Source organism: Clostridium magnum DSM 2767 (assembly GCF_001623875.1).
Lineage (GTDB): Bacteria > Bacillota > Clostridia > Clostridiales > Clostridiaceae > Clostridium_AM > Clostridium_AM magnum.
In genome coordinates, this window is the sequence record NZ_LWAE01000011.1 from 57,672 (window position 1) to 115,342 (window position 57,671).

48 protein-coding genes and 3 pseudogenes (2 of these 51 cut by a window edge) are annotated in these 57,671 nt (G+C 32.1%); 33 read left to right on the forward strand and 18 right to left on the reverse strand.

The features are described from left to right. From CLMAG_RS34515 to CLMAG_RS26625, 4 genes are all read right to left on the reverse strand, one after another. Positions 1-164, reverse strand: the 5' portion of a protein-coding gene (locus tag CLMAG_RS34515) for a helix-turn-helix domain-containing protein (protein WP_082832104.1). Its footprint begins 139 nt before the window's first position; 164 of the gene's 303 nt are visible here — the first part of the coding sequence; its start codon is at positions 162-164; its stop codon lies beyond the left edge, outside the window. Beyond that, positions 92-442 carry a CdaR family protein gene (locus CLMAG_RS26615; protein WP_066630034.1) on the reverse strand — a complete coding sequence of 117 codons (351 nt, stop codon included), beginning with the start codon at positions 440-442 and terminating at the stop codon, positions 92-94. The genes CLMAG_RS34515 and CLMAG_RS26615 overlap by 73 nt, the downstream gene beginning before the upstream one ends. A 458-nt stretch (positions 443-900) precedes the next feature. Then, complete coding sequence (locus CLMAG_RS26620; RefSeq protein WP_066630036.1) at positions 901-1,668, reverse strand: EFR1 family ferrodoxin; 768 nt, start codon at positions 1,666-1,668, stop codon at positions 901-903. A 110-nt stretch (positions 1,669-1,778) separates the two neighbouring features. Then, the gene (locus tag CLMAG_RS26625; RefSeq protein ID WP_066630037.1) at positions 1,779-2,066 is read right to left on the reverse strand and encodes an ArsR/SmtB family transcription factor; all 288 of its coding nucleotides are present in this window, start codon (positions 2,064-2,066) and stop codon (positions 1,779-1,781) included. 304 nt (positions 2,067-2,370) lie between these two features. Here CLMAG_RS26625 and CLMAG_RS26630 point away from each other — a divergent pair, with 304 nt between their 5' ends. From CLMAG_RS26630 to CLMAG_RS26640, 3 genes and pseudogenes are all read left to right on the forward strand, one after another. Further along, positions 2,371-3,201: an AraC family transcriptional regulator gene (locus CLMAG_RS26630; RefSeq protein WP_066630038.1), complete on the forward strand. Its 831-nt coding sequence runs from the start codon at positions 2,371-2,373 to the stop codon at positions 3,199-3,201. An 89-nt stretch (positions 3,202-3,290) separates the two neighbouring features. After that, positions 3,291-4,475, forward strand: a complete 1,185-nt coding sequence (locus tag CLMAG_RS26635; RefSeq protein WP_066630042.1) for a multidrug efflux MFS transporter — start codon at positions 3,291-3,293, stop codon at positions 4,473-4,475. 123 nt (positions 4,476-4,598) lie between these two features. Continuing rightward, positions 4,599-4,835, forward strand: a pseudogene (locus CLMAG_RS26640) (isochorismatase family protein); the annotation flags it as partial. Between the two features lie 166 nt (positions 4,836-5,001). On the opposite strand, the gene CLMAG_RS26645 reads toward CLMAG_RS26640, so the two are convergent. Next, positions 5,002-5,781, reverse strand: a complete 780-nt coding sequence (locus CLMAG_RS26645) for a hydroxypyruvate isomerase family protein (protein WP_066630051.1) — start codon at positions 5,779-5,781, stop codon at positions 5,002-5,004. Positions 5,782-5,917: 136 nt separating this feature from the next. On the opposite strand from CLMAG_RS26645, the gene CLMAG_RS26650 reads away from it, so the two are divergent. The 5 genes from CLMAG_RS26650 (at position 5,918) to CLMAG_RS26670 (ending at position 9,850) form a co-directional block, all read left to right on the forward strand. Continuing rightward, complete coding sequence (locus CLMAG_RS26650) at positions 5,918-6,850, forward strand: AraC family transcriptional regulator (protein WP_066630053.1); 933 nt, start codon at positions 5,918-5,920, stop codon at positions 6,848-6,850. A 115-nt stretch (positions 6,851-6,965) separates the two neighbouring features. Then, the gene (locus tag CLMAG_RS26655; RefSeq protein WP_066630055.1) at positions 6,966-7,259 is read left to right on the forward strand and encodes a hypothetical protein; all 294 of its coding nucleotides are present in this window, start codon (positions 6,966-6,968) and stop codon (positions 7,257-7,259) included. 342 nt (positions 7,260-7,601) lie between these two features. Continuing rightward, complete coding sequence (locus CLMAG_RS26660) at positions 7,602-8,078, forward strand: DUF2975 domain-containing protein (protein WP_066630057.1); 477 nt, start codon at positions 7,602-7,604, stop codon at positions 8,076-8,078. Between the two features lie 148 nt (positions 8,079-8,226). Beyond that, the gene (locus CLMAG_RS26665) at positions 8,227-8,436 is read left to right on the forward strand and encodes a helix-turn-helix domain-containing protein (RefSeq protein ID WP_017413346.1); all 210 of its coding nucleotides are present in this window, start codon (positions 8,227-8,229) and stop codon (positions 8,434-8,436) included. 67 nt (positions 8,437-8,503) lie between these two features. Beyond that, positions 8,504-9,850, forward strand: coding sequence for a B12-binding domain-containing radical SAM protein (locus CLMAG_RS26670; RefSeq protein WP_066630059.1), 1,347 nt, complete (start codon positions 8,504-8,506; stop codon positions 9,848-9,850). A 206-nt stretch (positions 9,851-10,056) separates the two neighbouring features. Here CLMAG_RS26670 and CLMAG_RS26675 read toward each other — a convergent pair whose 3' ends face one another. Together CLMAG_RS26675 and CLMAG_RS26680 are read right to left on the reverse strand one after the other, a co-directional pair. Beyond that, a complete protein-coding gene (locus CLMAG_RS26675; RefSeq protein WP_066630134.1) occupies positions 10,057-11,895 on the reverse strand; it encodes a M56 family metallopeptidase in 1,839 nt (612 codons plus the stop codon). Between the two features lie 4 nt (positions 11,896-11,899). Further along, entirely contained in the window at positions 11,900-12,271 is a 372-nt protein-coding gene (locus tag CLMAG_RS26680; RefSeq protein ID WP_066630060.1) for a CopY/TcrY family copper transport repressor, read from the reverse strand. Between the two features lie 273 nt (positions 12,272-12,544). On the opposite strand from CLMAG_RS26680, the gene CLMAG_RS26685 reads away from it, so the two are divergent. Beyond that, entirely contained in the window at positions 12,545-13,645 is a 1,101-nt protein-coding gene (locus CLMAG_RS26685; protein ID WP_066630061.1) for a PQQ-dependent sugar dehydrogenase, read from the forward strand. Positions 13,646-13,995: 350 nt separating this feature from the next. On the opposite strand, the pseudogene CLMAG_RS26690 reads toward CLMAG_RS26685, so the two are convergent. Then, positions 13,996-14,517, reverse strand: a pseudogene (locus tag CLMAG_RS26690) (GyrI-like domain-containing protein); the annotation flags it as partial. 421 nt (positions 14,518-14,938) lie between these two features. Between CLMAG_RS26690 and CLMAG_RS26695 the strand changes: the two are divergent. Beyond that, a complete protein-coding gene (locus CLMAG_RS26695) occupies positions 14,939-16,213 on the forward strand; it encodes an IS110 family RNA-guided transposase (RefSeq protein ID WP_066616512.1) in 1,275 nt (424 codons plus the stop codon). A 119-nt stretch (positions 16,214-16,332) separates the two neighbouring features. Here the strand turns inward: CLMAG_RS26695 and CLMAG_RS26700 are convergent. Together CLMAG_RS26700 and CLMAG_RS26705 are read right to left on the reverse strand one after the other, a co-directional pair. Continuing rightward, positions 16,333-16,701: pseudogene (locus tag CLMAG_RS26700) on the reverse strand (helix-turn-helix transcriptional regulator); the annotation flags it as partial. Positions 16,702-16,965: 264 nt separating this feature from the next. Beyond that, entirely contained in the window at positions 16,966-17,874 is a 909-nt protein-coding gene (locus tag CLMAG_RS26705) for a LysR family transcriptional regulator (RefSeq protein WP_066630062.1), read from the reverse strand. 145 nt (positions 17,875-18,019) lie between these two features. On the opposite strand from CLMAG_RS26705, the gene CLMAG_RS26710 reads away from it, so the two are divergent. Together CLMAG_RS26710 and CLMAG_RS26715 are read left to right on the forward strand one after the other, a co-directional pair. Beyond that, positions 18,020-18,685, forward strand: coding sequence for an epoxyqueuosine reductase (locus CLMAG_RS26710; RefSeq protein WP_066630071.1), 666 nt, complete (start codon positions 18,020-18,022; stop codon positions 18,683-18,685). A 19-nt stretch (positions 18,686-18,704) separates the two neighbouring features. Beyond that, a complete protein-coding gene (locus CLMAG_RS26715; RefSeq protein ID WP_066630076.1) occupies positions 18,705-19,511 on the forward strand; it encodes an MBL fold metallo-hydrolase in 807 nt (268 codons plus the stop codon). Between the two features lie 46 nt (positions 19,512-19,557). Here the strand turns inward: CLMAG_RS26715 and CLMAG_RS26720 are convergent, their stop codons facing one another. Then, positions 19,558-20,376 carry a MerR family transcriptional regulator gene (locus tag CLMAG_RS26720; RefSeq protein ID WP_066630078.1) on the reverse strand — a complete coding sequence of 273 codons (819 nt, stop codon included), beginning with the start codon at positions 20,374-20,376 and terminating at the stop codon, positions 19,558-19,560. A gap of 99 nt (positions 20,377-20,475) precedes the next feature. Here CLMAG_RS26720 and CLMAG_RS26725 point away from each other — a divergent pair, with 99 nt between their 5' ends. From CLMAG_RS26725 to CLMAG_RS26735, 3 genes are read left to right on the forward strand one after another with little or no spacing between them, the layout of a single operon-like run. Then, positions 20,476-22,587 (forward strand): FAD-dependent oxidoreductase, encoded by a 2,112-nt coding sequence (locus CLMAG_RS26725; RefSeq protein WP_066630080.1) that lies wholly within the window; start codon positions 20,476-20,478, stop codon positions 22,585-22,587. A gap of 15 nt (positions 22,588-22,602) precedes the next feature. Then, a complete protein-coding gene (locus CLMAG_RS26730) occupies positions 22,603-23,850 on the forward strand; it encodes an NADH-ubiquinone oxidoreductase-F iron-sulfur binding region domain-containing protein (protein ID WP_066630082.1) in 1,248 nt (415 codons plus the stop codon). Positions 23,851-23,898: 48 nt separating this feature from the next. Beyond that, on the forward strand, positions 23,899-25,356 hold the full coding sequence (locus tag CLMAG_RS26735; protein ID WP_066630085.1) for an FAD-dependent oxidoreductase: 1,458 nt from the start codon (positions 23,899-23,901) through the stop codon (positions 25,354-25,356). A gap of 242 nt (positions 25,357-25,598) precedes the next feature. Here CLMAG_RS26735 and CLMAG_RS26740 read toward each other — a convergent pair whose 3' ends face one another. Further along, positions 25,599-26,216 (reverse strand): HutD family protein, encoded by a 618-nt coding sequence (locus CLMAG_RS26740; protein ID WP_066630087.1) that lies wholly within the window; start codon positions 26,214-26,216, stop codon positions 25,599-25,601. A gap of 305 nt (positions 26,217-26,521) precedes the next feature. Between CLMAG_RS26740 and CLMAG_RS26745 the strand changes: the two genes are divergently transcribed. Both CLMAG_RS26745 and CLMAG_RS26750 read left to right on the forward strand, forming a co-directional pair. Further along, on the forward strand, positions 26,522-27,178 hold the full coding sequence (locus CLMAG_RS26745) for an alpha/beta fold hydrolase (protein ID WP_073393139.1): 657 nt from the start codon (positions 26,522-26,524) through the stop codon (positions 27,176-27,178). A 130-nt stretch (positions 27,179-27,308) separates the two neighbouring features. Continuing rightward, a complete protein-coding gene (locus CLMAG_RS26750) occupies positions 27,309-32,354 on the forward strand; it encodes a diguanylate cyclase domain-containing protein (protein ID WP_066630089.1) in 5,046 nt (1,681 codons plus the stop codon). A gap of 797 nt (positions 32,355-33,151) precedes the next feature. Here the strand turns inward: CLMAG_RS26750 and CLMAG_RS26755 are convergent. Continuing rightward, positions 33,152-33,502, reverse strand: a complete 351-nt coding sequence (locus CLMAG_RS26755) for a hypothetical protein (RefSeq protein WP_066630091.1) — start codon at positions 33,500-33,502, stop codon at positions 33,152-33,154. A gap of 123 nt (positions 33,503-33,625) precedes the next feature. Here CLMAG_RS26755 and CLMAG_RS26760 point away from each other — a divergent pair, with 123 nt between their 5' ends. Then, positions 33,626-34,987 (forward strand): amino acid permease, encoded by a 1,362-nt coding sequence (locus CLMAG_RS26760; RefSeq protein ID WP_066630093.1) that lies wholly within the window; start codon positions 33,626-33,628, stop codon positions 34,985-34,987. An 86-nt stretch (positions 34,988-35,073) separates the two neighbouring features. Then, the gene (locus tag CLMAG_RS26765) at positions 35,074-35,835 is read left to right on the forward strand and encodes a creatininase family protein (RefSeq protein WP_066630095.1); all 762 of its coding nucleotides are present in this window, start codon (positions 35,074-35,076) and stop codon (positions 35,833-35,835) included. Positions 35,836-36,188: 353 nt separating this feature from the next. Here the strand turns inward: CLMAG_RS26765 and CLMAG_RS26770 are convergent, their stop codons facing one another. The 3 genes from CLMAG_RS26770 to CLMAG_RS26780 all read right to left on the reverse strand — a co-directional run bounded on the left by CLMAG_RS26770 (position 36,189) and on the right by CLMAG_RS26780 (position 39,422). Then, on the reverse strand, positions 36,189-36,542 hold the full coding sequence (locus CLMAG_RS26770) for a hypothetical protein (RefSeq protein ID WP_066630097.1): 354 nt from the start codon (positions 36,540-36,542) through the stop codon (positions 36,189-36,191). Positions 36,543-36,702: 160 nt separating this feature from the next. Then, complete coding sequence (gene fabG, locus CLMAG_RS26775) at positions 36,703-37,458, reverse strand: 3-oxoacyl-[acyl-carrier-protein] reductase (RefSeq protein WP_066630099.1); 756 nt, start codon at positions 37,456-37,458, stop codon at positions 36,703-36,705. 323 nt (positions 37,459-37,781) lie between these two features. After that, complete coding sequence (locus tag CLMAG_RS26780) at positions 37,782-39,422, reverse strand: hypothetical protein (RefSeq protein WP_242873148.1); 1,641 nt, start codon at positions 39,420-39,422, stop codon at positions 37,782-37,784. 306 nt (positions 39,423-39,728) lie between these two features. Here CLMAG_RS26780 and CLMAG_RS26785 point away from each other — a divergent pair, with 306 nt between their 5' ends. Then, complete coding sequence (locus CLMAG_RS26785) at positions 39,729-40,823, forward strand: glycerol dehydrogenase (RefSeq protein WP_066630106.1); 1,095 nt, start codon at positions 39,729-39,731, stop codon at positions 40,821-40,823. A gap of 136 nt (positions 40,824-40,959) precedes the next feature. Here the strand turns inward: CLMAG_RS26785 and CLMAG_RS26790 are convergent, their stop codons facing one another. Continuing rightward, positions 40,960-41,841 carry an alpha/beta hydrolase domain-containing protein gene (locus tag CLMAG_RS26790; protein ID WP_066630108.1) on the reverse strand — a complete coding sequence of 294 codons (882 nt, stop codon included), beginning with the start codon at positions 41,839-41,841 and terminating at the stop codon, positions 40,960-40,962. Between the two features lie 115 nt (positions 41,842-41,956). Between CLMAG_RS26790 and CLMAG_RS26795 the strand changes: the two genes are divergently transcribed. Together CLMAG_RS26795 and CLMAG_RS26800 are read left to right on the forward strand one after the other, a co-directional pair. Beyond that, entirely contained in the window at positions 41,957-42,793 is an 837-nt protein-coding gene (locus CLMAG_RS26795) for a methyl-accepting chemotaxis protein (RefSeq protein ID WP_066630110.1), read from the forward strand. A gap of 462 nt (positions 42,794-43,255) precedes the next feature. Further along, positions 43,256-44,113, forward strand: coding sequence for a helix-turn-helix transcriptional regulator (locus CLMAG_RS26800; protein ID WP_066630112.1), 858 nt, complete (start codon positions 43,256-43,258; stop codon positions 44,111-44,113). A 150-nt stretch (positions 44,114-44,263) separates the two neighbouring features. On the opposite strand, the gene pdxR is transcribed toward CLMAG_RS26800, so the two are convergent. Then, complete coding sequence (pdxR, locus tag CLMAG_RS26805) at positions 44,264-45,679, reverse strand: MocR-like pyridoxine biosynthesis transcription factor PdxR (RefSeq protein WP_066630114.1); 1,416 nt, start codon at positions 45,677-45,679, stop codon at positions 44,264-44,266. Between the two features lie 124 nt (positions 45,680-45,803). Here pdxR and lysA point away from each other — a divergent pair, with 124 nt between their 5' ends. The 11 genes from lysA to CLMAG_RS26860 all read left to right on the forward strand — a co-directional run. Beyond that, on the forward strand, positions 45,804-47,057 hold the full coding sequence (gene lysA, locus CLMAG_RS26810) for a diaminopimelate decarboxylase (RefSeq protein ID WP_066630115.1): 1,254 nt from the start codon (positions 45,804-45,806) through the stop codon (positions 47,055-47,057). 261 nt (positions 47,058-47,318) lie between these two features. Beyond that, the gene (locus CLMAG_RS26815) at positions 47,319-48,134 is read left to right on the forward strand and encodes an MBL fold metallo-hydrolase (protein ID WP_066630116.1); all 816 of its coding nucleotides are present in this window, start codon (positions 47,319-47,321) and stop codon (positions 48,132-48,134) included. 432 nt (positions 48,135-48,566) lie between these two features. After that, on the forward strand, positions 48,567-49,568 hold the full coding sequence (locus CLMAG_RS26820) for a LacI family DNA-binding transcriptional regulator (protein WP_066630117.1): 1,002 nt from the start codon (positions 48,567-48,569) through the stop codon (positions 49,566-49,568). 14 nt (positions 49,569-49,582) lie between these two features. Continuing rightward, positions 49,583-50,413 (forward strand): ABC transporter permease, encoded by an 831-nt coding sequence (locus CLMAG_RS26825; RefSeq protein WP_066630119.1) that lies wholly within the window; start codon positions 49,583-49,585, stop codon positions 50,411-50,413. Continuing rightward, complete coding sequence (locus CLMAG_RS26830) at positions 50,413-51,198, forward strand: ABC transporter permease (RefSeq protein WP_066630121.1); 786 nt, start codon at positions 50,413-50,415, stop codon at positions 51,196-51,198. The genes CLMAG_RS26825 and CLMAG_RS26830 overlap by 1 nt, the downstream gene beginning before the upstream one ends. 17 nt (positions 51,199-51,215) lie before the next feature. Beyond that, complete coding sequence (locus tag CLMAG_RS26835; RefSeq protein WP_066630123.1) at positions 51,216-52,274, forward strand: ABC transporter ATP-binding protein; 1,059 nt, start codon at positions 51,216-51,218, stop codon at positions 52,272-52,274. A gap of 15 nt (positions 52,275-52,289) precedes the next feature. After that, positions 52,290-53,354, forward strand: coding sequence for an ABC transporter substrate-binding protein (locus tag CLMAG_RS26840; RefSeq protein WP_066630126.1), 1,065 nt, complete (start codon positions 52,290-52,292; stop codon positions 53,352-53,354). Between the two features lie 655 nt (positions 53,355-54,009). Further along, positions 54,010-55,728 carry an adenine deaminase gene (locus CLMAG_RS26845; RefSeq protein WP_066630128.1) on the forward strand — a complete coding sequence of 573 codons (1,719 nt, stop codon included), beginning with the start codon at positions 54,010-54,012 and terminating at the stop codon, positions 55,726-55,728. Between the two features lie 4 nt (positions 55,729-55,732). Then, complete coding sequence (locus CLMAG_RS26850) at positions 55,733-56,482, forward strand: nucleoside phosphorylase (protein ID WP_066630130.1); 750 nt, start codon at positions 55,733-55,735, stop codon at positions 56,480-56,482. 380 nt (positions 56,483-56,862) lie between these two features. Continuing rightward, positions 56,863-57,462, forward strand: a complete 600-nt coding sequence (locus CLMAG_RS26855) for a Crp/Fnr family transcriptional regulator (RefSeq protein ID WP_066630132.1) — start codon at positions 56,863-56,865, stop codon at positions 57,460-57,462. Between the two features lie 64 nt (positions 57,463-57,526). After that, on the forward strand, positions 57,527-57,671 hold the start of the coding sequence (locus CLMAG_RS26860; protein WP_066630133.1) for an SDR family oxidoreductase. Its footprint extends 656 nt past the window's final position; 145 of the gene's 801 nt are visible here — the first part of the coding sequence; the start codon lies at positions 57,527-57,529; its stop codon lies beyond the right edge, outside the window.

Here is a 57,671-nt window from a genome sequence, read left to right on the forward strand (position 1 = left end):
GAATTAGCAGTAGAGGTTGTGTCCTGATTATTCTCCAAAAAACTCCTCAGTGTAATCAGGTATTCGCTATCTTCTTTTTTATCTTCAAAGCTTAATATGAAATAAGCCTTATTAGAGCTGTAGGTATACACACAGAAGCTAAATAGTTTTTTAATTCGCTGCATATATAAGCTGCCTTTTTTTCTATATAACTATCTCTTGAATCGATAACTTCTAATACTGAAAAGTATTTTTTGGTATTCCATCCTAACGATACGGCTTGATTATAGGCCATGGTCTCATTTGTAATTTTACCTAAAAGCAGTTCTATTACAAATTCTCTTTTAAGTTCTCCTAAAGCTTTTGAAACCTTATTTTGGCTAGTAATTTTTGCAGCTATGGTTTCAGCAATCATTTGAAGAATTTCTAAATCATTTGCTGTCCACAAAGAGGGGCTTTCCATTTTTGTTTAATCGCTCCCAAAACTTGTTGTAATCAGTTCTTTCCACAAGGGATGAGGGACAAATGGATGTAGTTGAAAAGATAAGCAGTAGAATAGTATTAATTAATAATGACCAAGTAGCAGTGGATTGAACCAGTGATAATCATTAATATGATTAATAGCCAATTCATAAGTGTATCTCTCCGTTTTAAACCTAACAACAAGTAATAAGGATGGCAGAGGAAATCCTGATATAACTGATGATAGAATTATCCAGCTCATTCCGAAATAAAGGGATATTTAGAATCCTTGAGAGAAAAGATTTTGTTTTAATTACATTTAAAGATGGCAGTATTAGAGCGGGTAGTCATCGGATAAAAGCCTAGGTGCTAGAGATAGCACCTATTCAAGTTAACTCAAGACTTTTAATTTATACATATTAGCTATAATAGTATTTAATATTGGTTCTTTTAGTTAATTTAGCTATTTGAATCTATAATTTCTCTTAATGTTATATTGTCATTTCTAAATCTGGCATCAGGATTCTTTTCTCTTTTAAGTTTTATAGACTTTTGAGGGCAGAGATTTATACAAGCAAGGCAGAATTCGCATTCATCTCCATAAACAGGTTTACTATTTTTAATTAATTTATTTATAGAGATGTTATCCCTAGGACATACCTTGGCACAAGTTCCACAACCGTTACACTTATCATTAATTGAAAAGTTTTTTACCGAATTAAAGTTAGGCAAAACTTTTTCTAGATGGCTTATTCCCTTTGTTAATACAGAATATAAGACTGTACCATCAGGAACATGCTTTTTATTTTCAGCTACATCTAGCAATAGGCTATTTAAGTTTTCCTCAATGTTTTTGTTTTTTAGTTTCTGCTGATCAATATCAAAAATAGGTAAGTAGTTATCAATCATAAGTAAGCTGTTTGCATAATGTATAGTTATATTATTTTGGGCTGCCAGTTCTGTAAACCAGCTAGGACCATTTCCAATTTTGTTTCCATATGTTAAAATAGCAAAAATGTAAGGGCTTTTTAGGCTTACTCTCTCTACAAATTCACGGACAATTTTTGGTGCAGCAAATCCATAACAAGGAAAGATGATACCTATTTTTTTGTCTTCAAAACTAAGTTGATTACTTTTTAGAACCTTTGGTATGGAGTAAAGTTCACCTCCAAACTTTTTGGCAACATATAAACTATTTCCAGTGGCAGTAAAATAAAATATTTTCATTTATAAACCTCCTTGATAAGCAATTAAATTGGAAATTAAATATTTAAATTTGATACTTTGAAAACTATCGAATTGTTAGGCGAAACCAAAACTTTTTGGTTCCATAATCCTTATAGATTAAATAATTTGATAACATCCTTAACTAATTCTTTATTTACTCTACATATTAAGAATTTACCTTTTTTTTCAGTAGTTATTAATTCTGCATTTGCTAATTCTTTAATATGGTGAGAAATAGTAGGAGCACCTATGTTCAAAGATTGAATAATATCCGTAACAAAACATTCACTTCCATTAGGATAGCTAGATTCATTCGATTCAGCTATTTTTAAATATAATTCTAATCTATTTGGGTTAGATAAGGCTTTAAATACCTTTGCCATTTTATTTATATCCATAACAATCTCCAATCTTTTTGTATCAAACTTCGATAACTATCGAATTGATTCTATCAAATAAATTATTTCATGTCAATGAAAAATATTATTGATCATGCTTATCGGTAAACTTAAAAATTCGAAAGTTAGCAAAACATATTAAATTTATGTTATAGGATAACTTTGTCTATATCCATTTTTATTAGCTTGAAAAACATGATATAATTACCACTAAGTAATTCAGAATAATAAATAGGGACCTTATTGGAGAAATCTAATATGGTCTTTTAGCTTATAATATTTTTATTTTATACTGGAGGAGAACATGAATATAAATAATCTTTTTTTCCATATTCATTATTGTAATAAGAGGCAATTTAATGATCCTTGGAAGCATAAATCAAAACTGGTTAGAACTCTTCAACATCATGAACTGTTACTTATTCTTGGAGGAAAAGGAAGTATTACAATTGAAAATAAGAAACATCAGATTAAAGAAGGTGTGATATTTTATATTTGTCCTAATGTATTGCAGTGTATAGATATAGCTGTTGAAGAACCTATTTATTTTCTGTCAGTTCATTTTAGTTATGCAAATGTGAGTTTTAATGACAATAAATGGAGTGTTAGAAATGAAACTGAAATGCTTTCACTGAATTCTATGGAAGAATTAAAGGATTATTATCATGTTAGTGATGTATTTAAGAAATTAGTGGACAGCTGGTATGGAAAATTACCTGGTTATGAATTTAGTACTAAGGCTTTACTTCAGCAATTGATATTTGAAGTTTTTCAAAATATAAAAAGACAAAATCAGAATTACTCAGTATCCTTAAAGGTAGAAAAAATCATTGAATATATGCATGAAAATATAGACAAAAAAGTTACCTTAATTGAATTGTCAGAGATGGTACAATTATCACCTGCATATTTATCAAGGTCTTTCAAAGAAATTACCGGGTATTCTGTAATTCAGTTCTTTAATAAAATGAAAATTGATAAAGCAAAAGAGCTTATAATAGATGGAAACAAAAAGATAAAAGAGGTAGCAGGAGCCGTTGGATTTACCGATGAGTTTTATTTTAGCAGGCTATTTAAAAAAGTTGAGGGCATAAGTCCTTCGGAATTTTACAGCAAAAATGTCCATGAAGTTTAATATTGTACATGGTATAGAGCCATTTCATAAGATAAAATGAGGATTGTATCGGACAACAATTGAAACATAGAAGAAGGAAGGCTTATATCATGGGAATTTGGAAAAGAAATTTAATAGTTTGCTGGTTTGGAATGTTTGTTACAAGTATAGGAATGAGCCAGATAGCGCCAGTGCTGCCACTTTATATAAAGCATCTTGGAGTACAGCAAACAGCTTTAATAGAACAATTCTCGGGAATTGCTTTTGGGGTTACATTTATAATTTGCGCTATTTTTTCACCAATTTGGGGCCAGGCTGCTGATAAGTTTGGGCGAAAGCCTATGCTGCTTAGAGCAAGTCTTGGCATGGCTATAGTTATCTTTAGTATGGGATTTGCCCATAATGTATATGAATTGATAGGTTTAAGATTACTGCAAGGAGTTATAACAGGTTACAGCACTGCCTGCACCACATTAATTGCAACACAAACGGATAAGGAACATGCAGGGTGGGCTTTAGGTACACTTTCAACATCATCTATTGCAGGCTCTTTACTTGGGCCAATGATTGGTGGTTATATAGGGGAGAATCTTGGTTTGCAAAATGTGTTTTTTATAACTGGTGCATTAATGGTTATTACATTTATTACAACAGTTCTATTTGTAAAAGAGGATTTTAATCGTGAAGATAAAAAGGTACTAAGTACAAAAGAAATTTGGAGTACTATTTCTAATAAAAGCTTAATTGTCATAATGTTTGTGACCTCTTTTATATTAACTTTAGCATTATACTCTATAGAGCCAATAATAACAGTATATGTTACTCAGTTATCCATAAATACTAGCCATGTTGCTTTGCTATCAGGAATGACATTTTCAGCTTCGGGGCTAGCCAGTATAATTGCTGCCCCAACACTTGGAAAGCTGTCTGATAAGATTGGACCACAGAAGGTAATGTTAGGTGCACTTATAGTGGCAGGAATAATTTTTATACCTCAAGCCTTTGTAAGAAACCCATGGCAGTTAATGATACTTCGTTTCATGTTAGGATTAGCCACTGCAGGGCTTGCGCCTTCTATTAATTCTTTAGTAAAAAAAATCACACCAAGTTCTCTTACCGGTAGAGTTTTTGGATTGAATATGGCTGCCCAGTATTTAGGTGTCTTTGGCGGCTCAATTTTAGGAGGACAAGTGGCAGCCTATATGGGTATCAGATATGTATTTTTTATCACAAGTACACTGTTATTAATAAATGCATTCTGGGTTTATAGTAAAGTGTCTACAAGGCTCGCTTAAAGTATTTGTTTTAGAACTAAAAAATAATATTGAGAGATAAAGGATGAGAAATTAAATATGGAAGATTTAAAATTAGCAAATGAAACTGAAGTTATTAAACCAGATAGAACAGCTCTTGTAGTTATTGATTTGCAGTTAAGACGTCGTGGAATTGATACTATTGTTTTGTGTGGAGTTTCTACTGGAATTGGTGTAGACACTACTGCAAGAGAAGCTTTTCAACAAGGTTACAATCAAATTTTTGTAGAAGATGCTATGGCAGCTATAACAAAGGAAGAACATGATTATGTTTGTAAGTATATATTCCCTAGAATAGGTAAGATTAGAACAACAGAAAATATAGAATCATCAATTAGTTAAGTAATAAGGGTAAAATTAAGACACTTGCTTTGTTTTAAAAAGCCAGTGTCTTTTATTGTATAGATTGTGGGTATACAGGGTTTATGCCTGCTATTTTAAATGTGTAGCTTTTTATTTAAACAGCCTACTATAAAGGGAACATATCGCTATGATGAAAATGAGTGTATTAAAGATTTAGTAGTTCTACTGCTACCATACTTGATTTTTTTTCAGGAAATAGTTCAAAACCTATAAATCCATCATATTTTAGGGATCTTAAGACATTAAAAATATTTATAAAATTTATTTCTCCAGTACCCGGTTCATGTCTGCCAGGTACATCTGCAATATGAATATATCCAATATAATCAATGTATTTACGTATATTATCAATAATATTACCTTCCATAATTTGCATATGATATATATCGTATAATATCTTTATATTGTCCGAATTAATCATTCTGACTAGTTTAGCTGAATCAGAAGTGTAGGCTAAATAATTTCCATCATGGTCAACTAGTGTATTTAGAGCCTCAAGTACTAGACTAATTTGAGCTTCTTCGGCTATCGGAGCCAGAGCTTTTAAAATATCATGCGCAGTAGAAAATTTATCGAAATCACATACTTTACCATAATCATTTATAACAATTCCATCTTTTCCAAGGGCATTAGAATGTATTACAACATTAGAACAATTAAGGTATTTGGCAGTGATGATAGATGCTTTAATGTACTCAATATATTTTTCTTTTTCATTTATATCTATTAAAGAAAAAGTCCTATCTCCGGAAAAGCTCGCTATCTTTATATGATATTCTTCGCATAATTCCTTGATTTTTTCTATATTCTTATCTTCCCAGGACCAAAATTCAATATACTCAAAGCCGGCTTCCTCTACAAGCTTAAATCTCTCTTCAAAAGGAACTTCTGTAAAAATAGTTTCAATACATATTGATTTTTTCATTTTCAAACCCCCAAAAGTTATTTTATAATTGAATTATACGATATATAAATTTAATATAATCAACGTAATACGAAATTAAATCGACTATTTACGAATATAGAGATGTTATTGAATTGTATAAATTGGAGGATTTAATATGTACAGCTTTGATAAAGAATACCTTTTTGATCCTAGTCATATTAATGGAATGTATTTATGTGAAAGTTTTGGCAAGTATACCTTATCTTCTAAGGTTGGATTTTTTTGTAATTTTGATTTAAATCAAATTTCAAACCAACCCCATTTCCACAACTGTTATGAACTATATATTATAACCTGTGGAGAAGGTACTTTTCAGTATGATAAAGGGACATATTCTATAAAACAAGGAGATATATTTATTGCCGATCCAAATGTAACCCATGAAATCAGTGTAAATAGTTTGCAGAACCTTCAAGGAATTAATTTTTTTATAGAGATTAAAGATAATGCACATCTGAAACCTAAAACATTACAGGATTTTTCTATCTACTCCTTTTTAAGTGGACATAAGGTAACTTTAGGCTCGCAGAAACATTTGCTTGCGTATCTAGTATTCATTGATGCATACTTTACTGCAAAGCGAAGTAGGGGATTCGCTATTGAGCAGGCATTGAAAAATCTTATTCTAGAATGTCTAGATTCCTTATCAGTAAAAGGTGGAGGCTTACATAAAGTTCAAGCCAATACTCGAAGTACTTTTGAGTTAGCCTTAGATTATATTGATCATAATTTAAACAACAAGATTGTAATCAATGAGGTTGCAAAAGAACTCTGTATATCTGAACGCACTCTTGAATATCTTTTCAAAAAACATATGAATAAAACTATCAAGGATTATGTGAATGAGAAAAAAATGACTCTTGCAGCTCATCACCTTATGAAGCAATTTAGCGTTAGCGATACGGCCATGCAGGTTGGTATCAGTAGTACGTCACAGTTCATTAGGGTGTTTAAAAAATATTTAGGTGTTACTCCCAAAAAATATCAACAACTACATATATCTAAGATAAAAGAATTTGGACGAAGACAACAGAAGTTGTATAAGTGAAGTGAACGATGTTAATTTCTTATACAAAGTATATAAGAAATAATGTGTAATAGTATACTTAAGAGGTTAAGGTAGAGAATTTATGTTATATTGATATGTTTTAGGGAGGAATGCTATGAGAGCAAAAAAATTGCCGAAATTTATGCCTATTATTATAGCTTTCACAATTATATTAGCTATACTATATGCCCCAGTTGGAGCGATACGGATGCATCTGTTTTTTAGTAATCCTATTCAAAGTTTAACTTGCAGTGTAAAGAAATCTCGCTTTATTGATTCATCGTATGGTCAACAATATTTGATAAATGGTTTTAAAGCAGGAGACGGTTCTGGAGGAATTTATTTTGCATATGTTAAGAGAAATTCTATAGGCTGGTACTATTGGCCTGGTGGAGGTTCAGGTCCTTAATAACTGCTTCACACCCTAATTCAATGAATGAAAAGTAATTGATTTTAACTATCTGAAATAAATCTAAATTTATAGAGAGCATTTCTGCATAAATCGGAAACGCTCTTATTTATTGTAAAATAATTGATACATAGTTTAGTTATCTCAAATAAAACAATAAGTACATAAAAATAATCAATAAATATTTATTGATAAACAATAAAAGAGTGTGTTATTCTATATATGTAAATTAAAAGAGAGGCGCAAAGATTAATAATCTTCGCGTACAGAATGAAGAATACAGGAGACGTAAAGATTGATAATCTTTACGCACAGTATAAGGAATACAGGAGGATTTTTTTTATGAAACGATATTCAACAATTTTCTTAAAGATAGCTGTTATTCTTATTGGAATTCCAGTTCTTGCTTTGTGTATATTTGGGTTGCCTTGGTTAGCTAATAATCCAGTAAATCCACATTATGCCCATATGCTATATCCCATTTTAGTAGGTATATTTGTATCAGTCGTACCGTTTTTCGTTGCTCTGTATCAGGCTTTAAGACTATTAAGCTATATTGACAAGAACAAAGCTTTCTCGGAGTTATCAGTAAAGGCTTTAAAGAATATAAAATACTGTGCAATCACAATCAGTACCCTGTATGTGGTAATGATGCCATTCGTTTATCTCGTAGCAGAGAAAGACGATGCTCCAGGTCTCATAATAATGGGAATGGTCCCTGTTTTTACTTCAATGGTAATCGCAGTATTCTCTGCTGTTCTTCAAAGGCTTTTACAAGAAGCCATAGACATAAAATCAGAAAATGATTTAACGGTATAAGGCATCAAGATTGATAATCTTGATGCACAGAATGAGGAATACAGGAGACGTAAAGATTGATAATCTTCACGGGCAGGATGAGGAATACAGGAGACGTGAAGATTAATAATCTTCACGGGCAGGATGAGGAATACAGGAGGGGAATAACATGGCAATTATAATAAATATTGATGTGATGCTGGCTAAAAGGAAAATGAGTGTAACAGAACTTACAGAGAAGGTTGGAATAACCATGGCGAATCTTTCTATATTGAAAAATGGAAAGGCAAAAGCTATTAGATTTTCAACTTTAGAAGCAATATGCAAAGCTTTGGACTGCCAACCAGGTGATATTTTAGAGTACAGAAATGATACGTAAACGGGAAGCTGAATATTGCAAGCACATTAGTTAAATGTTGAGTAAAGTTTATTTTAGGAGGTAATGTATGAAGATTAAATTAATTGAACCTGCAATGCTGCCAAGACCTATGGATACAAAGTTAAAAACAAGAATGTCTCCTTCATTAGCTTTACTAACAATAGCAAATCTTACTCCGAAAGAGCATGAAGTCATCATTGAGAATGAAAATGTTGAAAAGATAGATTTTGATGAACCTGTAGATTTGGTAGCAATAACTGTCACTGTAGATGTTATGAATAGGGCAGTGGAAATATCAAAGGAGTTCCAAAATCGTGGAATAACAGTAATTGCAGGAGGTATACATATTACAGCAGATCCAGAGGGCACCCTTAATAGTTTTGACGCAATATGTGTGGGAATGGCTGAGAGAGTTTGGGTAAAAATCCTTAAGGATAAAGAAAATAATTCACTTAAGAAGATATATTATGATATGGATAACATTTCTGGGGAAGAAATAGTGTCACCTAACTATTACATTGTTGATAATAAAAAGTACCTATATACTAATATAATTAGTACAAGCAGGGGATGTCCTTTTGAATGTGATTTCTGCTATAAAAGTTGCAAAAATGTACTTAAAACTTATATTAATAGACCTATAGACGATGTGATTAAAGATATAAATGCATTAAAAACAAGGCATATAATGTTTATTGATGATAATTTTATTGGAAATCCCAAATGGACAAAAAAATTATTAAAGGAAATAAAACCTCTTAAACTAAAGTGGAACGCGGCGGTTACTTCTAATATAGTGGACATGCCTGAATTATTAGATGAAATGAAGGAATCTGGCTGTCAAAGTCTATTTATAGGTTTTGAAAGTATAAATAGTAAGTCTATAGATAGTGTCCACAAGGTGCAAAATAGTGTAAAGAGATATGAGAAACTTGTAGATGAAATTCATAAAAGGGGAATAATGATAAATGCAAGTTTTGTTTTCGGATTAGATGAAGATGATGTCTCTGTATTTAAGAATACATTAGAATGGATAGTTAAAAATAAGATAGAAACGGTAACCTCACATATCCTTACCCCATATCCTGGTACAAAGTTATACTCATCATTAATGGAGGAAAATAGAATTGTAGATTATAATTTGTCAAATTATAATACTGCCCATGTGGTATATAAACCTAAGAATATGACAGCAGAAGAATTATATAATGGCTATCTATGGATATATAAGGAAGTGTACACCTTTAAAAATATAATGAAAAGACTACCAAAATCTAAAAAGCAATGGATTCCATTTCTAGCATTTAATTTATTTTATAGGAAGTTTGGAAAGCTGACAGAATTATTATGCAATATAGTTTCTTTTGAAAATATAGGAAGACTTTTTAGATGGTTATCTTATTGTATAAAGTAGGTGTTAGAATTATGTGATAATGATAAAATAGCATCCTTATTATATCGACCATAGTAAGGATGCTATTTATCCGATGACTACCCGCTCTAATACTCCCATCTTCTTCAAGGTGGGAGTAAAGAGCGGCTACGTCCCTGGATTCGTTCAACTAAGAATCAGGTGGAGTTTGAAACTCCATCTGATTCAAGTTTTCACTTCATTTGACCTTATTTAGCTTGCTTTAGTACATAGTAATAAGGGTCTGCTCCTCTTTCTACATAATCTCCATTTTTCCATTCAAAGAACAAATATTTTGAGCCATTTAGTTCTTTTATTGTATATTTACATGCTACTTTAAGTTTTTTATTGATTATTAACCCCTTTGTCCAGGTGAAAACTTTCTTATCAAGTTCACCATCTTTTTTGAAAGTTAATTCATCTACACCTAAATCGCCTTTCCATTGTTGAACTCCTGGTTTAAAGTCATCAGTTTTCGGAACAAAGTCTACAGTTTCCCACTTACCTAGAACTTCAGAATCATTTACAAATGGATAATCTATTTTGTCAGTTCTAGTTTTTACTTCTTTTCCCTGCATATTAGTTGTAAGAGATGGGGTAGAGCTTATTTTTTTTAATACATAGTATTGGGGTTTCTTTCCTCTTATTGTATAATCTCCGCTTTTCCATTCGTAGAACATATAAGTTGAACCATGTATATCTTTTATAATATATTTACTATCAGTTTTATCGACAGGGTTGAGAATATGATCTTTTGTCCAGGTGCAAACTGTTTTAGAAACTTTGCCATCAATTGTAAAGTTCAACTCTTTAACAAACAAGTCTCCTGTAAAACTTTTACTACCTACTTTGAAATCCTCAATATTAGTTACAAAATCTACGCTTTGCCATCTACCAATTATATTTGGATCATTTACAAAAGGATAGTCAATTTTATCTACATTGACAGCTTTAGTTTTACTAAAAATCGATGCTTTTGCATCTGTAAGAGTAACACCAGCAAAAATTAGTAAAGCTGCTATTGCAAGGGCAGAAAATTTATAAGCTTTTTTATTAAATAATTTAATCATAGTAATTCTCCTTTTTGCTTCAGATTTATTTTTTACTATAGAAGCAGTTCCTAGTAGTTGAGTGGATTTGGAATAACCCTCTATAAGATGAATTATTGTAAGACCATAATCTTTTACTTCTTCATCATTTGTATAGGAAAGCGCAAGTGAATCACAGCATAATTCCATGTCTTCGGACATTTTTTTTAGCCCATATTGAATAACTGGGTTGAACCAATGAATAGTCCTTAATATGATTAATAACCAATTTACAATTGTATCTCTACGTTTTAAATGAGACAATTCATGGAGAAATACATATTTTAATTTGTTTACAGACAATATATTAAGGATATTTTCAGGAAACAATATTGTAGGGTTAAAAAAACCAAATAATGCTGGAGTTTTAATTCCTTGTATTTTAATCAAGGATACATCCTTATTAATCTTCATTTGTTCTTTACAAAATTCTAAGATATTTATAATCTCTGCATTACAAAATGGAGTTTGTGCTTTTATAGTATTTCTTAAATTTATATTTACTAGAACTACATAAAAACCGATTACCAGCAGACCAATTAGCCATATAAGAGATAAAATACTTAAACCTGACAAACTAAAGGTTGCATTATTATCATTATTAAAGCCCATTGAAGTTAAACTACCTAGCAGGGCATTACTATTATATATACTGGCAGTTTTTTCACCACTGAAGTTTACGATGCTATTCAAAGTATTTTCTCTTGTCACAAATAATAAGGATGGAATCTCTTTTATTTTAGATATTAGATTGAAGATACTAAAAGAGCTTTCAGGTAAGTTTGGAATTAATAGACGAAATACCACGATAAACCATAGTATATATTGAAGCTTTATACTTAATTTACCTGCTAAAAGTTTTCTGATTGCAAGTATTAAAATCACCAAAATGCTTGAAGTAATAGATACCTGAAACACAGTTTTAAACAAATCATTAAGGATATTTATTGATTCGTACATAATACTACTTCCTCTCATCTAGGATACGCTTTAAATCCTCTATATCCTCCTTAGATAAATCACTCTCTTTTATAAAGCTTACTAATAGACTCTTAAGAGCACCATTATAAACCTTGCTTAAAAAAGATTGATTTTCTGCCTTTATACATTCATCTTCCTGAATTAGCGAATAATAGAGATATCTTCTGCCATCTTCTTTGTATCCAAGTACATTTTTATTTACTAATCTACTTATCAATGTTTTTACGGTTTTCGGATTCCAATCTGTACTTTCAGCCAAGGCATCAATTATTTGATTTGAGGTACAGGGGGAATTTGCCCATACCACTTTCATCACTTCCCATTCAGCCTCTGATATTTTAGGTATTTCCTTCATAAAAAGTCACTCCTCGTATTAAAATTACAATTGTAATCTATATTAAGATTACATTAGTAATCCAAAATTGTCAATATATAAATAAACATAAAATGGAATGAGATCAATTTGATGGGATTATTAGCAGGAAAGCTTCAAAGTATAAATAAGATGGTACAATTAATCTTGTAAATGAATAATATGGTAATTATGTAAAAAATAAAGATAAATTTTAAGTTCTAAATCTGCCGCTTTTTTCTTAAAGCATACATTCATTTGGAGGTAGCAGCTGTTATGAAAAAAATAATTCATAGTATTTTGTCTAGTACAATATTTCGTGGTCGTAATACATCCAATTTCAAAGGGAAGGAAAACACATTTAGACAATTTCCTTATGAAATTAAAGTTATCGCTGAAAAATTATATATACCCTGGGCCATAGCCATAAGCGATGAAGGCAACTTATATTTTACGGAGCGGTCTGGGAGAATTAGAATTATTAAAGATGGTAAACTTCAACCACAACCACTAATCACATTTCGTGCACCCTTTGTAAGTCAGGGGGAAGGTGGGTTGATGGGCATTGCCCTAGACCCAAATTATTCACAAAACCACTATATATATGTTATGCATTCATATGCAGAAGGCAATCAAATCTATAATCGTGTTGTCAGATTGATTGAAAATAATAACAGAGCATCCATTGACCGAGTTCTTTTGGACAAAATCCCTGGGGGACAGATTCACAATGGAGGAAGGTTAAAAATAGGTCCTGATAGGAAATTGTATATAACAACGGGAGATGCAGGGAACGCAGCATTGGCACAAGATCCCACAAGTACAGCGGGAAAAATACTGAGAATAGAATTGGATGGCAGTATTCCTAAAGATAATCCATTTATTAATTCGCCTGTTTATAGCCTAGGTCATCGAAACCCACAAGGCTTAGCCTGGAATTCAAACAATGTCCTCTATGTATCAGAGCATGGACAGTCAGCTCATGATGAGATAAACATAATAAAATCAGGTGCCAATTATGGCTGGCCTCTCGTTCAAGGAAACGAGGAATCTTCGGAAGTTATGGTACAAAAGCCCTTAATACACAGCGGAGAAGATACATGGGCACCTTCTGGCATTACTTTCGTAACTCAAGGACCATGGCGAGGAAAACTATTGGTTGCTGCTTTGCGTGGACAGCGATTACTTGCTATGTCGTTGAATGGAAGAGGAACAGCAGTGAAGAATGTAGAAGCATTCTTACAAAATAGGTATGGACGTTTCCGTGAAGTTATTCAGGGGAGAGACGGATCAATTTATCTGGCAACAAGTAATAGGGATGGTAGAGGGAATCCTGATATAACTGATGATAGAATTATTAAGCTCATTCCGAAATAAAGGGATATTTAGAACCCTCAGGAGAAAGGATCTTGTCAAAATACATTTAGCTTTTAATGAAGTGGAAACTTGAATAAGATGGGGTTTCAAACCCCACCTGATTCCTAGTTGAACGAATCCAGGGACGCAGCCACTCTTTACTCCCTATTTGAGAAAAGCAGAGAGTCCAAATCTATGATTTGGTGCGAATCGCTTTCACACCGTGCGTAGGGAGTATTAGAGTGGGTAGTCATCGGATAAAAAAATAGGTGCTAGAGATAGCACCTATTGAAATAGGAGCGTCATCATCATATTTTAATTTTATTTTTTCAGTTGTTACACTAAATAAGAATAATGTATCTTAATTATTCTTACTTTTTTATAATTGGTATCCATATTTCGCTTTTAAAAGTTGGTGAAGTTACATCTTTATTCTCGTTCCATAAGATTTCTGGTCCTTTTGTTTGTTCATAGTTTGAAGATGGAAACCATTCAGAATAGATGCGTCCCCAAACATTTTGCAGAGTATCTGGAAACGGACCTACCGCTTCAAATACAGCCCATGTTGAGGGAGAAACTTCAAGTTGTGATAGGTTATCTGGACACTCTTTTGTTGTTGCTACACCTATATAATGGTCAAGCTCTCCTTTTTCCTCCATTCGTCCTTCTGAAAAATTTACAGACGCACTTATTAGTCCCATTGGCTCTATGTTAGATAGTTTTTTGAGTTTATTAATAGTTTCAACTGTTAAACTTTGCCACATTGCAGCAATTTCTGGATTTACTCCATTGAAAATTATAGGTACCCTTTTCTTAATGCCAATTATACGAAATCCTTCTTTTTCTTCAATTCTATAGTTCATTTCATTTCCTCCTCGTATAATAAGTTTATAGCAGTTATTTACTGCCTATAAACTTATTTATTTTTTATATTTTGTATAGATTAAGAAAGCATCTCAATTTTTCTAGTGGGGATTCTCCCAATTCAGTATTGCTGATTCTTATACTTTCCGATCTATACTGTTTTAACCTACTATTTATTAAAGGATTTTCTAATGCTAAAATAGTCATAACGGAACTTTAGCGAAGGTTACTGCTGTATTCCTCCTGCAAAACACATTGTGTTATTGCCTGTAAAGCTTGCAGCCTGACCAAAGTATCATATTCTGCTTACACAAATGTTGCATCTCCTTTCGCAGCCACCAGCAAGGTTTTGCGTCTGGATGAATGCTAATTACGCGAGGTTGCAGTTAGTACTTTGGATTAGGATAATCCTTTCTAATTTCCTCATTATTTTTGAAAGGTGGTGATTTCATGAAGAAATTAGATTACTTATCAACTCTATTTGTTGGTATCGATATTGGTGCGAGACAAAATGTTGTCTCTGCTATTAATTTTGAACAGGAATTCTTGATTAAGATGAAACCTGTTCCTAATACGCAATTTGGTGCAGAGCAACTTGAATCCATGCTTGTTAAGGTTTTAGAAAACAATACTTTTAAAGCTGTTATAATCGGCTTAGAATCTACTTCCTTTTATGGAGTACATATAGCCAATTTTTTATCTGCTAGTGAAAAACTTATGACTTACAAACCTTATGTTTACTGCTTGAATCCTAAGGAAGTTGCTAACTACAAAGAATCCTTTAATTCTCTTGATAAAAATGATGGCATTGACTCTTTTGTTATTGCTGACTTTGCAAGAGTTGGCAGAATTCATATTGAACCTTGGCGTGGTTCTCAATATCTTGCTCTGCAAAGACTTACAAGGCACAGACTTCATATTGTTGAATGCTTAACTAGAGAAAAAACTTACATGTTATCCAATGTATTTCTTAAGTTCAGCGAATTTGCATTATTACAGGGAGAAGATCATCCTTTTTCTAATAAATACGGTGCTACCGCATCTTCAATACTTACTGAATTTCTATCTTCCGAAGATATTGCAAATACATCAATTGAAGAACTTGTTGACTTCGTCAATAGAAAAAGTCGGAAAAGGATTTCTAATCCTCAGATGACTGCTGAAATTTTGCAGCAAGCTGCACGTAATTCATACCGTCTTGATAAATGTTTGTATGAGCCATTAACAACCTCTATTGCTTGTTCTTTCAACTGTATTCAGGCTTTTGATAAAGAACTTAAAGGTATTAACAAAGCCATTGAAAAAGCTGTTATGGGAATGAATCCTGTGGAATACAAAATATTAATGTCTATTCCTGGTTTTGGCCCTGTTTACTCCAGTGGCATTCTTGCTGAATTAGGAAGTGTGCATGCATTTCCTAGTAATGATGCTATTGCTAAATACGCTGGCATCGTGTGGAAAGAAAATCAATCTGGAGGTTTTAAAGCTGAAAATACACCTATGAACAAAGCTGGTAACCGTTATTTACGCTATTATCTCATAGAAGCTGCAGGAAGTGTTGTTTGCCATATTCCTGAATATCAAGAGTTCTATCAGAAGAAATTTGCTGAAGTAACTACACATCAGCACAAACGAGCACTCGCGCTAACATCTCGTAAACTTATTCGTATGATTTTTGGATTGCTGGCTAAAAATCAGCTCTACTCTTCAAATAGAGTAGATTAATCTATATAAATTATACGAACATACTTTCTCATTGGACTGTATGTTTATTAAGGTTACCCATTTTTAAAGAAATCATTTGATTTTCTTTTCATTTTGTTCTTGACATATTACCAAATTGCTTTAATTGATAATTGAAAAGTCATTGGTGGATAGGCTTTTAATGATTTACCATTGTACCGAGCCTCTGATGGTGTTATCCCATGCAAACTTTGAAACGCTCTTGTAAAAGAGTCTGGTGACTTGTATCCATACTTAATGGCCAAGTCAATTATCCTTATATTACTATTATTAAGTTCAAAGGCTGCAACAGTAAGACGTCTGCGACGAATGTACTCGGACAGCGAAGCACCTGCAAGGAAAGAAAACATTCTTTGAAAATGATATTCCGAGCAAAATGCCAACCTTGCTACTTCTTTAAAATCAATTTCACCATCAAGATTTTCTTCAATATAATTTAATGCATCATTCATTCTTTTTAACGAATCCATTTTGTGACCTCCTCTCTCATCAATAGAATATCAGAAATTATATTTGTCTATCCGACTATTACTGCACAAGTATGTAGGATTAATTCATTATCATACATACTTATTAGTTATGTCGTATTCTCTAAAAAATTATGTCATAGTAAAAAGGCATAAAGTTACCTTAATTCGTAGTTTTCTTAATATTATAAAACACTATTTAAATATAAATAAAAGTAGTAATTATCAGTGAAATTAGATTAAGGAATTGCATATAAGCTCCTTAGTCTATTTTTTCTGCATACTAGATTTAGTATTCTTTTTTAATAATACAAGCTCCTTTAAAGCTTCCATCGGTGATGACATCCACTTGTTTACATGATATACCATTTTAGCATGTATCAAAATATTATCAGTTTCTACTGGAAGTATCACAAGCTCACCATTTTTAATTTCCTTATCAACCGCTATTCTTGGCAAAAAGCTTATACCTAGACCTTCTTTAACGCATTGTTTTATGGCCTCTATACTGCCAAGTTCCATAATAGCGTCCACTTGCACATTTAGTTTTTTAAATAGCTTTTTCAATTCCATGGTGTAACCACTTTCAGATTCAACAAGAATAAATGATTGATTTTCCAGTTCATCCATAGCAATTTTCTTAAAAGTAGAAAAAGGATGGTCTGGTGATGCAACAAAAACAGTGGAATCATCAAAAATATCAATTTGAAAAAGATCCTTTCTCTTAGATTCATCATGGAGACTAAATGCAACATCAACAATATTTTTCTCAAGTAGTTCATGAAATTCAAGACAATCTGCCATTTTCAGTATTATCCGAACCTTAGGGTAAATTTTAGTATATTCTTTAAGCAGTGGTGGAAGCCAAAAGGCACATAAAGTTTCTGCAGCGCCTATCCTTAAGTCACCGTGAACTTTTTCACCTTTATTGAATAATTCATGTATTTCTTCAGCATCTTGGAGCATTTTCTGGGCTGGGGAAATTAACTTATTTCCTTCTTCATTCAAAAATACTTTTTTACCAATCCGTTCAAAAAGCTTTACACCAAGTTCCTGTTCCAAATTTCTTATATGGTCTGAAACAGTAGACTGAGAATAATTAAGTTCTTCAGCGGCTGCTCTAAAATTCAGCAATCTTGCTAATACAATAAATGTTTGAAGTTGTTTAACATCCAAGAAATCACCACCAATCGTAAAATGCGATTAAATTGATAGAAATAATCGACTTATCAATATATATTTTTTATGATACTCTTGTATAAAATACAGTTCAAGTTAATTTTTCATAAGCTAGTAAAAAATAAGAAAGGGCTGAAGCAAAGTGATAAATAAAATTAAAAATTTGACTTATTCATTAGGTGCTGACGTATGTGGGATTGGAAGTATAGATAGATTTAAAGAGGCACCAAAAGGATTTCATCCACTAGATATTTATTCTGAAGCAAAATCAGTTGTATCAATTGGAAAACATTTTTCAGCAAGCTTGTTTGATGCAAATACTAAAGCTCCTTATACATTTGTAAAAAATAAAATAGTTCAACTATTAGATGATATTTCTATTAATCTTACTTTTTATATTGAATCACAAGGTTACAAGGCAATACCTATTCCAGCAGATGAACCTTATGAATATTGGGATTCTGAAAATAAACATGGTAGAGGAATATTATCACTAAAACATGCAGCTGAAGCATGTGGTATAGGCTGTATTGGGAAAAACACCTTATTAATAAATGAAAAATACGGTAATAGACTTTATTTTGGAGCAGTAATTACAAATATGGAGTTAACCTCAGATACTTTAGCACGGAACTTATGTACTGAAAGCTGCAACATTTGTTTAAAATCATGTCCTCAATCTGCATTAGATGGTATTACAATAGATCAAAAAAAATGTAGACAAGTATGTGCTACTTCAACACCCGGTGGAGGATTTATATATTCATGTAATACTTGTAGAGAAGTATGCCCATTTTCAAAAATATAAATAAGACATGGGGGAGAAAATGAAAATAAAAGTCTTAGTAGATAATAATACATACATTGACCAATATTATTATGGTGAACCAGCTGTTTCATATTATATTGAAGATAACGATATTAAGCTGCTTTTGGATGTAGGATATTCTGATTTATTTATAAGAAATGCAAATGCATTAGGTATAGACTTAGAAAACATAAGTACTATTGTCATTTCTCATGGTCACGATGATCATACAAGAGGGCTAAAATACTATTTTGAGCAAAACTGTAAAAAGAATATTAATATTGTTGCTCATCCAGATGCATTTAAAGAAAAAATAGTGGACAATCTAAAAATTTGTTCTCCTATTTTGGAAGGGGAATTAAAGGAAAAGTGTAATTTAATTCTCTCGAGAAAGCCCTTTAAAGTTAGTGAACATATAACTTTTTTAGGGGAAATACCTCAAGCAAATAATTTCGAAAGTAGAAAAGCCATTGGTAAACAAATTGCTGAAGGGACTGCAGTTGATGATTATGTAATGGATGATACAGCACTGGTATATAAAAATGAAAAGGGAATCTACATAATCACTGGCTGCTCCCACAGCGGCATATGCAACATAATAGAGTATGCAAAAGAGGTATGTAAGGAGAACAGAGTACTAGGAGTTATAGGAGGATTTCATTTATTTGAGGTTAACGAAAGGGTTAACAAAACCGTTCAGTATCTAAAAGAGAATAACTTAAAAGAGTTATATCCTTGCCACTGCACCTCCTTTGCTGTTAGAGCAGAAATACACAAAGTCTTGCCTGTGAGGGAAGTTGGAGTGGGATTAGAAATAGTTTGGTAAAATAAAGGCGACTCTATGAAAAAAACAGGAGAAATATCCTGTTTTTTTAAATATGATGCATTACTTGAAGCTCCATAAAATAACCATACTTAGAGGATACAGATACATCAACCATTTTTGATACTAAAAATGCTGTATCGTCTATTCTTATATCCTTGATACTTGCATATCTAGTTAAAACTTTTAATGCAGTGACTGTATTTTCTTCTGAATAGAGAAAAGGTTGAGTAATATAACGGCCTTCACGGATAGTTTTTGATTTTAATTCAGGTATTTTTTTATCAGAGAATATACCAAATCCCTTTACATTTAAATTCTGTGTTTTCGTATATTCCGATAAAGAAAATAATAAGCACATTGTATTATTTTCCTTACTATTTAGAGTAATAATATTACTAATATTTCGAGTCACATATTTATCAATATCATAAATAGAGGTGTCTAGTTCAATATAGTAAAGATTGCGGCTCATAAGATATTGCTCGTACATTTCAATTTTCTCAGGAGATTCCTTTTTATATTTAATATCAGCAATCAAGGTGTCAGTTAGCTGTTTTGAGTATTCAAGAGCAGCTATTTTTTCATGTAACTGATTGCTGTGACACTCTAAAAGAGTTAATAATTTACTATTATCTTTATCCTCATCTAATAATTTTTTCACATCTTCCAGTGGAATACACAATGTTTTGTTTAAATAGCGAATAACATCAATGATAAAAAATTGATCATAACTAAAATAGCGATATTTAGTATCGGGATCTATATAGCTAGGTTTTAGCAGGTTTAGCTGATCATAATGTCGTAATGTTTTAGCTGATATCTTTAGAAAACGAGCCACTTCACCGATTGTATATAAATTTGTCATTTTTTTCACACTCCGCTATTGACTTTGCCCCTATGGCAAAGTTTATAGTTATAGTATAAATTACGGTTTGCAAATCAGTCAAGAAATTTGGAGGTTAATATGAGTAAAATCAAAATTGTAATAGATGGCATGGAATTATATGCAGATGAAAATAAAACAATTATGGAAGTAGCCGAGGAAGCTGATATGTATATTCCCCACCTTTGTCATCATCCAGATTTGCCGGATGTTGGTGGATGTAGATTATGTGTTGTAGAAATACAAGGCAAAGATGAACCTCAAACAGCTTGCACTACAAAAGTTGAACAAGGAATGATAGTGAAGACAAAGTCTGATAAATTAGATAACATGAGAAGGTTATCAATGGAATTGATGCTAGCAAATCATGTAGACGATTGCACCACCTGTCCTAAATATTTAAAATGCGAATTACAATCATTAATTCAGTATTTGGGAGTTAGTACTTCAAGGTTAAGAAGAACACTAAATGCAGTTAATGTTGACACAAATAATCCATTAATTGTAAGGGATTTAAATCGCTGTGTTGCCTGCGGCAGATGTGTAAGAGTATGTCAGGATATCAGAGGTGTAGGAATTTTAGGACTGGACAAAAATGAAGAAGATAGAACATATGTAGGAGTGAAAGGTAACTTATCCTTAGAAGATGCAAATTGTCGTTTTTGTGGTGCATGCGTAGAAGTTTGCCCTACAGGAGCTCTGCAGGATAAAAAGGGCATATTTAAAGAAGGAAACAGAAATGATGTATTAATACCATGTAAGCATGAATGCCCAGCAGGGATTAATGTTCCTAAATATGTTCGTTTCATAAAAGAAGGTAATTTCGATGAGGCGGCAGCAGTTATTCGTGAAAAAGCGCCATTCCCTAAATCCTTAGGACTTGTTTGTATGCGTTTTTGCGAGTCTGGATGCAGAAGAAAAGACATAAATGGAGCAGTTTCAATTCGAGATCTAAAAAGATTTGCAGCTGAAAAAGATTCTTACAAGTGGAAGGAGAAATCCTTTAGAAAGGAAAGAACTAATAAAAGAGTTGCTGTTATAGGGTCTGGACCAGCGGGGCTAACAGCTTCATATTACCTTGCGAAATTAGGACATACTGTTGATGTATATGAGAAACTTCCTGTTGCAGGTGGAATGTTATCAGCAGGTATCCCAGACTATCGTTTGCCAAAGGAAGTTGTAGAATCAGAAATGGATGTCATTCGTGAAGCAGGAGTAAATATTATTACTAACAGTAAAATTGAATCGTTAACATCGTTAAAGGATAAACAATATGATGTGGTTTTAATTGCTGTAGGAACAGATAAGGGTGTAAGAATTCCAATTCCAGGGGCTGACTTGAAAGATGTGTATGTAAATATTGACTTCTTAAGAAGAGATTTAATTAATCTTAATATTGATATGAAAAAGTCAGTGGTTGTCTTGGGAGGCGGTAATGTAGCCTTTGATTGCGCAAGATCAGCAAAACGACTAGGATGTGAAAAGGTATCTGTTGTCTGTTTAGAAGGAAAAGATAACATGACTGCTAGTAGCGAAGAAATAGAAGAAGCAAAAGAAGAGGGAATTGAAATCTATAACAGCAGAACCTTTTTGAGAGTTGAAGAAAAGGATGGAAATGTTATCGGAATCCTATGCCAGGAAGTAGAAGATTTCCACTTTGATGAAAATAAAAAATTGGTTTTAAAAATAAAGGAAGGCTCAGAACATTTAATTTCTGGTGAAATGATAATTTTTGCAACAGGACAAAGGGCTGATCTTACTCCATTTGAAGAAATAGAGCTTAGTCCAAGAGGCCTTGTAAATGTTGATGATTCTTATAAAACAAATATAGATGGAGTCTTTGCCGTTGGAGATGCAGTAACTGGAACAGCTTCAGTTATTGGGGCAATAGCTGGTGCAAGAAAAGCAGCATCAAATATAGATATATATTTAGGTGGAGATGGGGTTATAGAAGAAGAGTTATCTTCAGAACAAACTTTAGATCCAAAGATAGGAATGGAAGAAGGCTTTGCAAAAAAGGAATGCAGCCAGTATCAATGTGTTTCAGTAGATAAAAGAATAAATAACTTTGATTTAATGACAGTTGGGTTAGATGAAAAAACAGCTCAATGTGAGGCATCCAGATGTCTTCAATGTGATTTGCGTCCTAAGCTTACAAAAGCGAAATTCTGGACAGAGTATAAAATAAAGTAAATGGAGGTGAAAAAGATGTATATGGAGAATATAAAGATATTTGGTCATGGAATTAAAAATAAAAGTGTAGCAGAAAGATGGAAAAGCAGACAATGGAAGGATCTAGCATGTCTTTTTATTGAAGATAATAAGCAAAGCGAAAATATTAAATATCTATTAGAAAAATATATAGATAAAGTTATTGATGGAATTAAAATATGTATGAAGGAACTTCAAATAGAAGAGGGTAAAATTTATCTTAGTGAATGCTATAAGGACTATTTTAGTGAATTAGAAAAACAGGGATTCAAAGTTATTTTAGTCCATAATAAAAAGGATTTTGAAAAAGAAGTATTTGGTGAAACAACTCTTGTTCATAATGCAGAAACAATGCTGGCTCTTAGCCGTTCTTTATCAGAAGAAGATTATATGCCTAGAAAAATAGTTACAATAACAGGAGATGTTAAGAATCCTGGAATTTATGAAATTCCTTTTGGAAGATCTTTAAGAGAAATTATAGATGAATATGGTAATGGGACAAAGTGTGAAAAAGAAATTAAATTCGTACAAGTTGGTGGTAACACAGGTGCTGTCTTTACAGAAGAAGAGTTAGATACACCATTCTTATATTCTAACGTAATGGGTAATGGCACAATGTTAGAAACTGCAAAGATTGAAGCTTATAATACAGATACATGTATAGTAAAATGGTCCTTTGAAAAAATCCTTGAGAATAGCAAAGAAACCTGTGGAAAATGTGTATATTGCAGAGAAGGTATTTATCAGCTTTATAGAATCATTAAGGATTCAACAGAGGGAAAAGGAAAAGATGGAGATATTAATTTAGTCTTTGAGTTATGCGACACAATGAAAATTGGAACACTATGTGATTTTGGAAAGAGTGCATCCAACCCATTATATACAGCTATTAATAAATTTAGAGATGAATTTGAAAAACACATTGATAGAAAAATATGCAGCACCTTAAGCTGTATATCCTATGCTAATTATTTTATTGATCCAAAGCTTTGTAATGGATGCGGTCAGTGTATTCACTGTCCTCAGAAAGCAATCAAAGGTGGAGAAAATTTAATTCATGTTATTGACTTAGATTTATGTGATAAATGTGGAAAATGCGAAGAAGTTTGTAGTGCACAGGCGGTAAAAAGATATGGAACAATAAAACCGCAGCTGCCTTTAGAACCAGTAGAAGTTGGAAGCTTTAATGAAGGTGCTTCAGGAGAAAAGAAAGGTCTTGGCCTTGGAAGAAGAAGAAGAAAATAGTTATCAATTTAAATTTAAATTTATATATAATTTTGGGAGGTATGAAAAATGCGTGAGATGGAAGCAGATATAATTATAGTTGGTGGAGGAGCAGCAGGAATGGCAGCAGCTATTTCAGCTGCAGAACAAGGTGCAGAGGTTATTGTATTTGAAAAAGCAAATACAACTGGTGGATGTGCTAATATGGCAATGGGACTTTTAGGAGTAGAAACAAAAATGCAAAAGGAAAGACTTATTGACTGCACAAGAGAAGCTGCATTTCAAAAGTTTATGGATTACACACACTGGCGTTCAGATGCTAGATTAGTAAAGAATTATATTTACAAATCAGCTAGTACAATTGAGTGGTTAGAATCTATGGGAGTTAAATTTGCACTACCATCAAAATATTTCCCAGGTTCAGAAGCAACATGGCATATTGTTCAGCCAAAAACAGGGGCACCTGGACTTAGAGCAGCTGCTACTATGATTAAGGCTATGACAGATAGAGCAGAAGAATTAGGCGTTAAAATTTGCTTAGAATCACCAGTTCAAAAATTAATTAAAGATGATGGCGATGTTATTGGTGTTGTAGCAAAGGACAAGGATGGAGAAATTGAGGCATACGGCTCAGCAGTTATCATTGCAACTGGTGGATTTGGTGATAGTCCTGAATTTATTAAAAAGTACACAAGGTTTGAATGGGGAAAGGATCTATTCTCTTATAGAATTCCAGGACTTACAGGTGATGGAATCAGCATGGCATGGGATGCTGGTGCAGCAAGAGATAGAATGGATATGGAATTAGTTTTCTTTGCACCTAATACAGGTGGATATGCTCCAATTGAACTTCCATTCAGACAACCAAATGTTTTTGTAAACTTAGATGGAGAAAGATTCTATGATGAATCTGTAGTTGAAAACCCTGTGTTCTCAGTAAATGCTATTATAAGACAAAAGAACAGAACTGTATTCTCCATTATAGATGAAAGTATTATGAAACATTACGAGAAAAATGGTTTAGATTTAATAAACGTTGTTACTTCTAATATTAGTATGGATGATTTTAAACAAGAAATGAATGACCTTATCAAAAACGGAAATGATGTTTTATTTATAGCAGATTCCATTGAAGAATTGGCAGAAAAAACAGGAATTGATAAAGAAGGACTTGTAAAAACAATAAATGATTATAATGAAGCTTGTAAATTAAGAGATAACGTATTTAATAAAAATCCAAAATACTTAAAACCATTAATAGGTCCAAAATATTACGCTTTAAAATTTGCACCAAGTGCATACGGCAGCTTAGGCGGAATCAAAATTAACTACAAGACACAAGCAGTAGATACAGAAGATAATGTAATACCAGGTTTATTTGCAGCAGGAACAGATGCAAACTCTGTATGTAATCCAGATTACGTATTCGTTCTTCCAGGAAACACATTAGGATTTGCAGTGAATTCAGGTAGAATGGCTGGTGAAAATGCTGTTCAATATATCAAAGAGAATTTTACAGAAGAATAGAAAATCCTAATAGAGGGCTATGGTATTCCAAACATTACTAAGGTAAGAACAGATGGTACAGGTAAAACTGCTATAAATAGGCACTTAAAGACAGGAGTGGCGTCAACTTCTGTCTTTTTCTTATTGTTTACATTCATGGTGTAAAAACCCCATCAAAATGTTTTATTATTGTAAGTGACGAAACCAACAAAATAGAATAAAAGGATGGGGTTTTATGCAAAAGTAATTTAGAGTTAGATAAGCTAATTACGATAAATTATGCTTGCTATTATATTAGTAATTTCTGAAGTATTGTTAGAAAGTATAAATTCATGAGTATAGCTTGAATTTAAACAGTTAATTAAAATTAAATCATTTTTAACAGTTTCAAAAACTTTATCATTAATAGTAGAGTTAAATCCACCATTTACAGTGTAAAAACAAATTGCTGCTAAATCTTTATTTAATGGAGTTTTATATTCGAATTTAAGCTGTTTGCTAGGACTAATATTAAGATGAAGTAATTCGCCATTATAATTTTCCCTTGTCATTAAATTAAAAACAGAAGCTTTACCATAAGTTTTAGTTTTCCAATCGCCCATAAAGTCGTCTTGCTCAAAGGAGCTAAGTAGTTTCTTGTACTTATTTTCATGGTCGAGAGTTATTTTTCCTTCTATAACCATGAATTTACGTGAAACTTTTGGTAGACTACTAAAAGTAGATTCTTGTATATCAATTTCAGCAACTCCCAACCTCCATAAAAAGTTTTTACTGGCATAATCAGAATTTAACGGATATGTTGTCAATTCTGTAGCCATGCCTCCAGACCAAAATGTTGGCTTATAATTTTCTTGCCTTAGTAATTCTACATTATATTTCATATATAAATTGCACCTCTTCTTATTATATCTTTTATGTTCAGTATATTGAAGGATATATGTATAATCAATTAAGTTAACACCACTTTCTTAAATATTATTATAGTAGATTATTTGGCACTAGTGTTACAATTTTAGTATATCACGTCATTAAAGACTTGTTAAAAATATATGGTATAATGTAACTATAGTTAAACAGAGGAAATGTGAGGCAAATCGTTCGCTAAAATTAATAGGTGAAAGCTATGGAATATAAAATAGTGAAATAAACATTTGGAATCAATAAAAATTGACTGGGGAGAAGATATTTGAAAGAAGAAATTTCTATTCTAATCCATGGGTACAATAAGAATAAAAATGACATGAGCACCCTGGCAAAGAACTTGGAGAAGCTAAATTACAAATGCATTTTAGTAGATTTACCTTTAACCTATAAGGAAATAGATTACGCTGCTTTTTTATTTCAGGAAATTATAGAGAAAATTTTAAAAGGCATAAATCAAAATGAAAAAGTTAACTTAATTGGACATAGTGCAGGAGGATTAATAATAAGAAAGTATTTGCTAGAAACTAAAAACATAGAGCGAATAAAGAGTTGTGTTTTGATTGCTACACCAAATAGTGGCAGCGAGCTAGCAGATATGGCAGCGAATTATTTCAAAGCTTTTACTCATATTTTTAAAACATTAAAATCCTTGAAAACGGAAAATGCAAAAATGATTAACTTTATTAATGATGAAAGAATTAGAATAGGTGCCATTGCGGGAAAGAATGATAAACTTTTATTAGGAAAGTTGTTAACAGAAGAAAACGATGGAAGGGTAACAGTAAAGTCGGTATATTATGAAGGACTGGAGGATTTTATTATTTTACCTTATCACCATAAAGAAATACATTATAAATGGAAAACAGCAGAGTTAGTAGATGACTTTATTCAAACAGGAAGGTTTGTATCGGAATTATAATAATAGATAGCAGTTTTCATTTCTATAAGCTTTAACAAATTAAAGATAGTAAGCTTTTTTGTCAAATACATACGTGTTCATTAATTACAAAATATGAAATTTACTCAATCTTTTATTAGGAGGTTACAGAATGGTCAATATTCCAGGCTATAATTTAGGCGAAAAAATTTATGAAGGAAATAAAACTATAGTTTACAGTGGAGTTAGATTAAATGACAGTAAGCCTGTTTTATTGAAACTTCTTTGTGTAGAATATCCTAATTTATATGATGTAATAAAGTTAAAGAACGAATATGAATTAAATCAAAAAATTCATAGCAATAATATTGTGAAAATTTATGATATGGAAAATTATGAAAAAACACCTGTTTTAATTTTAGAGAATTTTGATGGCAAGCTTTTTCGTGAAATTTTAAATAAATTTAAGAAATTTAGCCTAATGGATTTCTTAATAATTGCAATTAAGTTATCACAAGCACTTATTGATATTTATAATAGTAATATTATTCACAAAGCCATTAATCCCCATAATATTATCATAAATATGGAAACTAAAACAGTAAAGCTCACTGGCTTTGGTAATGCATCACTTTTTTCCCAGGAACTAAGTACTATAGATGTGATAACTGATTTAGAAACTACACTAGAGTATATTTCGCCAGAACAAACGGGTAAGATGAAGCGTAAAATCGATTATCGTACAGATTTTTATTCTTTAGGAATAATTTTTTATGAAATGCTCACTGGCTTTTTACCTTTTCAAGCAAAGGACAAGCTTGCCGTGGTTCATTGCCACCTTGCGGTTAAACCTATATCTCCATATGAAAATGATCCTAATATTCCAAAGATAATTTCAGATATAGTAATGAAACTTATGGAGAAAATGCCTGAAAATAGATATCAAAGTGCTATAGGTCTAAAAGTGGATTTACAAAAATGCAAGGAGTTACTTGAAAACACTGGTTCAGTAGAATATTTTAAAATAGGAGAAAAAGATTTTTCTGAATCATTTAAAATTCCTGATAAACTATATGGAAGAGAAAAAGAAATTGAGACATTAAAGTCTGCTTTTCAAAGAATTAATAAAAATCTACGGGAAGTTGTTATGGTTACAGGCTATTCAGGTGTAGGAAAGTCTCAATTGGTAAATACAGTTCGAAGATCCATCAAAAAACAACTTGGTTACTTCATATCTGGAAAGTTTGATCAATTTGAGCATGATATACCTTATTCAGCATTAATCCATTCTTTCAAGGATTTAGTTCAACAAATTTTAGGCGAAAGTAAAGAACAAATAGAAGTTTGGAAGAATAAACTTTTAGATTCATTGGGATCAAATGGCCAAATAATTATTAATGTGATACCTGAGGTAGAATTTATAATAGGAAAACAGACGGAAGTTATTGAAGTTTCTGCAGAGGAAACAAAAAATCGTTTTTTCAAAGTATTTAAAGATTTTGTTAAAACTTTTTGTGAAGCACAGCATCCATTAATAATATTTTTAGATGACTTACAATGGGCAGATTTGTCCTGCCTTAAGTTAATAGAAATTTTAATAAGTGATTCTCAAATAAATAATTTACTTTTTATTGGTGCTTATAGAGACAATGAAGTACATGAAAAGCATCCTCTAAAATTTACTTTAGATAAAATTCAAAGTGAAAATATAGTAGTGAATACAATTTTTCTTAAACCATTGGAACTTATTAATATAAAGCAATTGGTTGAAGGAACCTTTCACTGTAGTTTAAAAGAAGCAAATTTATTGTCAGAACTAAGTCATCAAAAAACAGGAGGTAATCCCTTTTTTTTAAGTCAATTTTTATATTCATTATATACAGAACAGTTAATTAAGTTTAATAAAAAAGAGTGGAAATGGCAATGGAATTTAGAAAGCATAAAAAAATCTCAAATAACTGATAATGTTGTAGAACTAATATCAAATAGAATATCAAAATTTCCTCAAAATACAATTGAAACTTTAAAATTGGCGTCATGTATAGGAAATCAGTTTGATTTAGACACATTATCAATTATATGTGAAAGAGATTTGAGAGACACATATTCTGATATTTGTACTGCGCTAAAAGAAGGTATGATTTTGCCATTAGATAATTCAAGTTCTGGTGGTTATACCTTTCTTCATGACCGTATTCAGCAAGCTGCATATTCATTAATTGAAGAAAAAAATAGAAAAGAAATACATGTTAAAATAGGAAGACTTATGATATCCGGTACTGATTTGGAGAAAGATAGAAGAAAGGTCTTGGATATTGTTAATCAATTAAACCTGGGCATCGAATTAATACATAATCCTTCTGAAAAAGAACAAATAGCTAAGTTAGAATTAATTGCTGGAAAAATGGCAAAGAAATCAACTGCATATGATACAGCGTATAAATATTTATGTGTTGGAATAATGCTTATGGATAACTATGGTTGGGAGAATTCATATGAATTAACTCATTCTCTATATGTTGAAGCTGCACAAATAGCTTGCTTAAATGGAGAGTATAATGCAGTAGAACAATATATTGAAATAGCATTAAATAATAGTAAAAATGTAATAGATAAGGTTAAGCTATATGAAATTAAAATTATTGCCTATACTGCACAAAACAAGAAATCAGAAGTACTGGATACTGCATTATTTGTTCTTAAACTTTTAGGTATGAAATTTCCTAAAAATCCAAGACTATCAGATGTTCTAATTTCATTAGTAAAAACAAAATTTATGCTAATTGGAAAAGAACCATCAGATTTACTTGAACTGCCGGAAATGACAGACTTATTTTTATCCGCCGCATTACGAATTATGGTAAGGATGGGTATGTCAACTTATATGTTGAATCCAAACCTTTTTTTGCTTATAACATTAAAAGCAGTGAGATTATATATTAGACATGGAAATTTAGATAGTTCATCTATAGGCTATGCTGCATATGGAATGCTTTTATGTGGTATTGGTGATATTAATTCAGGATATAAATTTGGACAACTATCCTTGAAATTATTAGATAAGTTTGATGGAAAAGAATATAAAGCTCAGACACTTGTATTATATAATTCCTTTATAAGTTCATGGAAACTAAGTGCAAAAAGTACATTAAGTGAATTTATAAAAGCCTACTCCATTGGACTGGAGACAGGAAACCTGAATTATGCCTGCTCAGCAGCCTGCTTATATAGCATTTACGCTTATTATTCAGGACAGAACTTGATGGATTTAGAGAAAAAGATGTGTGAGTATAATAACTTTATGGATAATATAAAAAATAAGGAAGCGCTTACTACACAGTCAATATATCATCAATCAGTATTAAATTTAATAGGTCGTTCAAATAATACGTATTCCTTGAAGGGGAAAGCCTACGATGAAGACCAAATGATACCTATACACTTAGAAACAAAGGATATAAATAACCTTTGCGATGTGTATATAAATAAATCGATTCTTTCATACTTATTTGGCGAATATGATGAGGCTTTAAAAAATTCTATACTAGCAGAAAAGTATTTAGATGGAGTAAGTGGTACCTTAAGCATTCCGGTTTTTTATTTTTATAATTCATTAATTATGATCTCTAGCTTTGATGAGTGTCAAACTTTATCTAGAAGAAATGAAATCCTAAATAAAGTTTCTGCAAATCAACGGAAAATGAAGAAATGGTCAAAACATGCAAAGAGTAATTTTTTACATAAACTATATTTAGTGGAAGCAGAAAAGGAAAAAGTTTTGGGAAAAACTCTTAAAGCTATTGATTTTTATGAAAAGTCCATCGAATTAGCAGCATATAGTGGCTATATTCAAGAGGAAGCACTTGCAAATGAATTATCAGCAAAATTATACCTACATTTAGGAAACAAACGGGTAGCAAAGGTTTATATGGAACAAGCAGTATATTGCTATATTTTATGGGGAGCAACTTCCAAAGTAAATCATTTAAAGGTATTATATCCACAACTTTTAGGTTTTCATAAGAATGATGATACATCTATTAAAAATATGACTGTTAATTTGGAAAATAAAACAGATAAAGGTTCTATGGTTCTAGATACCGCAACAATTATAAAGGCAACCCATACAATTTCCAGTGAAATTAAATTAGAAGAACTTCTGAAAAAGCTTGTATATATAGTCCTTGAAAATGCGGGAGCACAAAAGGTTTGCTACCTAATAAAAAACGAAGAAAAATATGTTATACAAGCAGAAGGAAATATAGATGGAAATAAAATAGAAGTTATGAAAGAAACTGATATTGAAAACAATGAAAGTTTACCGAAGAAGATAATTTACTACGTAGGACGTTCAGGGGATAGTGTTATACTTAATGATGCTTCAACTTCGGAAAAATATAAAAATGATCCGTATATCACTGCTAAAAAACCTAAGTCAATCATGTGCATACCAGTGATAAGTAAGGGGAATTTACTAGGCATACTTTATCTAGAAAACAGCTTAATCGAAGGCATATTTAATAATGAACGTATAGAAATATTGAAGATTATCTCTTCACAATTAGCAATTTCCATGGAAAATGCAGTTCTTTACGCTAATTTGGAGCATTCTGAAAAGCAGCTCAGAAAGCATTATGATGAACTTGAAGAATTGGTAGAAGAAAGAACAGCTAAACTAAAAGAAGAAATTGCTGAGCGTAAAAAAGCTGAAAAATTATTAGAAGAAATGGCTAACCATGATACTCTTACTGGTCTTCCGAACAGAAAATTATTTTATAGCCAACTAAAAAATTCACTACAATTGGCAAAAGATAATAATTTTTCATTAGCAATTCTATTTATTGATTTAGATGGTTTTAAAACAATAAATGACACATTTGGACATGATAGCGGAGATATAGTTCTAAAATTTGTTTCAAAAAGGCTGCTTTCGGTTGTAAGAGAAGGTGATGTGGTTTCAAGATTTGGTGGAGATGAGTTTATAATAGTTATGAAAAACTTATATAATACTAATATTATAAGTGATGTCTGCCAAAATATTATTAATGAGGTTGGGAAAAAAACTATTTTAGGTGAAAATGAGGGATATGTCTCAGCAAGTATAGGTGTTTCTATTTTCCCAGATCATGGAGATAGCATGGAAGAACTAATAAAAAAAGCTGATGCTGCAATGTATATAGCAAAAAAATCCGGAAAAAATAAGGTTGTTTTTAGTTAACGACAGCTTATCAGATATAGTAACAAAAGCCTTCATTCTTATTTAGTATGGAGGCTTGAGTTGTATTTGTGTAGTATATAGTATTATATTAAAGAGATTTATTAAATGGCTTCATAATGGAACAACTCAAAGACCATATTCAGGCTGGATTTAAATGAAGTAGACAAGTAGTTTGAAAAACATGGATTTAACACCCATGTTTTTTTCAAAAGGTATCCTACTATAAAAATGGTAGGGAAGCAAGATGAAGAAAGAATCGGAAATGCCAGCGGTTTTGATTATAAATATTTTGAACTATGAATTAAAATTAAATTTATTATAAATACTAGTATTGATTTCAAGAAAGGAGATAATTAATTATGGAAGCTGGTGGAAGAAATAAGTTAATTGGTAAAGTTAAAGAAATAAAAACTGATACTAGTATGGTTGAGATAAAAATGTCCGTTTATGGATGAGATAACTCTGCTGTCGTTACGTCTGTAATGAGTAAAGAAAGTTTAGAGGAGTCCGGATTAAAACAAGGAGATACAGTTGAAGCTTTAATTAAACCTAATAGTGTTGTTTGCGTTAAACATTAATTATTTAACTCCATGAACAGGAGAGTTTCAAATATAATAGCAATGCTAAAATAAATAGCCCTGGACTAATCCAAGGCTATTCATTAGTTCTATGTCTAACTGGAGTTAGAATAAAGTAATTATAATCGATACATATTAGAGTATAACCACATAATAAAAATATAACCACATTAAACAAATAACAGTTATAATTTAAATAATATTACAAATATTTTTAGCTTAGTTAGCATTTATTTTGAAAATATTTGCTGTATTATGAGTTTCATCCCACTCTCCATGTGTTTCATAAATATAAATTCCTTTTTCTTTAGGAAGCAGAATTATCCTATCTTCTTTTTTATCACTATAAAATCTGAAATATCTATCTACTACCTTCCACTGCGAACTATCCCACTTAGTTATAGTTATTGAAATAATCTTTGGTGGTTTTTGTGGAAAGTTATACTCAAGTAAATCCTCACTCCCAACATTAACTGGTTTATAATCTCTTAATGTTTCAGCTGGGTCTCCAAAAATATTACTATTTCCTCCACTACCTTTATCAAACCAATTAAAATCTGCATTTTTCAAAAGGATCATCTTTATAAATCGCAGTTGATATCATAGTAATAATTTGCATTTATCAGTGCATAAGTTAGTATTGGGTACTTATAAATATTAGTTTATTGAGAAATTCTAAAAGGAGGAGTATTAATGTCAAACGATTCATTAAAGCGTGATTTAAAGGCCAGACATCTCATGATGATATCTATAGGTGGGGTAATCGGTGCAGGTTATTTTCTTGGAGCTGGTGCAGCTATTAAAACTGCTGGACCAGCGGTAGTAATTTCATATGCTTTAGGTGGTTTAGTTACAATACTTGTTATGGCACTTCTTGCTGAAATGGCTGTAGCCATGCCATTAGCAGGTTCCTTTCAGACTTACGCCTCCAAAGCAATTAGCCCTTGGGCTGGATTTGTTACAGGTTGGACTTATTGGTTAGCTTTTTTAATTGGTCCTGCATCAGAAACAATTGCCGCAGGAACTTTCTTGCATTTATGGTTTCCAACTGTGCCAGTATGGGTATTCTGTTTAGTTGTTGCTATATTAATGACAATTGTAAATTTGATTGGTGTACTTGTTTTTGGTGAAGTTGAATTCTGGCTAAGCTTAATAAAAGTAGTTGCTTTACTAGTATTTATTATATGGGGCGCCACTGCACTATTAGGTATTCCAATGCAAACAGACATTAGTTTAGCAAACCTCACTTCTAACGGAGGATTCGCACCAGCAGGCTTGGCAGGAATTTTTGGTGCAATGATTATAGTAATTTTTGCATATGGTGGTACAGAAGCTATAGGTACAGCTGCAGAAGAAAGCTCTCATCCGGAAAGAGATATTCCTAAAGCTCTCACAGGAACAGTAATTAGAATAATCGTTCTATATATCATATCCATAACTGTATTGGTTACTGTTTTGCCTTGGAATAAGGCAGGAGTTAGTTCTAGTCCTTATGTAGATGCTTTCAATATACTAGGAGGTCCAGTAGCAGGCAATATAATGAATTTCGTAGTTTTAACTGCAGCACTTTCCTGCATAGATACAGGAGTATATGCTACTTCTCGTATGTTATTTTCACTATCTAGAGACGGTTTTTTTCCAAAGACATTTGCAAAACTTCATCCAGAACGTAAGACTCCTGTTAACGCTATTTTTGTAAGTAGTTTGGTTTTGTTTATTGGGGCTATAATGTTCTTTTTATTCCCAGACTTTGCGTATGTTTGGTTAGCTAGCCTATCAGGTTTTGGATTTCTTTTTACCTGGCTTATGATAGCTCTAAGTCAGCCAGGAATGCGTAAGATTATTGAGAAAAAAGATCCTTCTCTATTAAAGTGGAAGGTTCCATTTTATCCTTATACTCAGTATTTGGTTGTTATTTTAATGATAGCAATTCTAGCTGCCCAATTATTTGTACCAAACGGTTGGATTATTCTTGCAGCAGGGTTAGGATGGTTAGTGTTTGCTTCTATCTATTATTTTGTTTTTGCTAAAAATTCCTCAAAAAAGGATAACTAATATTGCAGATAAACTATATTAATTAGGATGCTTAAACTTTTGTGCAGCCTAATAATTTATATACATTGGCAAAGGGAGTGAATATCATGAAAGAGGCTATGAATATTACCGGTCTCAATTTTAAAAATGGAAATTTTGATAAGGCTATATTAGCTGTAGGATCCTGCGAAAATCATGGGTGGCATCTTCCGTTAGGTAATGATACACATGTATCCTATAAGCTTGCAGTTAAAATTGCGGAAAAGGTGGATGGGTTACTTGTCTTACCTCCTGTAACAGTAGGTTATAGTGAGCATTATGGTCATTTTCCTTTTACTCTCTCACTTAAAGCTGAGACACTGATAGAGGTATTAAAGGATATACTATCTTCTGTAGTTAAAAATGGTATTAAAAAGATATTTATATTAAATGGACACGATGGAAACATTGCTCCTATAGAGATTGCAAGCCGTGCTGTGAAGATGATGTTTCCAGAGGTTAAGATAGCATCTTTAGATGCTTGGTGGGTTGCAGCTGGAAAACTATTACCTCCAGATACTTTTGAAGTATGGGATGGACTTGGTCATGCAGGAGAAGGGGAAACTTCCATCGCCCTTTCATTGTTTAGTGAACTTGTAGATATGAAATATGCAGAGGGAGTAGTTCCAAGTCTTCCTCCAAACATTGATATAAAGTGGAATTTTGCTGAACTTACTGACTGTGGTGCTACTGGAGACCCTACAAAGGCTACTGCAGAGAAGGGTTTAAAAATGGAAAAGGTGCTTATAGATTTGATTGTGAATTTTCTTAAAGACATGGATAACTGTGGATGGAAGTATAATTCAGATAAATCAGCAATAAGGACTTAAGCAGAGTAAAAAATATTAAATAAAATAGCAATGTTAAGATAAATAGCCCTGGACTAATCCAAGGCTATTTATTAGTTCTATGTCTAACTGGAGTTAGAATAAAGTAGCTATAATAGATACATATTAGATTATAACCACATAATAAAAATATAACCATATTAAACAAATAACAGTTCTAATTTAAATAATTAATATTACTATTTCCTCCAATATCTTTATCAAACCAATTAAAATATTTACTATCACTATTAAAGTTACTTTTCATATAATCCACCTCATAAACTATTCGAGTTCAAGATAAGACCTATTAACTTACACCTGTGACATAATCCGAATAGCCCTAAAACTTATTTTCAAACCTTTTTATTGTTGTTGTTTATGTTTTCGCTTTCTAGTTTCTTCTGTTTTAAATCATCATATCTTCTATTACTCAAAAACCAAGACATAATAGAAAAAATAACTCCAAGAATGATACCTATTATTAATGCAATAGGTAAAATATCTCCTTGCTCAAATCCAAAAAATCTGCGTTTTTCTAGAATAAAAAAGAAACCTAAAATAACATAGAGGGTACAAAAAGGAATTGATGTTTTAAAAAAATACTTAAAAAAACCCTTTCTAATTGTTTTTGACCATTCAATAAAAAAATCTTCATCATAACTATAAACTAGTCTTAATATTTTTCTGATAACCTTCTTCTTCTCCACCATAATCACCCCTATTTTACAATTAAATTAGTTTGCAAAGAATACTATAGCTTTTTATAAGGTTACCTCATCATAATAAATTACGATTATTTAAATATCTCAAATTTATCTGATTCTATAAAAACTCTCCTTAAACAACGGGATTTTCTTCTTAATGATTCTACTGCATCACCATTCCACCATCAACATTTATAACTTGCCCTGTAATGTACTCTGACATGTTTGAAACAAGGAATAAAACTGCATTAGCTACTGCTTCAGGTTTACCGTAAGCTTTCATTGGAATTTTAGATAACATTTCTTCAGTTACTTTTTCTGAAAGCGCTGTTGTCATATCTGTTGATATATATCCCGGAGCAACAGCATTTACCTTTATGCCTCGATCTGCTAATTCTCTTGCTACTGTTTTAGTAAAACCTATAAGCCCAGCCTTGGAGGCAGAATAATTTGCCTGACCAACATTTCCTGTTATACCTACAACACTTGCTATATTAACTATATTGCCAGATTTTTGTTTTAACATATGTTTAGATACAAATTTAGTACAATTAAATGCACCGGTAAGATTTACACCAAGCACCTTATCCCAGTTTTCTTTCTTCATAGTCATCATTATGCCATCACTTGTTACACCTGCATTATTTACTAAAATATCAATTCTTCCAAATCTTTTAATAATATACTGTACTACCTGCTTAGTGGACTCCTCAGAGCTTACATCATGGACTAATCCCAAAGCTTCAACCTTATAAGCAGATGCTATTTCACTTGCAGTCTGTTTTGTTCTCTCTTCATTAACACCAGTTATAACTACCTTTATCTTCTGCTCTGCTAACTTTTCAGCAATAGATCTTCCAAGTCCTCGTGTTCCCCCTGTTACTAAAGCTATTTTGTCTGTTAAACCTAAATTAATCATAATTACCTCCTTGCCTTCACACTTCTCAGATTATTACAATATTCAAAACTGAATTTGTTTTCATTTTGCATTAGCATAAAATAGGTTATTTGTAAAATATAAACTTTTTATTCCGCTCTAATTACAGTGCTTTCGCAGCTCTCAAGAGCTCCGGAAACAAGAAGTGACCACAGACCTAAGTATTAGGTGACTGTCACCTGTCGAATTGCAAAGGGTATTAGTAGAACTTAAGATATGGAACGGTGAAGTTTACATATAAGAGGTGGCCCATCTATTTGTAGATTTAAACATAGATGGGCCTATTTCTGTTGTCTTTATTATGCTCAAGGCTTTTTCTTTTTTCTAAAAAGGATTGCTTGGTCCCATATGATATCAAAAATGTATGGACCAACCATAGCTATTTTATCCAAATAAACTCTAAAGACTATACGAGCGTCCTTATTATTATCAACTCCGTATGCTTTTCCTAGAGGATTTCCTGTGCTGTAAGGGATGATAACAACATTGTCTTCATCAGCTTTTCGTGCCATTTTATATACATAATAATACCCCGCGTTTTCATATCCTTCAGGAAAAAATTCTAAGGCAGTATCCGGAAATTGAACTGTACTGAAGGCTCCGGCAACTCCATTAAACAGCTCTGCCCCGTAAAAGCTTGCATTGGAATATATTGCTTTTTGGGTTCGTTCATGATTAATACCATATACTATCAGAAAATCATCATTGCTTGTTAACTTAAAATCTTCTGTTTTAAAATACACGGCATCTCTATCATCTCCATAAATATTAATATCCCGTAATATAGCATTGTAGTTATCAGGAATGCCGACAGTTAAATCAAGATCCACATGATCGTACTCTGTCCCTCCATATTTGTTAATAATCTCATTTCTCAGGTGATCAAGATCATTCCTGGAGCTCGGAACAACCTGATACTCAGTAATGCCTGTTTCTCTGATTTTAAGGGTTGGTACTGGCCATGGGTTTAGATTAGTGAGAGGGATTTTAGGTGTAATGCGAAATACTTTGATAAATTTATCAATATTATTAATATATTGGTGGCCAATATTTTGATCGGCCCATAATGCAAATCTCATCATAAATATGAAGGTATCCTTTCCCTCTTCCAGTCCCATGTTAACCAGATCCATAGGTATATTATCTTCATTCATAATGTCCTGGCTATACCCGGCGGTACCTAGAGCATTACGGATTTGTTTGTTTATGTTCCTGTCAGCAGTGCTAATGATAATTGTGGAGCTGTTAAAAGGCTTTCCAGGCGCCCCTTTTGGAGTATTACTAGTCCAGAGGTTATAATTATTTAACTGGTCACCTAGACTGGCAAAGATCATGTGGTAAAAGCCAGTATAATTATCACCAGTGGTAATATATTCGCTGTAGTTTTTTTCAGGTTTATTTTCAACAAATCCGACATAACTTCGGAAACAATAATACAAGGCAGGAGGAGGTGTAATTCCAATTAATACAACTGCCTCGTCGGGACGAAGCTTAGAGTTAACTCCAGGAGCTATATAATTTATATTAGCTGGATAGTTATTGGGATTATCAGGATTATATCCTATTGGAGGTATCTGTCCTTCTGATGGATCCTGATTTGGGGCTGGCGGAAGCAAGCAGGAGGCATATGGAGCACCTACGTTGTTACCTAAACAAGAGTCAACTTTACCTTCACTGCACAGCTTTATTATGTCTATATAGCTTAATTTTCCTTCCTGAACAATAAAGCCACTTCTATTCAAGGTTGAAATAAAGTTCGTTATATTTGTATCCTCGTCATTTGCATAATTAGTTAATTGCCTCGAGAGGTTCGGGTTATATATTGGTGTCTTAATGCAGTAAGGGCATGAGTACATTTTACAGATATCACACATAGGATATAGATTATTCATTGGAGTGTTGACGAAATAGGGATATGGATTGGTCATATTATTCGTTCCTTTCACAGACTTTATAACAGAATATGCTAAGCGAGTAAAGGATATGCTTTAATTTACAGAGAATATATGAACTCAAATTTATAATATACTTTAGGTTTAGTTCATATTATATTTATTATCTACATATATTTTCATTTAAATTCATATGAGATTAAGACAGAAGTTAGCCTTTCAGCAGGATTTTCCCGTACTTACATAGAAATTTATATTAAACATTCTTTAACAAGTTATCATACTCACTTTAAATTAAATAACTTATATTGTGTAAATAATAAAGTAATACAAAATATATTAATTAGGGAGAATTAATTTATGGCTAAAATTATCATATCACCAAGTAAATATGTTCAAGGTAGTGGAGAATTGAAAAGTATCAAGGATCATACTAAAAATCTTGGAAAAGCATTTTTTATAGTATCAAGTGAAAATATTATAAAAATGACTAAAGCAGTAGTAGAAGAAAGCTTTAGTGGAACGGAAATAAGTTTGAACTTTAAGATTTTTGACGGAGAATGCTCAAAAAATCAAATAGATATATTAAGAGAAAATTTAAGAAATAGTAACTGTGATGCTGTGGTAGGTATAGGTGGGGGAAAAATACTTGATATAGCTAAGGCTATATCTTACTATGAAGAAATTCCAGTTGTTATTGTTCCTACAAGTGCATCAACAGATGCACCATGTAGTGCTTTATCTGCACTATATACAGATGAAGGAGTATTTAGCAGATATCTAGTACTTCCAAAGAATCCTGATCTAGTATTAGTGGATACTGAAATTATATCAAAGGCTCCAGCGAGACTTCTTATGGCAGGTGTTGGAGATGCATTGTCAACTTATTTCGAAGCAAGAGCTTGTTTAAAATCTAATGCTTTAAATAAGGCAGGTGGAAAAATGACAAGGGCTGCCTTTGCTATGGCTAAATTATGCTATGATATACTTCTGGAAGATGGATTAAAAGCAAAGCTGGCGGTAGAAAATAAAGTATGTACTAAAGCTGTAGAAAATATTATAGAAGCTAACATATATCTTAGTGGTATAGGTTTTGAAAGCTGCGGATTAGCTGCTGCTCATTCTATACATAACGGTTTTACGTTACTTAAACAATGCCGTCATTTACTTCACGGTGAAAAGGTTGCATTTGGAACAATAGTTCAGCTTGTACTTGAAAATAGTTCTATAGAGGAATTAGAAGAGGTTATTGGGTTATGTATTGATCTTGGACTACCAGTAACCTTAGAAGACATGGGAGTAACAGAAATAAAGGAAGAAGAAATAAGAAATGTTGCAAAAGCTTCCTGTGCAGATGGAGAAGGAGTCCATAATATGCCATTTAAGGTTAATGAAGAAGATGTATATGCTGCAATACTATCAGCAGATGCATTAGGAAGACTTTATAAAGTATAAACAATTCTTTCAATAAGGCTACTGACAAAATATATTTATCAACAGCATGAACTAGGGTAAAATACCCTAGTTCATGAACAATATTAAAATGTTACCAATTGATTATTTATTATTTTGAGTTCAATTAATGGCTGACCTAGACACAGGAAACAATTGCGATGAAGTTGTCATAGTGATCGCGATATGTCTCCGTAAATGTCAGTTTGGGACACAGCGTGGCACGACGTAGCATATCATCTGCGTCATTTTTTAGGATATAGCCAGCCTTAATATAGTCGTGAAGTTTATCCTTGAACACCTTCACATATGCATGGTGATTCTTGAAGCCTAGTTCATTAATGTTTTTTACATCTTCATAGCTTCCGATAAACCCAGTAATAAAGTGTGCTTCGCCAAGTTCGATAAACGGTAGACGAGATAATGGCTTCATAGCTGCATTAACAGTGATCGCGTTGCCATTAATGTCACGTTTGATCCTTCCGTTATCAGATCTCTTTAGGTGAGTGCTTAACGGCATTTTTTTCCTACCCATAACCCAATCATCGCCCTGCAAGAAATGTGCACGAAGTTCAGGTGAAAAGCTAGCTGGTGTACTTCCACTTGCTGGTGAAGGCACCACCAAGTGATCGGGAACGTGACCTGTTCCAGCAACAGCGTAGGATCGATACTGATTAGGAAAGCGACCACGGTCTATGAAACTGACAGAATCCTCGAATTCAGAATTAAGGACAATGAGCTTCCCATCGTATAGATCATTACAGAGAGCGGCCTGAGGCTCATGTCCTTCAGCGATGAAGGGCAGTGCCAAATCAAACACCTTTTTGGCATGTCCTGACGCAATCAAGCGGAGGACGGGATCGGATGAATCTGAGAAGCCAGTGATATATCTCCAATTGACGTTACCAAGCATCTTCTTGGCGTTGTGATCAACTGTAAGCGCTTTGGCAAATTCAATGATGATTTCATCGTCTGTACGCCCATTTTTATCTATAAAACCTCCGTTGAGTAACTTACACATATTTGCATTGTGTGCATAAATAATACATTATTTTATCTTTATTGCAATATTAAGGAAGGTATTTTTGTTTATATCTAGAAATATATATATAATAAATTACTTGGGGGGAATATATGTGTTATCACCAGTAGCTGAAAATACAATAATTAATTCTTTAAACGATTCTTTGCAGTATATAGATACGCTTTTCGATCATGATGTAACTATTTATATTACTGATACAGAAAGAATTTTGAAGATTCTTCGCAGCCCAAAAATGAGCTTAGGAAGTAAAGAAGGCGACCCAGTACCTAAAGTAGGTCCTCCAGCTGAGGCATTAAAAACTGGGAAGCCAGTAGTACAAGTTGTTCCTAAAGAAATGTTTGGAGTACCTTTTAGGTCCTATTCAATTCCAATTAAAGATAATGAGAGCAATATAGTTGGTCTTTTATTAGCAGCAAAAAGTCTTGAAAAAATGGAAGAAGTGCTAACTCTTTCTGAAAATGTATCAAGTTCTCTTAATCAAATATCTTTGGCAAGTGGTAATATTTTCCGAGATATTGAAAAAGTAGTGGATTCAAATTCGAATACTTTCAATGCACTAAATAAAGCTAACAAAAATGTTAAAGATACTAATGAAATTTTGAAATTTATACAAAGTGTTTCAAAGCAGACAAATCTTTTAGGATTAAATGCAGCCATTGAAGCATCAAGAGCAGGAGATGCTGGAAAAGGCTTCAGTATAGTTGCGCAAGAAATAAGAAAATTGTCTAAATCAAGTAGTGACTCTGTCAGAAAAATTGATTCTGTGTTAAAGGAAATTAGCAACTCTATGGAGCTTGTTACTGATAGTATAAATACATCAAATTCAAATTTTGATGCAGTAAGTAGTGAAGCTGAGGAAATAATTTCATCTATTCAAGAGCTAGCTTTAACTGCCCAAGCATTAAAAGAACTAGCTGAAAAAATTTAGAGTTTTACTATTTCACTCTTAGAGTTTTTAAGACTAGGAAATAAAAGCCTAGTCTTTTTGTTATATTTTGGTATACAACTGCACAACCGATGACATTAATAATCCATATTACATATTCTTGTATAACTCCTAACTTTTCCATTGTTGGTATATTCATAAAAAAATATGGGTATAATATAACAATGTTATTAAATTCGTAATTTTACACTTGAATTTTTAACAATTTAATAATACAATAAATAAAAGATATAAATTATTATATTAAGAGGAGGGATAAATTATGGTAGCACGAAATAAAGTAACATTCATATTTCAAGTTCTAGTTCTTGTTGCTGTTATAGGAGGTTCCGCATTGGCTTCATATTTAAATAATTAAAGTGATTTAATACAAATTTAACACAGGAGTAATTATATATGTTGTTTTATAAGAGGTGAGCCCATCTATTTGTAAATTTAAAATAGATGGGCCTGTTTCATACTAAAGAAAGAATACCGGCTCCTTTCGCAGATTTTTTAAAAACCCGAAGAGCAAAAATTTTACCATCACAAGTAGGTCTTTCAACATCAACACGGCGGCGTACTCCAGGCCTCAGAAGAGAGGAAGTAGCACAATTAGCCGGCATTGGATTAACTTGGTATACGTGGCTTGAACAAGGAAGACCTATTCATGTTTCAACTCAAGTAATAGAAAGCCTATCTAAAGTTTTATTGCTTGATAAACAAGAACGCATTCATCTGTACCTTTTAGCGAATCAGCCCCTTCCGTCAGATATACCACAATATCAGGGAACAGTAAGTCCAATACTTCAGCATGTTCTGGATAATTTAATACTCTGCCCATCTCTTGTTACGGATCAGCGATGGAACGTTATTGCTTGGAACAAAGCAGCATGTCTAATCTTTGGTGATTTCACTAAAATGAACGCTCGTGGGCGAAATATAGTTTGGGCGATGTTCACAGATAATAAATATAAACAGTTATATGTTGACTGGAATCTGTATGCCAAGGGTCTGCTGGGGAAATTTCGTTCAATGTGGGGGCAATATATTGAAGATTCATGGCTTGCTCAGTTTATTGAAGATCTTAAATTGCAAAGCACAGAATTTAATTTATGGTGGTCTTTACATGAAATTCAGAGTAATAAAGAAATGTATAAGAAATTGAACCATCCCGTTGCGGGAATATTAGATTTTGAGATTAGTAATTTTGATGTTTCTGACAATTCTGGCTTAAAATTAATTGTTCATGCCCCTTTACCAGAAACGGATACAGCTGCAAAAATGAAATTATTGTTGGATGAAATGTATCCCAATGTATGATAAATGCATACCCCTATGGATTTTAGATTTACAGAAAAAGAGGTTATAGAGCTTTTAGATATGTTTCAAAGAATAAAGAACATAGATGTAAAATTGAAGAGATTTAAGAATACGCACAGTGATATATAAAGCTGTGCGTATTTTAAAATTTTAGACTTGAAACCAACATTCTTTTAAAGTTTTTATGGCATTTGGTATGTCTTCTATTTTTATTCCAGCAAAGCCTATAAAAATGATTGGTAAGGAATTTGTGGGAGGGTTTATCCAGTTAACTAAGGTTGGATTTACTTTAATACCGGCTTTCAAAGCTTTTTCAACCAGTTCTTGTTCCTTCATTTTTGTGTTAACTTTAAGTAATATATGAAGACCAGAATCAGAACCAATAATGATTACATTCTCTCCTAAGTGTTCTGCTACAGAGTTTACCAGTATTTCTTGTTTTTTCCTATACAATACTTTTAATTTTCTTAAATGTTTTTCCCAATACCCCTCTTGCATAAAAATTTCAAGAGACTTTTGTAGTAATCTAGGTACAGGCTGTTCATAAATTCTATATTGTTTTTCATAAATATCAAGAAGCGTTTCTGGAAGTACTAGATAACTTATTCGCATTGATGGCATTAATGATTTTGAAAAGCTTCCAAGGTATACGACCCTATTTATCTTAGCAAGTCCTTGTAATGATGGAATAGGCCTTCCTTTGTATCTGAATTCTCCATCATAATCATCCTCTATTATAAGTCCATCTTTCTCTTCAGCCCATTGAAGCAGCTTTAGTCTTTTTGATATAGGCATAACCATACCATAAGGATATTGATGAGAGGGAGTAACATATACAATTTTTGCTTCACTTTCATGCAAAAAATTAATATCTATGCCGTCTGTTTCTAAATTAATAGGAGTAATATTAAAATTAAAATGTTTAAATACAGCTTTTGCACCTAAATAACTAGGTTCTTCAAAGGCTATAGACATATGAAGGTTTGAAAGTATGTGGGCTAATAAGGTTAAGGATTGTTGGGTTCCTGAAGATATTATTATTTGATTAGGTGAGCAAGTAACTCCCCTAGAATGATGAATATATTTAGCAATTTCTTGTCTTAAACCATAGTCACCTTTATGATCACCATATAAAAGCAGTTCTTTAGAATACACATCTACGCAGCTCTCTAATATTTTTCTAAACTTAGTATATGGAAAGGAGTCTAAATCAATTTGTCCACTACTAAAATCATATTTTATTATTGGGTCATGACTGTCGTTAGATCTTTCTTTATATGAGTTTAAATGAGTGCTTTTTATGTCGTTAAATTCATTATCCAGTTTTTCTACATATAAGCCAGAACGATTTTTAGATTTTACGTAGCCTTCAGCAACTAATTGTTCATATGCGGATTCAATTGTGTTTTTACTAAGTTTTAAATCTTTAGATAAGCTTCTTATAGATGGAAGCTTACTTCCAGAAGGGATGTTCCCGGACAAAATTTCATCTTTAATGTATTTATAAACCTGTATATACAAAGGGGTTTTTTCTTTATCATTTAAATGGGGCAATAATTCTAACACCTTTATCTCCTTAAATTTATATAATCTGTCATCATTAAAATAAGTATAACTGTCACTTTATATAATGACAATAGATTTTTATAATAACTATAATAAAACTATATTAAAAGGAGCTGTAAAAATTATGGATAATAAATTTTATAAGGTTACAGAAAATTTGAACTTTTATATGAATACAACGCCCAAGGAACTTGTGCAGAAATATGGAAGTCCGCTTTATGTATATAATGAAGGCATCCTAAGAGAAAAATGCAGGGAAATGAGAAATCTTTTAAAGTATGACAAATTTTCTGTTAGTTTTTCCACAAAAGCAAATAGCAATTTTCATATATTAAAAATTGTAAGGGAAGAAGGTCTTAATGTGGATGCTATGTCTCCTGGGGAAATATATGTTCAGCTTGAGGCTGGATTTAAACCAGAGCAAATTTTCTTTATTCCTAACAATGTATCTGCTGAAGAATTTAAATATGCTATAGAAAGAGGAGTTACTATAAGTGTAGATTCCCTTTCTCAATTAGAGCTTTTGGGAAAAATAAATGAAGGTGGCTCAGTAGCAGTTAGGTTTAATCCAGGTATGGGGATAGGTCATAGTGAAAAAGTAGTTACGGCAGGGAAAAAGACTAAATTTGGTGTGGATCCACAATATATTAATGAGGTTAAAGAGATTGTTAATAAGTATAAATTAAAACTTATAGGTATAAATCAACATATAGGCTCTCTCTTTATGGAAGGAAGTACTTATTTAGAAAGTGTGAAAGCCTTACTGTCTATTGCTGAAAACTTTCAAGGTCTTGAGTTTATTGACATGGGAGGCGGCTTTGGTGTTCCATACAGAAAGCAGAAGGATCAGCAGAGATTAGATTTAAAAGCCTTAGGAAAGGAACTTGACTCTGTAATATATAATTGGACTAAAAAGCATGGAAAAGAGATTGAATTTAAAATAGAACCAGGAAGATATATTCCAGCAGAATGTTGTGTACTCTTAGGAACAGTTCATGCTGTGAAAATGAATTATGGTAGAAAATATGTGGGGACAGATTTAGGCTTTAATGTTCTTGCAAGACCTATTATATACAATTCACATCATGATATTGAAGTATATAAAAAGAATAATAATTTAGTTGGTGAAAGCGAAGAAGTTACTATAGTGGGGAATATATGTGAAAGTGGAGATATATTATCTGAAAATATAGTTTTACCACCAATACAAGAAGGCGATATTATAGGGGTATTAGATGCAGGAGCTTATGGTTATGTAATGAGTTCGAATTATAACAATAGACTTAGACCTGCTGAGGTTCTTATAAAAGAAAATGGAGAAATAAAGGTTATTAGAAGGAGAGATAATTTAGAAGATCTCATGAGAAATTATTTTTAGAAATTATACCAGCTTCAATAGCCATATTTTATGAAAAGGTAACTAAGAAAGAGATACTAGGAACTTTTATCAGCATACATTTTATATATATGGTATAATTTGTTATAAAGTATGTTTTTGTTAAAAATTTAAGGCTGAGTTTATAAATAGTAATTTGTAGAGAAGGTGAAGTCATGAAGATATTTTTACGTATGCATCCAAAGAATCGTTTATCCTCTGTGCAACCATAAAATTAATATTGTACAGAGGAGTGTATATTAAATGAATAGATTAAATAAACCAGTTATTACGAGAGAAACAATCAAAGCAATGGAGGATATGTCATTTTTTACCCATGCTAAGATTTTTGACGATTTGCTAATTGTTGCACAAAAACAAACCAATTGTTTTGTATTAAAGACAAGTGATGGGTTGATAGTAATAGACGCTATTTGGCCAGCAAAAAAAGCTTTTGAGGCAATAGTAGATGCGATTAAAGATGTAGGGTGGAATCCTGATACAATAAAAAAACTGGTTTTGACACATGGACATGTTGATCATACAGGATGTGGAAGATGGTTTGTTGAAAAATATCATGTTGATACATATCTTTCTAAAGTAGATGATATTTTTTGGAGAGAACATCCAACAAAACCTGATAGACCGGAAACGTGGAAAGATTATAAAATTGATGCGTATATTCAGGATGGTGATACCATAACATTAGGTGATAAAACAATATATGTTTATGGAACTCCTGGTCATACTCCGGGAGGATTAAGTTACATATTTCCTGTAAAAGAAGATGGAGAAATACATATGGCAGCATTATGGGGAGGTACGACACCACCATGGACAAAGAATGAAGTGAAGCAATATCTCAAGTCATTGGATTACTTTATCAGTGAAGCAATGTGTAAAAAAGTAGATGTAGCTTTAAGCAATCATACAGCTGTGGATAATGGCTTGGAACGTATTATGTATTCAAAAACAAGAATGGACTATATGCCCAATATTTATATTATCGGGCAGGATGGATTTCAAAATTATTGTCAGGTATTTCGTACATTGAGTTATGAAATGCTGGAAAAATTATGAGCATAGCGTGAAGAAAATTTTATGGAAAATATATGAATGAAAAAATTACCAGTATATAAAAAGCACAAAAAGGTCAATCTGCTTATGGTTCTTTTTACTTCATAATTCTTAAAAATTATCGTAAAGAGTTTTTATGTAGAATTGAATTATTATATATATAAAGGCACTATCATTATTATTTTAATGGTAGTGCTTTATTTTGAGTATTTTTTAATAGTTTCATATGAAAATAGTTTCACATTATGCAAAACGAACATTAAGTTAATAATTTGAGTATATATTTTGGAAATAAACAATAAAACTTAAATAAATAGAAAAATAATAATAATTTTTATCAAAAAAAGAGGAATAATAAAAAAAGTAGCGAATAATAAAAATGTGAAAATATTTTCTTAAAATAATATGAAAATATTTTCTCAAAGGAGGAGTAAAATGGCAAGTATAAAAGAAGTTGCAAAATTAGCAAATACATCCATAACAACAGTATCAAGAGTTATAAATAATACTGGATACGTAAAGGAGGAAACAAAAGAAAGGATATTAGATGCCATAAAAGAGTTGGATTATAAACCACTTGAAAGGACTGACATCAGAAAAGAGACAAAAGCAATTGGTCTAATTGTCCCTAATATAGAAAATCCTTTCTTTGGCAAAATGGCCAGGCATATTAGCAAGGTTGCCAACTCATATAACTATAATTTACTTCTTTTTGATTTAGAAGGAATTGAAAATCACAAAGATGATTTTCTTATTGACTTAATAGAAAATAGAGTTGACGGTATTATCTATGTTTCTTCTCAGAGAAGTGTAGAAGCAATGAATGCAGCAAAGAAAAGAAATATTCCCTTTGTAATTCTTGATAGAGAAATACAGAAGGAAGAAGTGAATACAGTTATAGTTAATAATAACTATGGAGCATTTATTGCTGCAGAGCATCTTATAAAATTAGGTCATAGAAACATTGCATTTATTGGTGGTGCTGAGGATATGGAGATATCAACAAGGAGAAAAGAGGGATATTTAGAAGCTCTAGCTGAAAATGGAATGGCGGCTAACAAGGATTATATATGCTACGGAAATTATAAAATGCAAAGCGGTTATGACTGTATGAAAAAAATGTATTCAAAGCATAAGGAAATAACAGGAGTAATTGCAGCAAATGACCTTATGGCAATTGGAGCGTTAAATTATTTGATTAGAGAAGGAATAAATGTTCCTAAGGATGTTTCTATAGTTGGATTTGATAACATTGAAATTTCTGAAAGCATAACACCATCCTTAACTACTATTGAATACCCTATGGAAAGGATAAGTGAGATAATTATTGATCTTATACTAAGGCAAATAAAGGATAAGGATAAAAATGTTGAGGTTATATCCTTATATCCTAAATTAATTGTAAGAGAAAGCTGCAGCTTAGCAATAGAAAAATAAAAGGAGAAGATATCATGAGAAAAAAAGGAATTTATTTTTTATTACTGCCAGGGATTGTTCTTATAATATTTTCCTTGATTTTACCGCTATTTTCAACAATTTTTAAAACCTTTGATAGTGGTAGTGGTTTTTCTGTATCAAGGTATGTTACATTCTTTAAAGATCCCTATTCAATGAGTGTTTATTATAGAACACTAAAACTTTCTTTGATTGCAACTATATTTTCTGTATTATTAGGCTTCCCAACTTCATATTACATATCTAGAGCAAAGAAAAATGTTAAGGGATTATTTATAATATTTGCAGTTTTCCCCCTTCTAACCAGTGCAGTTGTAAGAAGTTTCAGCTGGATGGTTATATTAGGAAAGAAGGGAATTATAAATAGCTTTCTTATTAATATTGGATTAATAAATAAACCTCTTGAATTACTTTATAATGAAATATCAATTGTAGTTGGCTTTGTCTATTTGTTTTTACCTTTAATGATAATGTCACTGATTGGTGTTATGGATAATATTGATTCAAGTCTAATTGAAGCTGCAGAAAGTCTTGGAGCATCAAGATTTGAAGCCTTTATAAAGGTTATTTTTCCATTAAGTGTTCCAGGAATTATAGTTGGCTCAATACTTGTTTTTACAGGGAGCTTCACAGCCTATACAACACCACAGCTTTTAGGCGGTAATAAGTCAAGGGTACTTGCTACTTTGATATATCAAAAAGCAATGGCTCTGTCCGATTGGAATTCAGCATCAGTTATTGCCACAATAATGATAATTACAACTATTATAATAAGTACAGTTATAAACAAGTTAGCATCTAAGATCCAAGGAAGAGGTGAGGCGTAATGAAAAGAAAAAATGGCTTTTTAACCTTAATTACAACTTTAGTTTATATTTTTCTTTTAGCTCCTTTAGTAATTATTAGTGTCACAGCCTTTGGAACTAATGAATATTTAAAGTTTCCACCAGATGGATTTTCTTTAAGATGGGTAGAGAACATTTTTAAGGTTGAAATGTTTATGAAGACTTTCAAAATAAGTATGGAAGTTGCGGTTATTGGAACCTTTTTAGCACTTTTAATTGGTATTCCAGCAGCTTATGTGTTAAGTAGATATAATTTCAAAGGAAAAGGAGTATTACAGAACCTATTTTTATCACCGGTTATTGTTCCAGGAATAGTTTTAGGTTTTTCACTACTTGAATTTCTAATAGTTGTAAACAAGCTTCCTTTATATCCTAGCTTACTTTTAGGACATACTGTTACGATTCTCCCTTATATAATAAGAGTTGTTTCATCCAGTCTTGAGAGCTTTGATTATTCAATTGAAGAAGCAGCAATTAGTCTTGGAGCAAGCAGACTTAGAACCTTTTTCATTGTTGTTATGCCGAATGTGACCTCAGGTATAATAGCTGCCTTTATTCTTGCTTTTATTAACTCATTTAATAATGTTCCTATATCAGTATTTTTAACTGGGCCTGGAATAAGCACACTGCCAATACAAATGATGAGTTATGTTGAATATTATTTCGACCCTACTGTAGCGGCACTTTCAGTAATACTTATGGTAATGACTGCTGTTTTAATGTTTGTAGTAGAAAAGACGCTGGGCTTAAGCTTCTTTGCCAAGTAATTTTAGGAGGATGAAAAATGAGTTTGTTAAGTTTAAATAATATAAAAGTAGCATACGATTCAAATGTAATATTAAAAGATTTAAATTTGTCCGTTGAAAAGGGAGAACTGGTATCATTATTAGGCCCAAGTGGATGTGGAAAAACAACAACTTTAAGAACTATAGCTGGATTTAATGATATTAAAGAAGGAAGTTTCATATTTAATGGCAAGGATTATACAAAGGTTCCAGTACATAAGAGAAATTTTGGTTTTGTTTTTCAAAGCTATGCATTATTTCCTCATTTAAGCGTATTTGATAATGTAGCTTTTGGGCTTAAGCTTAGAAAAATTAATAAGGATGAACTAACAAAAAGGGTTAACGAAATCATAGATGTAGTTGGACTTAAAGAACTTGTAAACAGACTACCGAGAGAGCTTTCTGGTGGTCAAAGGCAAAGAGTTGCACTGGCAAGATCCCTTGTTATAAATCCGGATTTATTATTATTTGATGAACCTTTAAGTAATTTAGATGCAAAACTTAGAGTTAATATGAGAGTTGAGATAAGAAGAATTCAACAAAAACTTGGAATTACCAGTATATATGTAACCCATGATCAAGAAGAGTGTTTCTCTATTTCAGATAAAGTAGCTGTAATGAATGGCGGGGTCATAGAACAACTTGATTCTCCACAGAACATATATAAAAATCCTTCAACAGAATTTGTTGCAAGGTTTGTTGGATATGAGAACTTTATCGAGCTTGATATAAAAGGACAAGAAGCAGATAAAAAATTGTTTGAATCTAAATCAGGAAATAGCTTTGAAGTAGAAAATGACAGTGTAGAAAAGGACATAAAGAACTATAAGGGAGCTATAAGACCTGAGGATATAGAAATAATCATGGAAGGAGATGAAAGAAAAAATAATATTCTATCAGGAATAGTTAAAATAAGTACTTTCCTAGGTAAAGAGTATCAGTATATGGTTGAGACAGAAGAAGGAACACTGCTTGTAAATCACAATACTAACAAGCGTTACGAAAATGGAGAAAAAATTAAAATGTATTTTCCAAAGGAAAGAATAGTATTAGTTTAAATTGGAGGGATTATTATGAAAAAATTAAGCTATCTTTTAGCGAGTATTTTAACTTTATCTTTTACATTAACAGGCTGTGGAAGCAGCAAGGAAGCAGAAGGAAATGCTACAAGCAAAGAACCTACCAAGTTAGTTGTATCAACTTGGGGGTATAATGAGGACAAGCTTAGAAAAAATGTTTTTGAGCCTTTTGAAAAAGCAAACAACTGTAAAATTGTACTTGAAGTTGGAAATAACGATGAAAGATTAAATAAGGCTAAATCCATGCCAGGATCAGTGGATGTAATATATCTTGCTGATTCATATACAGTACAAGGAATTGAACAGGGACTATTTGAAAAAATAAATAAAGACAACATCCCTAACATAAAGAATATATATGACGTTGCTAAATCAGCAATGGGAGATGGATATGGTCCAGCATATACAATCAATAGAACAGGTATAGTTTATGATACTAAGACCGTAACTACACCAATAACATCCTGGAGTGATCTTTGGAGAGCTGATTTAAAAGGAAAAATTTCTGTGGCTGAAGTAAATTCAACAGCAGGTCCAGCACTAATGGAAGTAGCTGCAAATAAGGCTGGAGTTAAATTAAGTGATAATGTGGACGGTGCATTTAAGGAAATATCTACTTTAAAGCCGAATATAGTTAAAACCTATAGTAAGTCATCAGACTTTGTTAATATGTTTTCACAGGGAGAAATAAATGTTGGTGTTGCACAGGACTTCGTATTTGCAAAAATAAAGGAAGCAGTACCAACTGCACAGTGGGCAGAGCTTAAAGAAGGCAACTATGCAAATCTTAATACTATAAATGTTGTTAAGGGTTCAAAAAACAAAGAGCTTGCTGAAAAGTTTATAAACTGGTGTTTAAGTGAAGAAGTTCAAAAGGCAGATGCGCTAGATAAAGTTGACTCACCTGTAAATGTAAATGTTACTTTAACAGCAGAACAAGCTAAGGGCTTAACTTATGGTAAGGATGTTATTAATAACTTAAAAGTTATTGACTGGAAGCAATATAATAAAGCTAAATCAGGCATAATTGACAAATGGAATGCTGAATTATCAAAGTAAGATTTAGGAAAGACGGCCGAAAGTTAACTTATTCTGCGGGGCATATTTATATTCTTCAGGCACGATAAATACTTTTGATAAGTCTAAAGTTCGTATTCTTGAAAAAGCTAAGAATCTTTGAGAACTCGCTATGCTCAAGCAATCAAATCTTCTAAGCTTTTTCAAGAATACAAACTAAGACTTATAACAAAAGTATTTAAATGTGCCTTCAGAAAATAAATATGTCCCTCCGAATAAGTCAACTTTCTGGTGTAGTTCTCTATCGATCGTTAACTTTAAAACCGAACCTATAAAGTATCTATTTACCATTATTAATTAGTCTAGCAAAGTTGATAAGTTTAATTCTAGAGTTAACGATTTATATATAGATAACAACACCAGATACTTAACTTATACGCAGGTATATGTTGCCAAAACTGAAGGCACATATAAAAACTTTTTTATTATTCTTAGCGAAGCATTTTAGAAAATCTTAGAACTATTGATATGTCTGAGGTACGAGTTTATCAATGGTTCTTAGATTTTCAAAATGCTGAGCTTTAGAATAATTAAAAGTTTTTATTGTGCCGAAGTTTGGCAACATATTCCGGAGTATAAGTTAAGTATCGGCCGTTCAACCCTGAATATCAATTAAAGTTAGAAAGAGTTGATAGCAATGAAGGTGGATTTATTAGTTAAGGGTGGAATAGTTTATAATTCATATTTTAAAAAATTCTTTCGTGAAGATATTGCTGTAATAGGAGATAGATTCATATATGTGGGCTGCTCTGAAGAGTTGAATATTGACAGTGAAAAGGTTATAGAGGCTAAAGGAAGGTATATAATTCCTGGATTAATAGATATACATATGCATATTGAAAGTTCAATGGCTACACCCATTGCATTTTCAAAGGAAATTATCAAAAATGGTGTAACTACAATAGTTTCAGAGCCCCATGAAATAGCTAATGTTTTTGGTATAGAAGGCGTTTTAGAGATGATAAAGTCAGGGGAAGATGCTGAAGTAGATATTTTCTATGGAATACCAAGCTCAGTTCCATCTACAGCCAGTGAGTATGAAACAACTGGTGGAGAAATTGGAATTGATGAAGTTAAGGAATTAATGAATAGTGAAAAAGTTATATGTCTTGGGGAAGTTATGAACTATTTTGATGTAATAAATAGTGAAGATAAAAAAATAAATAAGATTATTAAATATTTTAAAGAAAAACATCCACTGCTTCCAATCGAAGGACACTGCCCAAGAATTATAGGCTTAGAGCTTTCTAAATTGATTTTCTCAGGAGTTACCTCGGACCATACCCAGCAGACAGTTGAAGGTATGGAGGATAGAATAAGAAATGGCATGTTTGTTCAGATACAGGAAAAATCAATGGTTCAGCCAGTTATAGATTATTTAGTTAAAAATGACTTATATGAGCATTTTGCTTTTGTTACAGACGATTGTATGGCTGATGTATTAATTAATGAAGGTCATTTAAACAGGCATGTAAAAAAGGCAATGGATATGGGAATGAGCCCTGAAAATGCAATTTACTGCGCTACTTATACACCGGCAAGAAGAATGAATCTCTTAGACAGAGGAAGCATTGCGCCAGGTAAATTAGCAGACTTTATTATGTTAGAGGATTTGAATAGTTTTACAATTAATAAAGTATTTAAAAGCGGTAAACAAGTATACAGCAGTGATGATAAAGCTACTCAGGATAAAATACCAAGAACATTTCCAGAAAGCTTTTATAACTCAATTAAGCTAAATAAAATAGATAAAGATATGTTAAAGATTAAGGCTAAAATTCATAATGGAAGTGTTAAGTGCAGAGTTATAAAGATTCAGGATGGAAGTACCTTTACAGATGAAATAATTTCAGAAGTAGAGGTTAAGGATGGTTATCTTGATTGGGAAAATTCAGAGTATTGTCTTATAGCTGTAATTGAAAGATATGGGAAAAACCAAAATATAGCTTTTGGGTTGGCAACAGGAGATACCATTAGAAAAGGTGCCGTAGCAGCATCCTATGCTCATGACCATCACAACATTATTGTAGTTGGTAAAAATCCTTCAGATATAGTATGTGTGGTAAATTCAATAATAGACAGTCAGGGCGGCTATTGTGCTGCTTTAGATGGTAAAGTACTGGCTAAAATAGATCTGCCAATAGGTGGAATACTTTCGGATAAAAATATGCAATGGATAGGAAAAGAGTTAAAAGAGGTTACAGAGGCTATGAGATATTTAGGATATAAACATTACAATCCTATTATGTCGTTAAGTACCAACAGCCTGCCAGTAAGTCCCCTTTTAAAGATAACAGATAAAGGATTAATCAAATTAAATGAAAATAGAATTGTAGATATATTTGTGGAGGAATAAAGATATGATATACGATGAAACACTACAAAAGCATATAAGATGTAAAAAGGGAGATGTAGCAGAATATGTTTTAATTCCTGGTGATCCTGCAAGGGCAAAAAGAATAGCAGAAAAATTCGACAGCTATGAAAAGATAGCTGAAAATAGAGAATATGTTGTATATACAGGAGTTAAGGATGGAGTTAAGTTAACTGTGTGTTCAACAGGAATTGGAGGAGCTTCAACGGCAATTGCTATGGAGGAACTTTCGAGATTAGGTGCACATACCTTTATAAGGGTAGGTTCAGCAGGAGGAAGAAGGGAAAGCATTCCTGTTGGAAGTGCAGTAGTTGTAAATGCAGCAGTTAGGGGAGAGGGTACAAGTAAGGAATACCTTCCAGATATATATCCAGCAGTTGCAGATTTAGATATAACAAACGCCCTTTTAGAAGCTGGAAGAGAATATCTAAAGGAAGAAGAATGTTATGTTGGAATGAGCCTTACAAGGGATGCATATTACATGCAAAACCAGCAGCTAAATGAACAACTAATGAATACACAAGTAGCAGTTTCAGAAATGGAATGTGCCACTGTGTTCATTGTTGCTGCTAAAAGAGGGCTTAAGGCAGGAGCAATAGTTGGTACAGATTCAAATATTGTTAAGAAGCACCAATTGACACTTGAGGAAAAAGATAGATTATACTCAGAAGCTGAAAAGAAAACAATTAATATTGCTGTAAATGCAATGGTTAAGTTAGGTAAATGTGGAAAATAAAAAAATATTTGAAATATCTATAGAAGTAAATATTAAAATAACAATAATATGATGATTTTAAGTATCAGTACAAAAACAAGTCAAGGGAACTGTAATATTCTCTTGACTTGTTTATTTTAACTAAATTCATGTACTGGTATCCCATTATTAACATAAATCTTGCCTTCTAATGGTTTGAAAATTATAATAATATTATTCAAGCTTCGCACGTAATAATATGCCTTAGAATGTTGATGTTTTAAGGCTTTTAAAGGTTTTTATATAGTAAAATCCTCTTAAGTAATGATATGATGTAAATGACAACAAATACAAAGATATTAAATTGTTGATAAAACTAAAACAAGCTTTAGTGGAATATGATGAATAAAAGAGGTTTTCGTATGAATGAGAATGTATACGACAGTTTATTGATAAATCTTTTGAAAAGTAAAGGGATTTCTCTTGATGAGGAAAACATTGCTTTATTGAGCAGTATTCTTAAGCCAAAAATATTAAAAAAGGACATGTTCTTTTTACGAGAAGGTGAAAAATCTACAGAAATAGGTTTGATTATTAAGGGAGTTTTTCGTTCTTATTATATTAATAGAATAGGCAATGATATAACAAAGTATTTTTATGCAGAAGGTGGGATACTATTTTCTTATGCGGCATATTTGTCTCAAAAAGAATCTATGTATTGCATACAAGCATTAGAAGACAGTGAAATTCTTGTAGCTAAGATTTCCGATTTTGAGAAAATAGTTGAAGGAAATTATCAACTACTCTTATTTTACAAAAAAATGATTGATAGTATCATTGTTGAGAAAGAAGAACATGCAATTAGTTTTAAATTATTAAACAGCATGAACCGCTATAAACAATTCCTTGCTGCATATCCAGGCTTGGAAAGGCGTCTTAAACAATGTCATCTTGCCTCCTATTTAGGAATAACCGCTGTGTCCCTTAGTAGAATAAGAAATAAATCAAATCTTAACAAATGATAATGCAAGAAATCTCCAAGTGATTTATGATGTAGCTAAGTTTTATTATTGGAGGTTGATTGCTATGAAAAATGAAATAGTTATTTTAATTACCGGATGCTCTACAGGGATTGGGAGGGAGCTCTGTAAGATATTATTTAATAAAGGATATACGGTTGTTGCAACAGCGAGAAATGTGGAAGCCTTAAAAGATTTGTCTGCATCCTTGA

Bases quoted from the DNA above. Each gene is read 5' to 3' on its own strand.
- CLMAG_RS26615 (WP_066630034.1), bottom strand. From the start codon at position 442: ATGGAAAGCCCCTCTTTGTGGACAGCAAATGATTTAGAAATTCTTCAA.
- CLMAG_RS26620 (WP_066630036.1), bottom strand. From the start codon at position 1,668: ATGAAAATATTTTATTTTACTGCCACTGGAAATAGTTTATATGTTGCC.
- CLMAG_RS26625 (WP_066630037.1), bottom strand. From the start codon at position 2,066: ATGGATATAAATAAAATGGCAAAGGTATTTAAAGCCTTATCTAACCCA.
- CLMAG_RS26630 (WP_066630038.1), top strand. From the start codon at position 2,371: ATGAATATAAATAATCTTTTTTTCCATATTCATTATTGTAATAAGAGG.
- CLMAG_RS26635 (WP_066630042.1), top strand. From the start codon at position 3,291: ATGGGAATTTGGAAAAGAAATTTAATAGTTTGCTGGTTTGGAATGTTT.
- CLMAG_RS26645 (WP_066630051.1), bottom strand. From the start codon at position 5,781: ATGAAAAAATCAATATGTATTGAAACTATTTTTACAGAAGTTCCTTTT.
- CLMAG_RS26650 (WP_066630053.1), top strand. From the start codon at position 5,918: ATGTACAGCTTTGATAAAGAATACCTTTTTGATCCTAGTCATATTAAT.
- CLMAG_RS26655 (WP_066630055.1), top strand. From the start codon at position 6,966: ATGAGAGCAAAAAAATTGCCGAAATTTATGCCTATTATTATAGCTTTC.
- CLMAG_RS26660 (WP_066630057.1), top strand. From the start codon at position 7,602: ATGAAACGATATTCAACAATTTTCTTAAAGATAGCTGTTATTCTTATT.
- CLMAG_RS26665 (WP_017413346.1), top strand. From the start codon at position 8,227: ATGGCAATTATAATAAATATTGATGTGATGCTGGCTAAAAGGAAAATG.
- CLMAG_RS26670 (WP_066630059.1), top strand. From the start codon at position 8,504: ATGAAGATTAAATTAATTGAACCTGCAATGCTGCCAAGACCTATGGAT.
- CLMAG_RS26675 (WP_066630134.1), bottom strand. From the start codon at position 11,895: ATGTACGAATCAATAAATATCCTTAATGATTTGTTTAAAACTGTGTTT.
- CLMAG_RS26680 (WP_066630060.1), bottom strand. From the start codon at position 12,271: ATGAAGGAAATACCTAAAATATCAGAGGCTGAATGGGAAGTGATGAAA.
- CLMAG_RS26685 (WP_066630061.1), top strand. From the start codon at position 12,545: ATGAAAAAAATAATTCATAGTATTTTGTCTAGTACAATATTTCGTGGT.
- CLMAG_RS26695 (WP_066616512.1), top strand. From the start codon at position 14,939: ATGAAGAAATTAGATTACTTATCAACTCTATTTGTTGGTATCGATATT.
- CLMAG_RS26715 (WP_066630076.1), top strand. From the start codon at position 18,705: ATGAAAATAAAAGTCTTAGTAGATAATAATACATACATTGACCAATAT.
- CLMAG_RS26720 (WP_066630078.1), bottom strand. From the start codon at position 20,376: ATGACAAATTTATATACAATCGGTGAAGTGGCTCGTTTTCTAAAGATA.
- CLMAG_RS26725 (WP_066630080.1), top strand. From the start codon at position 20,476: ATGAGTAAAATCAAAATTGTAATAGATGGCATGGAATTATATGCAGAT.
- CLMAG_RS26730 (WP_066630082.1), top strand. From the start codon at position 22,603: ATGTATATGGAGAATATAAAGATATTTGGTCATGGAATTAAAAATAAA.
- CLMAG_RS26735 (WP_066630085.1), top strand. From the start codon at position 23,899: ATGCGTGAGATGGAAGCAGATATAATTATAGTTGGTGGAGGAGCAGCA.
- CLMAG_RS26740 (WP_066630087.1), bottom strand. From the start codon at position 26,216: ATGAAATATAATGTAGAATTACTAAGGCAAGAAAATTATAAGCCAACA.
- CLMAG_RS26750 (WP_066630089.1), top strand. From the start codon at position 27,309: ATGGTCAATATTCCAGGCTATAATTTAGGCGAAAAAATTTATGAAGGA.
- CLMAG_RS26760 (WP_066630093.1), top strand. From the start codon at position 33,626: ATGTCAAACGATTCATTAAAGCGTGATTTAAAGGCCAGACATCTCATG.
- CLMAG_RS26765 (WP_066630095.1), top strand. From the start codon at position 35,074: ATGAAAGAGGCTATGAATATTACCGGTCTCAATTTTAAAAATGGAAAT.
- fabG (WP_066630099.1), bottom strand. From the start codon at position 37,458: ATGATTAATTTAGGTTTAACAGACAAAATAGCTTTAGTAACAGGGGGA.
- CLMAG_RS26785 (WP_066630106.1), top strand. From the start codon at position 39,729: ATGGCTAAAATTATCATATCACCAAGTAAATATGTTCAAGGTAGTGGA.
- CLMAG_RS26790 (WP_066630108.1), bottom strand. From the start codon at position 41,841: ATGTGTAAGTTACTCAACGGAGGTTTTATAGATAAAAATGGGCGTACA.
- CLMAG_RS26800 (WP_066630112.1), top strand. From the start codon at position 43,256: ATGGGCCTGTTTCATACTAAAGAAAGAATACCGGCTCCTTTCGCAGAT.
- lysA (WP_066630115.1), top strand. From the start codon at position 45,804: ATGGATAATAAATTTTATAAGGTTACAGAAAATTTGAACTTTTATATG.
- CLMAG_RS26815 (WP_066630116.1), top strand. From the start codon at position 47,319: ATGAATAGATTAAATAAACCAGTTATTACGAGAGAAACAATCAAAGCA.
- CLMAG_RS26820 (WP_066630117.1), top strand. From the start codon at position 48,567: ATGGCAAGTATAAAAGAAGTTGCAAAATTAGCAAATACATCCATAACA.
- CLMAG_RS26825 (WP_066630119.1), top strand. From the start codon at position 49,583: ATGAGAAAAAAAGGAATTTATTTTTTATTACTGCCAGGGATTGTTCTT.
- CLMAG_RS26830 (WP_066630121.1), top strand. From the start codon at position 50,413: ATGAAAAGAAAAAATGGCTTTTTAACCTTAATTACAACTTTAGTTTAT.
- CLMAG_RS26835 (WP_066630123.1), top strand. From the start codon at position 51,216: ATGAGTTTGTTAAGTTTAAATAATATAAAAGTAGCATACGATTCAAAT.
- CLMAG_RS26840 (WP_066630126.1), top strand. From the start codon at position 52,290: ATGAAAAAATTAAGCTATCTTTTAGCGAGTATTTTAACTTTATCTTTT.
- CLMAG_RS26845 (WP_066630128.1), top strand. From the start codon at position 54,010: ATGAAGGTGGATTTATTAGTTAAGGGTGGAATAGTTTATAATTCATAT.
- CLMAG_RS26850 (WP_066630130.1), top strand. From the start codon at position 55,733: ATGATATACGATGAAACACTACAAAAGCATATAAGATGTAAAAAGGGA.
- CLMAG_RS26855 (WP_066630132.1), top strand. From the start codon at position 56,863: ATGAATGAGAATGTATACGACAGTTTATTGATAAATCTTTTGAAAAGT.